This window comes from Aeromonas enteropelogenes (assembly GCF_000819845.1).
In the GTDB taxonomy this organism is placed as follows: Bacteria; Pseudomonadota; Gammaproteobacteria; order Enterobacterales; family Aeromonadaceae; genus Aeromonas; species Aeromonas enteropelogenes.
The window spans coordinates 511945-563799 of sequence record NZ_CDCG01000037.1 but is presented as its reverse complement, the minus strand read 5'-3'; the positions used below and the strand labels follow the sequence as shown (position 1 = coordinate 563799).

The following is a 51855-nucleotide window of genomic DNA, read 5'->3' as shown; positions in this document are numbered from 1 at the left end:
TGGCGGGCTGTATGGCGCGGTGCGCGCCAAATATCTGAACGAGAGCGGCGCAGGCGGCGTGCACTATGACGAGGCGCTCGGACTGGCGGATCTTGGCGCGGAACTTGGGCCTGCCCCCGTGCTGGCGCTGAAGCAGTGGCATTTTGTGCACTAGCAACAAGGCATCCGCACCGGCTTCAACGAAAAGGTCGAACCGGGCCGGCAACTGTGACAAGCTGGGATCCTGACACACAAGGAGGATTGCCCATGCTTGGTCCTGCCCGTGCCGGCGCCCTGATCTATTCCAAAGATCCCGGTTTGCTGACCCACTTTTATCGCACCTTGTTGCAGATGGATCTTCTCAGCCAGGATGAGCAGCTGGTGGTGCTGGAGAACGGCGATTTCCAGCTGCTGCTCCACACTATCCCGGAGCCCTATGCAGGCCAGATCGAGGTCAGCCAGCCCCCCGAGCTGAGAGAGCGTAGTGCCATCAAGCTGTTCTTTACCGTGCCGAGTCTCGCCTGGGCGGAGGCAAAGGCAGCCGATCTCGGCGGTGGCCTGTTGCCTCAGCAGTGGTCAGGCCCCGGCTTTGTGCTGCGTAATGCCTTTGATCCGGAAGGCAACATCCTGCAGTTGCGGGAGTTTCTCGGGGCCCCCGAGTCACACTGAATCCGCCAGGCGTGCGATAAAAAAACGGGGCAGCCAGGCTGCCCCGTTTTTTCATGTCACAGTGTCAGGCCATCACTTCAGATAGCGCTGTTCCAGATGCAGGCGCAGCCAGTGCGGGTTCAGCGCTTCGCCGGTGGCGCGGCGCACCAGCTCGTCTGTGTCATGAAGACTCCCCTGGGACCAGATGTGGCGGCCCAGCCAGGTGAAGATCTCCGGCAGACGGCCCGCCTCAAGAAGGTTGCTCATGCTGCCCAGCTCCTTCTCCAGCGCGAAACGCAATTGTGCCGCATACATGGCACCGAGCGTATAGCTCGGGAAGTAGCCGAACGAGCCGTCGGTCCAGTGGATATCCTGCATGCAGCCATTCTGGTAGTTGCCCTTGGTAGAGAGGCCCAGCCACTGCTGCATCTTGGCATCCCACAGCTCGGGGATGTCCGCTACCTCGATGCGTCCCTCGATGAGGTCGCGCTCCAGCTCGTAGCGCAGGATCACGTGAGCCGGATAGGTCACCTCGTCCGCATCGACCCGGATAAAGCCGGGCTCGACTCGGTTATAGAGCTTGGCCAGATTGGCCGGTGCAAAGGCCCGCTGTTCGCCAAAGTGGGTGCGAATGCGTGGCGCCAGGAGCGCGAGGAAGGCGGGATCATGGCCCAGCTGCATCTCGCAAAACAGGCTCTGGCTCTCGTGAATGCCCATGGAGCGCGCCTCGGCCACCGGCTGGCCCAGCAAGTGGCGCGGCAGCCCCTGCTCGTAACGGGCGTGACCGGTCTCGTGCACTATGCCCATCAGGCTGGAGACAAACTCCTGCTCGTTGTAGCGGGTGGTGATGCGCACATCGGTCGGCACCCCGCCGCAGAACGGGTGGTTGCTCACATCAAGGCGACCGTGGGCAAAATCAAATCCGAGCAGCCCCATTACCTCCTGGCCGAGCGCCTGCTGGCTGGCGATGGGGAAGGGGCCTTGCGGGATCAGGATGGTTTCGCTCTTTTGCTGCTCGCTTACTTGCTGGATGAGGGAGGGGAGCCAGCTGGCGAGATCGCCGAAGATCTCGTCGAGCCGGGCGCTGGTCATGCCGGGCTCGTAGAGCGCCAGCATGGCGTCGTAAGGGCGCACGCCGAGGGCCCCTGCACGCAAGGAGGCGACCTCCCGCGACAGTTTCACGACTTCTGCGAGATTTGGCGCAAAACCGGCCCAGTCGTTGTTTTTGCGCTGGCTACGCCAGGCGTGTTCGCACTTGCTGCCGGCCAGCGACAGCGCCTCCACCAGCTCACCGGGCAAGAGACTTGCATCCTGCCACTGGCGCTTGATCTCGCGCAAGTTGGCGCGCTGCACTTCATCCAGCGCTTCCGTTTCGGCCTTGGCAATCCAGTCGCCGAGTTCGGGAGCGGTACGCTTGTGGTGGATCAGCAGACCGAGCTCCGCCATGGCCTCGGCGCGGGCCTCATTGCCCCCCTCCGGCATCATGGCGGCCTGATCCCAGCCGCAGATGGCCGAGAGATGGGAGAAGCGGTGCAGCTGTTGCTGATGTTGTTCAAGTTTTTGATATGACATGGGATTGTCCTTGTTATCGTCCCTGATGCTATGCACCCCGTACCTGGCATGATCGGGGCAGCTCGATGCTATCACTGCCATGACGCCCTGCGCCATGTTTGCCGATTGGCCGGGTCAGCCGAGGCGCTTCTGGTGACGTTCGCGGTTTTCCGCCTTCTTGCGCTCGCTCTTTCGCAGCAGCACATAGAGGGCGCCACTGCCACCGTGGCGACGTTCGGCGCTGTGGATGGCCATCACCGCCGGCAACTGCGGCAGCCAGGCGCTCACATAGCTTTTGAGCAGAGCGCGTGGTGTGCTGCGCTCCCCCTTGCCGTGCAGGATCAGCAGGCAACGGATGTCCCGCTGCTCGCAATCCTGAACAAATTGCACCAGAGCCTGGCGCGCCTCGTTGAGGGTCTTCTGGTGCAGATCCAGGCTCGCCTGCAACTCGTATTTGCCGAGCCGCAGTTTCTTGTAGACCCCCTCCTGTACACCGTCGCGCTTGAAGCCGACGATCTCGTGGGGATCGCGCATCTCGATCGCCTCCATGGTGAGGTGATCGAGCTCGAGTTGCTGTGCAGTGGCGGCCTGGCGGCGGGCCAACTGGGCTTCGGTCGGGGTGGGTTTGCCCACTTGGGGATGGATATGATCGCTGCGAATGGGCCTGACATCGGCCACTTCATTCAGAAATAGCGAGAGTTCGTCGTTATGAGACACGGCAGGCTCCCCATCAGAAAAAGTGGGAGCCATTATAGCGGCGGGAAGCGGGACGGAAAACGGGACAGGCGGTCAGACGGGGCCGGCCGCCCTGGGTTGTTACGACTCGTTGTGATGGGGCTGCTGCTCTCCCTTGGGCGGCTGCGACTTCATCACCTTGTAGATGAAGTAGGCCGCATAAGAGCTGATCAGCAAGAAGGTACCTATCACCACCAGCATGGACATCAGCCCCACGCTGTTGCCAAACATCAGATCCAGCCAAAAATCCATTTTGTTGCTCCTGTCACCCGATTGATGACAGGCATGATAAATACCTCTTTATCCGTAGGGAGATGATCCCGATCAACTCAGTGGATGGTTATTAAACATCCACGCCGATTTGTGATCGTTCTCACTGGGCTCCTTGCTTCACGGTTGGCTGGGTCAGGGGGGTGATGCGCCACCCTTGTTGCTCCAGCTGGGCCAGCAGCCCCTGTTCGCCGTAAAGATGCAGGGCGCCTACCACGATGAAGCTTTCGTTCGGCAGGCTAGGCCATTTTTTCAGCCAGTTGTGGTTGCGCTCCGCCAGCAGGGTCTGCTCCATCCAGCTCTGCAGGGCGGGGGGAGCCATCTCCTCCTTGAGCAGATTGATGAGGGTGGCTTCATCCCCCTGTTGCCACGCCTTCATCACGGCGGTAAAGGCATTCTCGAGCATGGGTAGCTCGTCCAGGGTGCTGGCCAGCATCAGGGTCTGGTTGTCACCGACGCTGGCGAGATAACCGAGCTGTTCCAGCAGGGTTTCGAAGCCGACGACGGGTTTGCCCTCTTTGGCTGCCAATCCGGCAAAGTGCTGATCGATGCCGAGTTGGCTGTCAAAGCCGGTTTTGGCCATGGCCGCCTGGGTGAGGGTAATGGCGGCAAACCAAGGGCGCAGTGGCGAGAGGGTCGCCTCATCCAGACCATAGCGGGCCCCCGCCATCAGGGTGCGCTGGTAGAGCTCGGCAGGCAGGTACTCCTTGAGGCTCTTGCCATCGTTGAGCTGGGTGAGAGAGGCCATCCCCTGCCACTGCTCCTGGCTGATGCTGTTCATGTCGACTTCCATCACCAGGGCGCGACTCTGCTGCCAGGCGCGTTCGACAGGCTCGGGCAACGGATAGAGCGTGGGCTTGCCTGCATGAATGGAGCCCATCAGCCAATGCTGCTCATCACCCTTGCTGACCCGGTAGAAAGCGGGGTCGGCCAGGGCCGTCAGCGGCAACAGCAGGCAGAGCAGGAAGGAAAACAGTGTGCGGTGAAATTTCATGGGGCGCCTTATGTGTGTAGGGTGGCTTCTCTTCATGACTATAAACCCTATGATAAGACCTCCATTCAGATAACCAAGAGGTTTGCCATGCCCCATTTTCGTTTTCGCGCCATTTCCCTCGACACTTTGCAGCAGATCAGTGGTCCGCTGCTGGCCGAGTTTTGCACCCTGACCGGCGGCAAGCCGGAGTTTGTCACCATGGAGCTGATCGACAGCTGTCAGGTGCGCAATGGCGTGGTGGAGACGGGCTCACCCTTCGTCGAGTTGCACTGGTTCGAGCGACCACAAGCGATGCAGGACGCGGCAGCCGGGCTCATCACCCGCCATCTGAAGGCAGCATTGGGGGAGCAGACCTATGTGGTGGTACAGGTGATCCCCATGGTGAAAAGCGCCTACTACAGCAACGGCGAGCACTACTGATCGAGACGACGGTGCGCGTCGTGCCAGCGGTTTGCCCCGGCTCGGGAGCGTCGGGCAGGGCCTGGATGGGCTGCTTGCCCGGTTCAGGCCGATTTGGCGAGGATCCGGTCCAGCCAGCGGCTTGGCAACAGGCGGCGCAAGATCGCAAACAGTCGGGTTGGAAAAGTAACGGGGTAACGATGGCGCGGCCGCTTGCTGGTGAGGGCGTGCAGCAGCGGCGGGATGCAGGCTTCGCTTGGCAGGGTAAAGCCGCGGGCGCCGCCTTCACGCTCCAGCCGGCTCAGGGTCTGCTGGTAGGCGACCTGATGGCGGCTTTGCGCCGGATCGATGTGGCGCAGGAAGGCTGAGCGGGCATTGGCGCGAAAACGGGTGTCGATGGGCCCGGGCTCGATCAGGCTGATATGCACGCCGCTGCCGGCCAGCTCTAGGCGCAGGGTATCGCTGTACCCTTCCAGTGCGAACTTGCTGGCGTTGTAGGCGCCGCGATACTTCATGGCCACCAGCCCCAGCACAGAGCTGTTTTGTACTATCCGACCCTCTCTTGCCGCCAGCATGGCGGGCAGAACCTGACGGATCAGGTGGTGCCAGCCAAACAGGTTGGTTTCGAACTGCTCGCGCAGCGCCTCGGTAGGCAGGTCTTCCAGTGCGCCAGGCTGGCCGTAGGCACCGTTGTTAAAGAGACCATAGAGGCGTCCTCCCGCCAATGCCAGCGCGGCGCCAGCCCCCTGCTCGATGGAGGCGGGATCCGCCAGATCAAGTTGCACTGCCAGCAATCTCTCCTGCTGCAACCGGGTCACATCCTCCGCTTTGCGGGCCGAGGCGATCACGGTGAAACCGTGCTCCCCCAACGCCTTGGCGGCGGCCAGCCCTATGCCGCTGGAGCAGCCGGTGATCAGCACAAAACGGGACATGAGAACCTTCCTTGTAACCTGAGGGGAGTCGAGGCGCATGGTAGCCCGAGCGCCGGAAAAAAGAAAACCGGGCCGACTGGCCCGGTTTGCTGACAATCATTGCCTGCTTACATGATGGTAAACGGCATGATGATGTGAAACTTGACGTCACGCTCAGAGGTGAACATGTTCGGATAGTACCAGCTACCCATCTCGTCTTGTTTGTTGTTGTAGTCAGTAAAGTGCAGCTTGAACAGGGTACCTTTCAGCTTGCCATCTTGAACTGTGTACATAACGTCGAAGTTGGTCGCCCACTCCTCACCATTTTTACGGTTCGGATCGGTGCCGTGTTCAGCATCCCAGCCATAGGCCCCTGACACACCAACGGTCCAGCCCGGAGCTCCAACCAAGTCATCCAAAGTACGGGTTACACCGGCAAATACAGCTTTCTCATTGTTGTTATTCCAGTCGGAGCGGGAATCCCACCAAATTTCGTTCGCGCCTTGGGAATTACCATAGCCTTTGGTCAAACGGGGCAGATAGTTCCCCATATCACCTTCCGCTTTGGTCCACATCCCTTCCAGGCGGAAGCCGTACGGGCCCATACCCCATGCTGCGGTCAATGCTTGTTGCCATGCCAAGCCATCATAGTCATTGTTGCCAGTGGTGTCAGAACCATAGAATTGGTAGCTGGTATTCAAACCACCCAAGATGTCAAACTTGTGTGCCAGTTTGAAATGGTAGCTATCCATATAGCCTTCGGACTGACCGAAAGAACCGGTAACGGCGGTGCCATTTTCAAAGGTGTAGCGAGCAGCGAGGGCGTGGATATAGTCGATTTTGTTTTCATCGGAGTATTGGGTGTCTGCGCCAGCGTAGTTACCAGCTTTGGAGAACCCATTGGTATTCTTAAACCATGGGGCTTTGTACTCATCAGCAATGGCGTAAGTCAGGTAGAGACCGCCGAAGTTACCTTCAACCTGGCCACCACGGTAGGTACCCGGCTGGTAGGACCAGTTGACACCAATCTGACCCGGTACGTAGAGCTGGGTGTAACCGCCTTTAGCGGTGATCGCACCATCCATGAATTTAAGTTTTAGGGCAGCAGTGGAAAGGCTCGCACCATTTTCAGGTACGCCATCGGTTTGTGACCAGCTGTCACCCCAGAAAGAAAATTCGTTTTCTTCGTTAACCCCATTTGATTCGTCAACGGAGAAGTCATAGGCCGCAAATCCACCCAGATCTAAGCCGATAATGTCCCAGGCATAACCAGAATTGAAGTTAAGAGCAACTTGGGCAGTTGCATGGCTAAGGTTGGATTTATAACGCCCCGTATTGGGATTCGGTATCTCTTTGCCGGGATTGTTAGGGTCTGCCATCATGGGGCCTTCCACGCGTTGACGATCACGCTGGAAGTAGAAGAGGCCGCCAGTCAGTTTGGAATCATTGACGAAGGCTTCATAGGATTTGCCGTATTCCGGGCTCATCATGTCCTGGGCTGCCAACGCCATACCGGGGGCGACCAGCGCGGCTACCACAGCGGCACTCAAAGCGGCGCGCTTGAAGATCACTTTTTCCATTTTTATTGCTCCTGATTTTATGGACTTAGCTTTTTTGTTCCGGCAGTTGGCAGCAGGCCTACCGCTCGGTATTGGCATTGCAATCAAAACCCCGAAGGGCAAAAAAATCGTTGTATCTGGTCTGCAGCCGCGACGTCTTGGCACATCTGCGGTGGGCAGCTCTGTTCATCACTAATTGTGTTTTTTGTGTTCCGATCCTTGGCTATCGGACAACTCAAGAGTACGTTCGCGGTGCGAAATATCAATTAAAAGTTCCCACCAAGTTTCAAAAATATGACCGAGTGCAAATAATCGTGACGGCCGCTCTCATACCGTTTCATCCCCCGTATGACGGCAATGAGAACGTTTTCTTGCTTGCCGTCAGGGTGGTGGAACCTGCGTATCCTGCAGGGTTATGCCGGTGCGGGTATAACCCGTATGCAACATATAATTTTGCGATACAAAAAAACTCACCCGCCATGGCGGAGTGAGTTGGGCGAATGGTGCGGATTAGCCTTGCTGGCCGAGGATGCGGGGGATCTGCTGGGCCTGGTGATGGATGTGGGATGAAACCTGGACCGACAGCTGGCTGACCTGGTGCGCATGTTGATGGATGCGGGCGATCAGGTCGGCAAAGTTGGCAAGCTTGTGCTCCTGGCTTTTGGCGTTGTCCGCCCCCTGCAGGGCGATCACCGCCGTGTTGCGGGCGATTTCCCGCACTGCCAGGGTAGTCTGGCGCAACCGCTCGGCCTGGACCCGCTGACTGCCGGATTCGCTGGTGATGCGGGTCAGCACGGTGGCAAGTTGCTCACCCGAGTGGGTCAGCCGTGTCAGTATGTCGGTGATCTGGTCAAGGGAACGTTGGGTATGGGCCGAGAGCGTGCGCACTTCATCCGCGACCACGGCAAATCCCCGCCCGGCTTCACCGGCCCGGGCTGCTTCAATGGCGGCATTGAGGGCCAGCAGATTGGTCTGCTGGGCGATGTGGCCAATGACATCGACAATGGCGGAAACCTCGGTGACCGATCCCCTGAGCGCGCGCAGGGCCTCGTCGCTCTCGTCGATGGCGAGCCCGGTCTGATGGGTGGCGTGCAGCATATTGCCGACCAGCCCTTCGCTCTCGCTCATCGCCTGTTCGTTGTGATGGGCATGCCGGGCTATCTCGGCTGCAACCTGATGCACTTCGCTGGCCAGCTGGTTGAGCTCTCCCATCATCTGACCGCTCTCGTCGACCACCTGCTCCGTGGTGCGGGTGCTCTGGTGGATTTCATCGACCTGATTGACCATGCCCTGCAAGCTGGTGGATACCGCCGACAGCTGGCCGGCCTTGTGTTTTTGTTCCTGCTGCAGGCGTCCGATCAGACGGTTGTAGCTGGCGACGATATCCGCCAGTTCGTTGCGCTCGCGCCCCGTCGGCAGGGGATCGGCCTGGCCGGTCTGATCCAGTAGCAGGAAGGCGCTGCGCAACCGCAGCAGTGGCCTGAGCAGCCAGCGGCGCTGCACCAGGGCAAATAGCAGCGCGACCAGCACCAGACACAACGCCAGGGAACCCAGTATGGTGGCAAGGTGGCGGGTCACCGCCAGACGCGCCTGGGCGAGCTGTTCTCCCATCTGCCCAGTTGCCTGCAGCATCTGCAAGATGTCCTCCTGTATCGCCTGACGGCCCGCCTGTTGCTGTCCCAGCGCCTTGCGGCTGTTGGCCAGTTCCTGTGGGTAACGTTTGATCAGCGACAGCAGTTCGCTGCGGGGCTGCTCACCCAGCTCCTGGTGTTGTGGCTCACCCAGGGTGAATTCATCGGCCGGCGCCTCTTCATAGCGGCCAAGCAGAGGCAGGGCTTGCAGCTGCTCCGCCTGTTTTTGCAGGGCGTCCAGTTCGAAGCGGATCCCCTCGAGCAACTTGTCGCTGCCCTGCGCCATGTAACGCTCGCGCAGATGGGCGAGTCCCGGCAGGCTGGCCAGCACGGTGGCGGCTCCCTCCCGGTATTGCCGGGCGACTGACCCTTGCTCGTCGGAGTTGCCCGAACCGGCGTAACGCAACAGGGTAATGGCCTGGCCAGCGAGCTCGTTTTCGGCATGTTGCAGCAGTGACTGGCTGTTGCCGGAGAGCTTGCCGGCGGCAAGATAGTCGTGCGCGATCCGCTGCTCCATCGCTGCCAGCTGCTGGCGCAGTGGCCCTGCCAGAGCATCGGGTTGTCCCGTCAGGCTTTCCAGAGCTTGCTGGCGCAGCGCCTGCGCTTCAGTGAGTCGCTGCGGATCGCCACTATCCAGATAGGCGCGCAGGGTATCTTGCAGGGAGACGGTGATCAGTTGCTGGCGAGCCTCATGCTGCTGTTGGGCGAGATTGCTCTGGCCCAGTTGCTGCCAGCCGTGGAGCAGGGCCAACGCCTGCCCTCCAGCAACCAGCAACAAGACGAGGGAGGAGAGGGTGGCGTAATGGGCGATTTTCACTGTGATCTTCCTGTATGCACAGACCATGGGGAGCATGGCGTGAGGCTAAACAGGATGCGTGGCATTTTTATGACAGGAGCCTTGCGCGCCTTGGTGGCAAGGGCGCCAGGCGCCCGACCGTTACTTCGGGTGTGCCGTTGCCAGTGCCGGGGTGGTTCGTTTGCCCTGCATACCGAGCAGGGCCCCCCCCATGATGAGAGTGCCGGCCAGCAGGTGGCGGGGTGTGAGCTGCTCGCCGTTGAGCAGCACCAGTAGAAGAGTACTCAACAGTGGCGTGAGATAGGCAAGGGCACCGATCCGGCGTGGATCTCCGTCCCGCAGCGCCAGATACCAGGTGACGAAGGCGGCCCCCATGGGACCGATCGCCAATCCGATGATAAGCCACCAGTCACCGGTCGGGATCTGTGTAAGGGGCAGGGGCCCCTCCTGTAGCCAGGCCAGCAGCAATGCTAGCAAGCCCGCGGGCAGGCAGGCTGCCGCCGTCACGACCGCCGGCGCCGGGGGAAGCCGGCGTGAGAGTACGGAATAGCCGCCCCAGATGATGGCGGCGCCGAGTGCTAGCAGATAACCGGGCAGATAGGCCTGTTGCAGTTGCAGCTCGCCATTGACCATCACCAGCACGGAGCCGGTCAGGCCGAGCGCTCCGGCCAGCAGGTGGCGGGCCTGCAGTGGGTGACCCGGCAGCATCAGGGGGGTGAACAGTATGATGCACAGGGGCCACAAGTAGTTGATGAGGTTTGCCTCCAGCACGGGAGCGTGGCGAAAGCTCATGAACAGCAACAGGTGGTAGAACAAGAGGGCAGTCACAGTGACCAGCCAGGTGAGAGGGCTGGCTCGCCACTGGCGCCAGAATGGCAAGGCCCCCAGGCCGCAAAACAGCAGCACCAGGCCCACCAATACCAGTGGCGATACGCTGGTGACTCTGGAGGTGAGGGCTGCCAGAGAGGCCCACAGCAGTATGGTCAGCAGGGCGAAACCGGTGGACCTGTCCCACCAGGAAGAAGCAGACATCCAACACTCCTTTGCAAGATGCACGACATGATAAAAAAGAGAGCCAGTCTAGCAGAGAGGTTTTGTTTTCGGTGACGTGGTTTTTATCCGAAAAGCGTAAAGGCCGTAGAACTGGCCGCATTCTGGCCATCGGTGATCTGGCAGATGCCTGATCATGGCCAGAAATAACCCCAAATACATGTGGAAAAGTGACCTGCTTTGGGTACCTTTTTCTGTCTTGATGGCGGTGGTCAAAAAACTGGATGACTGGTGATGTTATATTACGCTCCCGAAAAGGAGCTGTTTTGCATGGTTATTACCGCCGACGCGATCAAGGTTGTTATTGTCATTGCCCGCTGTGGCAGTTTTGCCGCCGCTTCCCAGGAGTTGCACAAGGTACCCAGTGCTCTCAGTTACACCCTGCATAAGCTGGAAGATGCCCTCGGTGTCAGTCTGTTCGAGCGCCAAGGCAAGCAACTGGTGCTGACGGAAGCGGGTTACCACTTTATCAAGCGCGGGGAGCTGATCCTGGGTGAGCTTGGCAGCCTCGAAGATTCCACCCGCCTGATTGCCATGGGGGTTGAACCCGCGATCCGCCTCTCTTTTAACAACATCCTCTCGCTGGCGCCTCTCACCCCCTTGCTGCGTGAATGTGAGGCTCTTTTTCCCCAGACTGAGATCCAGCTCGCCATCGACGTGCACGACGGGGTGTGGGATGCCCTGCTGGCCAAGCGGGCCGATATCGCTGTAGGGGCGCCCAATCAGGTGATTGCCAATAGCGAGATCGGCGCAGAGCCGATGGGGATGGTGGAGTGGGTGTTTGCCGTGAGCCCGCGCCATCCGGTGGCACAATTGCCCCAACCCCTGACCGAGCGAACCCTGCGCCGCTATCCGGCCATCTGCATTCGTGATACCTCGGTGCAGCTCAAGCCGAAGGAGGCCTGGCTGCTGCGTGGTCAGAAGGCGCTGCAGGTGCCTGATTTTCACAGCAAGCTGGCGCTGCAAGCCGAAGGGGTCGGCATCGGCTTTGTGCCGCGTCACTTTGGCCAGCCACTGATTGATGACGGTCGTCTTCAGGTGATGACAGTGGAAGCCCCCAAACAATCCACGCCTCTGTTTTTGGCCTGGCAGCGCCAGCATACGCGTCCCTGCTTTAGCTGGTGGTTGCGGCAACTGCGTGATCCGGCCTTGCAGCAGGGGTTGCTGGGGCCACTCGGCTAGCGCTGGTTCTGCTATGAAAAGGCCGCAGATGCGGCCTTTTTGGTATGTGAGGGATCAGTGAGCCTGTTTATCGGCGAGCAGTGCCGGGCGGCGACTTAGCGCCAGATAACCGAGGCTTGCCACCAGAATGGAGTCCAGCGACGGGATCATGGTCAGGGTGATGACGCCGTTGGCGGTCAGGAAGCCGACCAGCGAGCCGAGGAGCCAGACTACAAAGGTGCTCCATTTGATGGGTGGTTCCTGGGCCAGCAGTCGCTCGTCGTAGCCCTGGCTGCGATAGCGCAGGAAATCGGCGATGTAGATGCCGGCCACCGGCGGGGTGGCAATGCCCAAAAAGAGCAGGAAGGGGATAAACCAGCTCATGATGTCCATGCTGCCGACCAGGGTCGCCAGTATCCCCAGCGCTACGGTGATCTGCCACTTGGGGATGTGCTCAAGCAGGGTGGAGACCACCAATGTCCCCTGGAACATGTTGCCGGCGTTGCCGGTGACGCAGGCAAAGACCAGTAACAGTGCTGCCGGCAGTGCCGCACCGAGTGGCGCCATGGCACCCAGCAGGGAACCTTGACCCGTGATGTTGCTCGGGGTGGCACCAGCCCAGAACAGGAGCGGGTAGGCGATCATAAAGGTGAGCGCTGCGGCGATCAGGGCATGCTTGCGGTTATGCACGAAGCTGCCGAAATCGGGCAGGGTGGCCACCAGAACTATGATGGTGCCGACCACGCTTGAGACCGCAACACCGGTCTCCATACTGCTCAGGGCATCGCCAATGGGAGCGGGCGGGGTGTCGAGTACCACGCTCAGGATGTAGCAGAGCATCAGCGCAATCACGGGCACGGCCAGCTGGGCCACCTTGCCGAGAACGGCAAAGCCAAAGGCGGTCGATGCGGTGAAGATCACGCATCCCATAGCCACCAGCAGGGGCGCTGGTACCGACCAGCCCTGCTGGGCGAGCAGATCCTGCACCGTGTATCCGAACATGTTGGCGGTGACCGAAATCCAGCCAAACAGGCTGATGGCCATCAGGATGTTGATGGCAGTCGCCCCCTTGTTGCCAAAAGAGAACTTGACGATGCCATAGGTTGGCAGTCGGGCTTTTTCTCCCACGCTGATGGTGATGGCAGAGAGGATGGCCAGGATCAGCCCCCCCAGCGCCACGACGCTGATGAGCTGCCCCTCCTGCAACTGGTTACCCAGACTGGATGAGGAGAGAAGCACCGGGGTCATGGCGATGCCCAGCAGGATCATGGTGATGTGCAGGCCGGATGCCGTTCCCGGGCTCGTGTCGGTTTTGCGCATGATGAACTCCTTTGCTTAGTCGATGTGGTGGTGACCTGTGTAATTACGCCAGCCGCCGGTTTCGGTGATCTCCCGCTGTCCCTCGACCAGCCAGGGCTCGGCCAGTACGCCCAGCACTTCCTGACCATCTTTCAGGGTGACCTTGCCAATGGAGAGGCCGGCGGGTTCTTTTTGCAGGATGTTGCCAAGTCCGGCGGGCGGCACAGCCCACAGCTCCAGGGCAATCTCGGCCCCTTCACCGGGGAAACGAACCATGCCGGGGTGGCGATCGCCGATGCTCCAGCAGCGGTAATCCGCGGTGGTGGCTGACTCGGCGACAAACTCTGCGCCGACGGCCAGCATGTTGGGATTCAGCTCCAGGCCGCGCATCAGGGTGCCGTTGACTGCGAGCAGAACCTTGTTATCAGACATGAGTACTCCTTAACGTGTGTGGTGATATGTGTCTCGTAGCGGGGCACCCGGCCCCGCCTGTCATCAGTGACCCAGAAAACGGGTGCCGGCCTGGCCAAGCACCGCCTTCCCCATGGAGGGCGGATTGGTGATAAGACCCACTCCGCCCGGACAACTTTTGAGGTAGCTCAGCATGGCCTCCACCTTGGGGCCCATGCTGCCGGCACCGAAGTGACCGTCGGCCAGCAGCTGTGTTGCTTCGGCAAGGTTCAGGTTCTCGAGCCAGCGCTGCTCCGGCGTGCCGAAATGGATGGCGACCTGCTCGACACCGGTCGGGATCAGCAGCATGTCGGCCTGCAGCTCGATGGCGAGCAGGGCAGAGGCGCGATCCTTGTCGATGACCGCTTGTGCGGCTCGCAGAGAACCGTCCTCTTCCCTCACCACAGGAATGCCGCCACCGCCACAAGCAATGACCAGCGCATCCTGCTCGAGCAGGGCGCTGATGGTGGGGGTCTCGACGATGCCAAGCGGTGCCGGGGAGGCGACCACTCGTCGCCAGCCGCGCCCGGCATCTTCGGCAATTTGCCACCCTTGCTCGGCCGCCAGCTGCTCGGCGATCGCCTGGTTCATGTGTGCGCCTATGGGTTTGTCGGGATGCGCAAAGGCCGGGTCGCGGCGATCGATCAGAGTCTGGGTGACCAGCGCTATGACCTTGGTCTGTGCCAGTCCACGGCGTTGCAACTCGTTACCCAGGGAGTTCTGGAACATAAAGCCGATGGCGCCCTGGGTATCGCCGACGGCGTACTCGAGCGGCACGGTCGGTACTTCAGCGCTGGCCAGTTCGCTTCGGCGCAGGATAAAGCCCACCTGCGGCCCGTTGCCGTGGGTCAGCACCACCCGCCAGCCAGCGGCAATCAGGTCAGCCACATGGCGAGCGGTCTCGGCAACTGCGTCGTACTGTTGGTCAAGGGCCACTTCATCACGGCTTTTGATCAGGGCATTGCCGCCCACGGCGACGACGGCGAGTTTTTTCTTCTGCATGTTTATGACTCCAGTTCGTCGGCGATGGCCGAGAGGGCAGTAACGAAGCAGGCGAGCGGTGCTGTGGTGATCCCCGCACCAATCTGGCCGACACCGGCCTGCTTGTGGGCGATCCCTGTGTTGATGACCGGCAGTATGTTGCGATCCACGACCTTGCGGGCGTCGATGCAAGTGGCCGAGCCGGCAAAGTTAAGCGCAGGCAGGGTAAAGGCCGGGTGCTGGGCCAGGGTGATCTGCTGCATCGCCATGCTGTGGCCGATGGCATCGGCCGGGGTGCCGCCGACGAACTTGACGATGGCAGGGGAGGCGGCCATGGCGAATCCGCCGATCCCTGCCGTTTCTGTGATGGCGGAATCCCCAAGATCGGCGGCCGCATCATCGACGCCGAACCCCGGGAAGAAGAGGCCGTTGACCGGATTGGCCGGAGCCTGGAACCAGCGATCGCCGGTGCCGGAGAGGCGGATGCCGAAGTTGACGCCATTACGGGCCATCACGGTCACCATGGTGCTGTGAGGCACACCGTGCGCTGCATCAAGCATCACCTTGCAGGCAGCCATCGACAGGTTCAGGAAGAAGTGATCGTTGGCGGCGATGAACGCCAGCACCTCGGGCCCGCGGGCCAGACTGGCGAGAGTCGGGGCGAGGCGCTTGAACAGCAGACCACTGGCCGCAGCGTTGCGGTTATGGCACTCGTCTCCCATGTGCAAAGCCTGGGCGATCAGCGGCTTGAGCTCAATTTCACCGCACTGTTCGAGCGCGGCAGCCAGAATCGGAGCCAGCACGTCACCCATCCAGCGCAAGCGAGTCAGCACTTCGTCGCTGTTGGCGCCAAAGCGCAGCACCTTGCCGAGTCCTTCGTTGAAGTTGCAAAACGCGCGGTTGCCGTGGGCACGGTTCTCCACCACCCAGACGGGCATAGAAGGACTGATGATGCCGGACATGGGGCCGACCGCCTGATAGTTGTGGCAAGGCTCGAGCGCAACATCGCCCCGCGCGGCCATGGCCATGGCGCTGTCGACATCCGGGGCCCAGCCTTCGAACACGATGGCGCCGGCGATGGCGCCCTGCATCGGGCCGCACATCTCGCTCCAGTCGATGGGAGGGCCTGCGTGCAGAATGCGGCGCTTGCCGCGCAGCGCCGCGATTTCACGGCTGGCGACGCTCACGCCGATCAGTGAGGGTTGAGCTTCGAGGTAGCGTTGCATCGCCTGCTCGTTGGCAGCCTGAATACGCGGATCTTCCAGCAGGGTAGCCAGCGTCCAGTTGGCGGCATCATCCCCCTCGGCGACCGGCTGCCAGGCCAGATGCAATACCTGGCCACCGGCGTCGATCAGATTGTCGGAAAAGCCCTGCAGGCCCAGACCGAGCACCCGGAGCGGTTGTTGAAACAGGGGATTGGCGGATTGAATGCTCATCTTGATTCTCACTTCAGTTGCAGGGCCAGTCGGGCAGCGAGCTGGGCGGCTTGCATGTTGCTTTGGGCGATCAATACGCCAGCCTCGCGCAGACGATCGATCTGCTGCTGGCGCGGCTGGGGATCGAGTTCTGTACCGCAGACGTGGGCGATGGCGATAAGCTGGCGTCCGGTCTGTTCGGCCTCGTGGCGGGCACGCGCCAGCGTGGCGAGCAGTTCACCGGTGGGATCGAGGCTCGCGCCGTAGCCCAGTACCACATCAAACAGCAGGATGGCGGTGGCGGGATCGGCGGCCTCCCGCAACAGGCGGGCGTTGCGCAGGGTCGGGTCGATCATGGGGTGGGGGCGACCCTGGGTAAATTCGTCATCCCCCATGTCCACCAAGCTGTGGCCGTAACCACGGGCGGGGTCTTGCAGCGCGCTTGCGCCTTTGACCGGCGCGTTGGATTCGCAGGCGAGACCGGCTGCGATGAGGGCTAGCTGGGCTTCGTAACAGAAGGTGCCCCCGGCAAAGATGCCGCGAATATCCCGCTGCCCTGGCGCCATAGCGCCGAGTGCGCTTTGCGCCTGATCCAGTGCCGCGTCATCAAGGCTGATGGAGGAGGGCTGCGGTTCATCGCGCAGGATGGCGACGGCCACATCGGCTGCATGCTGCAGGCTGGCGGCAGGGATGACACCTTGCGCTGCCAGCGCGGCGCAGTCGGCGCCAAGGAAATGCACTACGACCGGTTTGCCGCACTCGCGGGCCAGGGCCAGTACCTGCTGGCTCACCGCTTCTGCGGGTGGCTTGGAGATGAGGGTGATCAGGCGGGTGTCGGGGTCTGCTGCCAGCATCCGGAGCGCCTGCTGCATGCTCAGGCCGCCGATCTCCTCGTGCAGATCACGCCCGCCGGTGCCAAGCGCCTGGGAGACGCCTTCACCCAGATGATGAATGCGGCAGCTCACTTCTTGCAGACCGGTACCGGAAGCCGCCACCAGACCGATAGTGCCGCGGCGTACCACGTTGGCAAACCCCAGCGGCATACCGTTTACGATGGCAGTGCCGCAATCAGGCCCCATCACCAGCAGGTCTTGCCGGGCAGCAAACTCCTTGATGGCGAGCTCTTGTGCTTCGGGCACATTGTCTGAAAACAGCATGACGTTCATGCCAAGGTGCAACGCTTTGAGCGCCTCGGCGGCGGCGTAGCGACCGGGTACCGAGATGAGGGCGAGGTTGGCGTCGCTGTCGCGCTCCTTGCCCATGGCCAGGGAGGTAGCGGGACGCTGGCCCACGGCACCGGGGGCGTCGTCGACCGGTGCCGGACGCAGCAGTTCGTCGGCCAGTGCCAGTGCCTGCTGGCCAATGGCTTCATCGGCCAGCAGGGCGATCAGCAGATCGCTGGGTTTGGCCACCACGGAGATCGCCATCCCCGCATCGCGCATCCGATCAAGGTTGGCCTCGGTTGCCATGGCGACCGAGGCCTGACGCACGCCCTCCAACCCGCTCAGGCGGGAGGAGATCTGCATCAGCGAGACGGAGTCCTTGTAGAGATTTGAATAGATTTTGTAATGCAACATGCCGGTGTTTCCGTAATTAACGGGTGTAGAAGGCCCGGACCCGGTCACGGGCCCTCTGTCAGTCAGTAGAGAACGGGGCTGTGAGCCCCCGGGGTCAGCCCTTGAGGGCAGTGACCACGTGTGCGGAATCGCTGACCCAGCCGACGATGGCGCCCTGGGCCTGGATCATCTCGAGGGTGACCCGGTGAAATTCGGGGAAGTAGGAGGCGCAGCAATCGGCCGGGATCAGCAGCTCATAACCGCGGTCGTTGGCTTCACGGGCGGTGGTCTGCACACAGACTTCGGTGGTGACGCCGCAGATGATGAGCGAGCGGATGCCGCGCGCTTGCAAAATCAGGTGCAGGTCGGTGGAGTAGAACGCCCCCTTGCCCGGCTTGTCGATCACCGGTTCGCCCGCGATGGGATAGAGCTCCGGGATGATGTCGTGTCCCGCTTCCCCTTGCACCAGAATGCGGCCCATGGCGCCTTGCTCACCGATGAAACGCTTGCCGCCGCGAACCAGCTTGGCGGGCAGACAGTCGGTCAGATCCGGACGGTGGCCTTCGCGGGTGTGGATGACCAGCATGCCGTTGGCACGGGCTGCGTCGAGGACCTTGCGGCAGGGGTCGATGGCCCGTCGCACAAGGGAGACATCGTTCCCCAGGGCATGGCCAAATCCATTGGGCTCGACGAAATCACGCTGCATGTCGATCACGATGAGGGCGGTGGTGGCCGGGTCGAAAGTGAAATCGAAAGGCTGTGCACTGATACGCTTGTTCATGGTGTTCTCCTACGGGATGGATGATTCATGTGGCCAGTCTATGGAGGGCTAAGCGGGGCTGCGCAGAAAGAAATTGGCTCCAACCAACAAAAGATTTGAGGGATGGCATTTCACCACGGTGGCACAATGGCGCAAACCGCGATCACCACTGGTGTTGCGCCAGGGCAGGCCTCCATTCCTCCGGATGTGACTATCGATAAAGAGGATCCCGGAACTGTGATCTGCTTCGCCAATCTGTATTCAAGGAGCATCTTTTGTCGTTCTTTTCCCTTTCCGCTGTGCGGGGTTGTGAACGTGTTCGAGCCATTCCTGTTTCGAGTATTCTGACCGTGCACTCCCGCTTCGAGCGCAGTTGTAATCTGGTCTCATGCCAGGGGGAATGGCTCACGCTGCTGGTATGCGACATGCCGTTGCCTCCTGCAGGGGTGGTGCTTGCAACGAGGCAGCTGCCCGATGCATTGCAACCGGGTAGCCGTTGGCGCTGGTGCGGGAGTACGCTCCAGGGGTGTGACGGCGAGATCGCATTAGCCGATTGCCGATGGCACTCGACTTGCCTGACAGGAGAGCGAATCCTGGGCACAGCCCTGTTGTCTGCACTGGATCACTTCTTGGTGCAAAATCCTCCTGCTGGCGGCTTCTGGGCGCAGTGGCATGGCAAGGATCGCGACTATCTGACCGCATCGCTGGTGATGCTGGAGAACGGGTTGGGGGGAGTGGAAGACGAGCTGACCCCGGCACTTATTTCCTTGCTCGGTTATGGCCATGGTTTGACCCCATCCGGCGATGATTTTCTGTTGGGAGTGTTATTTGCGCTGGAGAACCAGGCCCATCCACGTCGTGACGAGCTGATCGTTGCCCTGAGCCCACTGCTTGGTCGCACGACGGACATTAGCGCAGCCATGCTGAGATTGGGAGCTGCAGGCCATTATGGCGAGCGTTTGCTGCAACTGGCGGCAGCGCGAGGAGATGACATCTTCACGGCCATCGAACAGGTTGCCGATTATGGCCACTCATCGGGTCATGACATGCTGTGCGGTGTTCGATATGCGCTGAGCCTTGCCCATGAACGGGCAAGATAGCCACAGATTGCCTCAGATGGGTCTGATGTGGAATGTTGCTGCATTTCCTGGTGTGGCTTGAGGGCCATCACGCCACGGCTGAATATTCACAGATTGTTCTGAGCCAAAATGACCAAGGGGTTGGCATCATGACGATGCCAACCCCTTGTTTTGTATGGCGCTCCCGACTGGAGTCGAACCAGTGGCCTGTCCCTTAGGAGGGGACCGCTCTATCCTACTGAGCTACGGGAGCCTTGTGGCGGGCATTATACAAGAAGCCGCTCCCTTTTAAACCCTTGATTCTTATTCCAATACTGCCAAGTCCCCGTTCTGGATGTTGAATGGCGAATATTTGTTCTGGCTGCTGATGATGGCGCCATCGTCGAACACCTGCACCACCTCGAACAATCCTGCGGCCGGGTTGCGCATCATGCGCGACTTGCCGTAAGGGTCGATGAAGTCGGCGTTGTGCTGGACGCGGAATTGATCCCCCAGCTTGACCCCGTTGCGCCTGCCCAGATTGATGTAGGGGCCCCGTTCATTATGGCCGACGATCCGGGCGGTGACGGGGGCGCAGCTGAGCTGGCTGACCAGATCCTGCGCCGCCTGCTGCAGCTGGTAATTGACCTCCTGGCCGTAGCTCGATTGCCAGAACTGGCCACCGCTGCTGCCCACCTGTGCCCGCTTGTCAAAGGTCCAGGTGGCGCGGCCCTGATATTCCTTGCGGCTGAGCAGGGAGCCGTTGATACCGTCGAACAGATAGAGCTGCATGCGAAAATTGCGCACCGGATCTTCAAACCAGCTGGTCAGCTGGTTGCCCTGGGGTTCGATGGAGAGGTCGTCGATGCTGCCGAGTACCAGATACTGGCTGTCGGTGCGCAGGCTCAGCGCCTTGATCTCCTCAAGGGCGCTGCGGTCCCCCTGTTGCAGATGAAGCGGGTCGATGCGCAGGTTCTCGTCCAGCCACTGGCGCACGGCCACTCCTTGCGGGGCGTTGGCCAGGTTTTCGAACATGCGCCGCGACAGATTGGCGGGCATGTCGTCGAGGGCGCCATAGCTCGCCTGATCCGGATTGCGCATGCGCAGCCTGACCAGCGTCAAATCCTTGGCATAATGCTGGGTCTGGCAGATTTGGCGTTCCGCCTGAATGTCGGCCACCAGGGTGATGTACATGCGGCCGTTGCGCACCTCTTCCCGTTTGAGCCGGTATTGACGGATGTCGCCGCCGGAGCGGATCTGGATCTGCTCGGATCGCAGGCTGCCATTTTCCAGGCGCTGGATGCTGGAGACGGCGGCGCCACTCGCCAGCAGCGCCTGACGCAGGGCATCGCGGGTCGCCTGCTCGCGGGCATAGGCTTCATCCCCCAAAATGGCGGCGCTGCCCTGGGCTTCAATAAGCTCGGCATGGGCGCTCAGGCTGGCCAGCAGCAGGGTCAACAGCAGCGGTAATTTCATAACAGATACCTTGAAGAGGCGGGCAGAGGGCATTGTTTGATGCAATGGCGTCACTGGCCGACATAATTCACAACACGGGTTCGCCCTCTGCGCGGCGCAGGGACGATAATTAAAAAGCAAGATCCATGCCTCATTCCCGGCTCAAGCTTTGCGCCGGTTGTCCGATAACAAGTCAGGTGCAGATACAGGAACAGGTATCCATGAACAAACTCATCACGGCGTTGGCGCTCGCCCTGGCATTGACCGGGTGCGGCTCCGACCCCATCAATCGGGATCTGGGTGATCCCCGGCAGGCGGCAAAGGGGATGGAACTCAACTGGCTGGTGGCCCGCATGACCGATCAGTTGATGGAGCGCAAGTCTCTTACCACCCTGACCGAGCCCATCGCGGTGGCTTCCTTTGTCGATCTCGATACCCTGCAGGACACCAACTGGATGGGCCAGCAGATCGAGGAGAGCTTTATCTACGAGCTCAACCGCCGTGGGGAAGTGGTGGTGGACTTCAAGCTGACCGGCAGCATCAAGGTGACTCCCCAGGGGGATTTCGTGCTGAGCCGCAACTACAAGGAGCTCTCCTCCCGTCTACCCATCTCCCGCATCCTGGTCGGTACCTTCAGCCGCAACAAGCAGGGGATCCTGGTCAACGCCCGCATCATCGACATGCGCACCAAGATGGTGGAGACCACGGCCCAGAGCCTGGTGCCGCAACAATATCTGGTCGGTGCCAACAATTCGTTTGGCCGGGCCTCCATCAACCGCGGTTATCTGATGCGGGGCAGCCAGGTCGGCCCCAGTGGGCATCTGGTCAACCTGACCCCGTAAGGAGCGAGTCATGAAGATCCTGTTTGGTTGCCTGCTGGCCCTGATGCTGGCCGGTTGCAGTGGCAATCGGGTGGTGGATTACACCCAGGGCGGCAAGCCCGATGATTTTCCGGTGCTCAAGGCGGTCGGTTATGCGGTGATCGATATCCAGCCCGGCCCTTCCCAGTCCGAGAAGATGTTGCAGGCCATTCGCGCCTCCAAGATGGACGCCTACCGCGAGCTGGCCGAACAGCTCAACGGTCAGCAGGTACGGGCCCACAGCAGCTACAAGGACTTGACCCAGACTTCAAACGCACTGGATGTGTCGGTGGCCGGCATGGTGCGTGGTGCCCGGGTGGTGGCTACCTATCCGCGCGGCAACACCTATGCTACCGAGATGGAACTCGATACCCGCGCCCTCTACAACATCAACCAGCTGATGGCGGGCCAGTTCTGATTCCTCTTTGGGCAGACATAGGCTGAAGTGGCAAAATAAAAGGCGAACATGATGTTCGCCTTTTTGTTGCTTTACTGGTCTGTCAGTTCAATCAGCTGCCCAGCAGCACCGGCGGCACCGTGGTCGGTTTCACGTCTTCGCTCGGGTAGCAGCCCAGCACCTTGATATAGCGGGTGATCTTGGTCAGCTCCACCAGGGCGGCTTGCATGGCCGGGGTTTGCAGGTTGGCGGAGACATCCAGGTAGAACATCTCTTCCCACGGGTTGCCCTGCACCGGACGGGATTCCAGCTTGGTCATGTTGATCTCGTGGCTGCGCAGCACCAGCAGCGCCTCTACCAGTGAGCCCGGTTTCTGGGAAGTAGACATGATGAGGGTGGTCTTGGCCGGGATCTGGGGCGCCACGTCGATGGGTTTGCGCGCCACCACGATGAAGCGGCTGTAGTTCTCCTTCTGGTTGGCCAGCTGCTCGGCCAGCACGTCGAGGCCATAGAGTTCACCGCCGGCGGCGCTGCCGATGGCCGCGGCCTCGGGGCTTGCCAGCTCCTTCACCTTCATCATGGCGCTGGAGGAGGAGTCGCAGATCTCGTGGCGCGCTCCTTCCAGCTTGCTGAGGTAGTGGGAGCACTGCTGGAACACCTGCGGGTGGGCATAGAAGGTCTTGATGCGTTCGATCTCGGTCGGCACGGCGGTGAGGATGCAGTGCTCGATGGGGTAGGTGAGCTCGCCGACGATGGAGAGGCTGGTGTGCTGCATCACGTCATAGACTTCGTTGATGGAGCCCGAGCTGGTGTTCTCGATGGGCAGCACACCGAAGGCGGCGCGACCCGATTCCACTGCATCCAGCACCTCGCGAAAGTTCTGGCAGTTCACCTCGATCACCTGATCCTTGTAACGGGCCAGGTACTTGCGGGCGGCGAGGCTCGAATAAGAACCGCGCGGTCCCAGGTAGGCGACGCTGGTCATGGGCTCCTGCTGCTCCGGGTTGAGCAGGCTCTGCAGGTAGGCCTGCTGGGAGAGCACGGAATCCTCGATGATGGTGTGGTAGATGCGAGTGATGTACTGGGCATCCAGGCCAAGCTGACGGCCCTGCTGGATCAGGGCGACCAGCAGATCCTGCTCGCGCTGGGGATCGCGGATGGGGCGCGGGTTGGCCTGCTTGGCCCGGGCAACCTCGATGCTGAGGGTCTTGCGTTTTGCCAGCAGGGCAAGCAGCTCCTGATCCAACCGGGTAATGTCTTGTCTGATCTCGTCGAGCGTTGCCATGATTGTTCCCTGTCCAAGTAATTATTTGATATATATGCAAAAAAAAGCCTCCACAGGGGAGGCTCGATTCGTCTTTGCTTTCTGTTCACGAGAGCTGTTTACAGGACGATTAGCCTTCCCTCAAACGGGCCGGATAAACGAGAAAGCAAAGAAGAATAGGGTTTGCATGGTCATAATCCTCATTGTAACGCCTTAACCATTAAGGGATTTGGCGATTTGATGCAAGTAAAACTTGCCCGCGGAACGGGAAGGGGGCAGGGTATCCGGTGACGCGAATGGGCGTGTCCGAGAGTGGTTTGGCTCCCTCTGGTCCATTTCGCACGATGCGGGAGAGATACGGTATGGCCATTATTTTTGATCTGGGGCGTGTGGTGGTGAGCTGGGATCCGGTTGCCATCGTCAGTTCGGTCCGTGGACCCTTGGAAGCCGAACGGTTGGCACAGCAGTTGTTTGAACATCCGGACTGGCAGGAGGTGGACAGAGGGACCCTGTCATTGCACACCATGGCACGCCAGGCCGAGCAGCGCACCGGCCTGAGTGCGGCCGACAACCTCGCCATTTTGCAGGCGGTACCGTCCTCCCTCAGGCCGGATCCCGCTATGCTAACCCTTATAGAGGAGCTGCACGGCGCGGGGCACAGCCTCTATGCCCTCTCCAACATGGGGCACGCCAGCATCGACTGGCTGGAGCAACATGAGGATTTCTGGCGTTTTTTCAGTGGCAAGGTGGTCTCTGCCCGAGTGCGCATGATGAAACCCGAGCCGGATATCTACCGCTATCTGCTGGTGTCGTTCGATCTTGCGCCGTCCGATTGTCTCTTTATCGACGATACCCCGGCCAACGTGACTGCCGCCGAGACGCTCGGGATCCGGGGCATGGTGTTTTGTGATGCGGTGCGCTGCCGGCAGCAGCTGGTTGAACAGGGCTACTTGCCCGCAACAGACAAGGGGTAATGCCCTTTTGGGAGCCTTATGGAGCATGGCCGGTTTCGCAACTGGTTGAGTCACTACCCGCAGGCGACGCTGATCATCGCCTGTCGGGATGGCAGTGGCTACCAGCTGTGCGTCGAGGCGGAAGGGGAGTGCCAGTGCCTGACCGACAGCGAGGGGGGCTCCCTGACTTTCACTTCCCTTGAGCAGGCAGAGGGCTTCTTGCGAGCCCATCAGGTACATCAGGCCAGATTGCGGATTTATGACACCCATGGAGAGGATATGGTGCTCCAATCGCAGGAGATCGTCATAAAGTTTTGAATTTAACCGGACTCTTTAAGGGTCTATTCAGCTAATTGTCAGCACAATAATCCACCTTTTTACCATCCGGAGCTGTTTTAATGGATGCCAATGTTGTTGTGCTGAATCAAGGATACGATCAGGCGTTTCAGGCCAGGGAACAGCAGTTGATCGATCAGTTGTCAGCCTATGATGATCTGGTTATCTCCTTTTCAGGCCGGTTGGAATCCTGTTACTGCATCGATTTGTGCCGGGCCAGTGGCGTCCGGATCCGGGCCATGATCATGGATACCCCCACCCGCAGCCGCAGCGAAGTATCCCGCGCTATCCGCTATTGCCGGCGTTATGGCATAGAGCACTGGATCGTCAAGACAGATGAGATGATCTTCTGCGATCAGTTGTCGCAACTGGACGAGATCATCGATCCCGTTCGCCGTCTTTGTGAACACAGGGCTACCCATCCAGAGTGGGCGACACTGCCATTCCTGCTGCCGGGGACTGCGGAGGAGCGGGCCGGGTACATAGAGATGTTCGGCTCCATCCCGGAAGACACCATCTGGCTGATGGCCGATCATGGTTTTACCAAAAGAGACGTGCGCTACGGCTTTAACAAGCGCCAGCTGGAAGGTCTGGGCAAGGGAGGCAATGGCTGCCTCAGCCACCGTTTTGCCCACCCCAGCCAGTTGCAACCGCATCATTTGCGCATGGTCGATCAGGCGGAGCAGATACTGGCCGATATGGGGTTCGACGAGGCCCAGGTCTTCTTTCATATCCTCTGCGATGGCCGTGAACTCACCTGCAACAGTGGGCCAACCCTGGCCAGGGTACGTCTGCCCGAGCATCAGCGGGCCCGGGCATTCGACATGCAGCCGGACATTCTGCAGGCCCTCAGGGGAACCCTGTTCGATCTGGTCACCCTGGATATGGTGCCTCACGAACGCCACGAGCTGGCGATTTAGTCCGGCGAGGGCGTCGCCAGCTTGCCCGGAGAACGTGAGCCCCGTCATAGGCAAGGCGTGACAGGAGTGTTTATACTGTCGCCCTTTCAATGATATCGAGTCCCGACCCTATGAAATCTTTGTCCCGTCTGCTGGTTGCCCTGTGCCTCACTCCTGTGCTGGCACAGGCGGCTCCTCTCTCTCAGGTGACCCTGCCCGATGGGCGCCAGGTCCAGCTCAATGATGACTTCACCTGGGAGTATCTGGTGGTCAAGCAGGCTGAGCCGGTCAAGGGGAACGAGGCGCTCGCGAAATCCGGCGCTGTGGTGGCGGTGGCGGCTCCCGTGCTGACCGAGCAGGCCAAGGCCCACCCCGAGCTGCTCTCCCAGGCGGTCCGTGATGGCATCATGGTCAAGCTGGACAAGGTTGAGGGCACGGACCCCATGGCGCTGAGCTTTCAGATCAGCAACACCGGCACCCGCAATGTGGTCGGGGTGCGCGGCTGGGTGACGCTGTTCAGTGCCGACGGGGTACAGCTGCAGCGTCAGGAGGCGCGTTTCTGGGTCGCCGAGAACCGTCTGCCCGAGACCTATCTGCGCAAGGGACAGGTACGTCCGGCACGTGGTCTCGAGGTGTCGCGTCCGGCCGGGCTGACGGGAGAACCCCTGGTACGGATCGAAATCGACGAGGTGGTTTTCCGCTGATCCCCTGATCTCCTGACCCGGCTCACTTGGTCCGGGTCAGGGCAGATGTTGCCGCCGTCATCACCTGCAATATCTGCTTACATCTGACATGGTTTGGCAACAGCTTGCCGCTCGGCATTGCCGCAGCCTGTTTGCACAATGACTCCATACCAGCTCTGACGAGCTTACCCATGGAGTCAATCACATGAACAAAACTGCAATCTCTCTTCTGGTCCTGGCCGGCTTCGCCTCTACCTCCGCACTGGCACAGGATGCGTTCAGCTACGCCAAAGGGTCGGCGACCTGGGCACACACCAAGTCTGACTATCTCAACGGCAAATCCAGCAACGATAGCAAGGGAACCCGTGATTTCGGCGGCATGAGCCTGGATCTCTCCAAGAGCTTCGGCTCCAACTTCTACGGCCGTGCCGGCACCGAATTTACCTCCCGCAACAATGGCAACGACAGCATGTCCATCTCCAGCGTCGGTGTCGGTGTGTTCACCCCCTTGAGCAGCGGCCTCAACCTCTATGGTGAGACAGGTTTGACCGGCTATCGCCTGGAGCGAGAGCTGGCCCATGATGTCAATGGATGGGATGCGGTCGCTCGCAAGGATAGCGGCAGCATGTACGGGGAAGTGGGTCTGCGTTACGACATCGGCAATGTGGAGCTCTCCACCGCCTATCGTTACGCCAACATGACCGATGATATGCACGACTTCAAGGTGGGTGGTGCCTACAAGTTCAACCAGAACTGGGCCCTGACTGCCGATTACACCTATCGCAACTGGGATCTGCAAAAAGGTTCCATCTCCAGCCTGGGTGTGAAGTACAGCTTCTGATGCGATGAACTCCGTAGTGTCTTTGATGTTTGCCCATGGCGATGGCCATGGGCTTTTTTTTTGTCTGATGATGCTTCCTTGCTTGTCCCTGTGCCGTATCGGTTTGCAGTAGTTGTACAACTTCCTTTTTTTTGTATAACTGCTATAACTGAATCAAGGCTTATACAAGGGGTGTCATCATGTACAAGATTAAAGTCGGGATCAGTGCCTGCCTGCTGGGACAGGAGGTGCGGTTTGACGGGGGCCACAAGCGCTCCAGTTTCTGTGAACGGGATCTTGGGGCTCACTTTGACTATCACCCCGTCTGCCCCGAGATGGCCATCGGCCTGGGTGCCCCTCGCGCCGCCATCCGGCTGGTCAAGCGTCATGGCGAGATACGCGCCGAGGCGAGCAACGGCAGCTTCGATGTCACGGATAAATTAATCGCTTTCAGCGAGCAGAAGGCGCGCCAGCTCGACTTCATCTCCGGTTATATCCTCTGTGCCAAATCTCCCAGCTGTGGCATGGAACGGGTCAGAATTTATGGCGCCAATAATGAGGGGAGCACCAAGGAGGGGGTAGGCCTGTTTGCCAAGGCATTGATGGAGGCCAACCCCCTGCTGCCAGTGGAGGAGGATGGCCGGTTGTGCGACCCCATCCTGCGGGAGAACTTCGTGCTGCGGGTGTTTGCCTATCACGACTGGCAACAGCTCTGCGCGCGCGGGCTCAGCGCCGCCGCCCTCATCCGATTTCACTCCCGCTACAAGTATCTGGTGCTCTCTCATGCCACCACTCACTACCGCGCCCTCGGGCAGATGCTCGGCAATCTGGGCAAGGCCAATCTGGAGGAGGTGGCGGAGCGCTACATCAAGGGGTTGATGGCGGCGCTGACCTTGCGGGCAAACCGGCGCAGCCACACCAATGTGCTGATGCACCTGCAAGGCTACTTCAAGCGGGTGCTGACCCCGGCCCAGAAGCAGGAGCTCAGCGACACTATCGACAAGTACCGCACCGGTATTTTTCCGCTGCTGGTGCCGCTGACCCTGATCCGCCACTACCTGCGGGAGTATCCCAATCCGTATCTTGCCGAGCAGGTTTACCTCAATCCTCATCCCGATACGCTCAAGCTGCGTTACGGGCTATGAATGCTGTGTGAAGGTCCCGGCAGCTGGCCGGGGCCTCTCTCCCAACCTTTGATGGACGTCGTTATGTCTGATTTACCGCAAGCCGCTTCCCCTTTGTCTGATGAGGGGATCTACCCCATCCGTGAGGTTTCCCGCCTCACTGGCGTCAATGCCGTCACCCTGCGTGCCTGGCAGCGTCGTTACGGTCTGGTACAGCCGGCCCGCACCGAGAAGGGGCACCGCCTCTACAGCGAGCAGGATATCCGCCAGATTGGCGAGATCCTGAGTTGGCTGGAGCGGGGAGTGAGCATAGGGCAGGTGAAGGGACTGTTGAGCGAGCCCCACTCCCAGCCGGTGAGCGATCACTGGCAGCAGACTCTGGAGCAGTTCAGTCGGGCACTGCTCGCCTTCAACCAGCGCAAGGCGGAGGCGCTGCTCAATGATCTGCTGGCGAGCTATCCCTTCGAGCTGGTGCGCAGCCGGGTGCTGCAACCGCTGGTGGAGCGGCTGCTTGGCCTTTGGCGCGAGCGAGCCGATGGCGAGCTGCTGCAACAGGTGTGGCTGGGCTGGCTGCATACCCGCTTCGCTCGCCATCTCATCGAACAGGAGAAGGGCGTCCCCGTCACTCTGGCGAGCTGGGGGCAGGTGGGCCCGCTCGATCTGGTCTGGGCGGCCTATGAGCTGATTGGTCTGGGTTACGAGGTGCAACTGCTGGGGGCGGTCGAACCTCGCCATGTCGCTCTGCTCGAGGGGCGCTCCACACCCCCCTGGCTGGTGCTGCTGGGGGCCGGGCTTGGCAAGCAGGAGCTGGCCACCGGGTGGCCCACCGGCACCCGCTTCTTTGGCGAGCTGGGGCGCCTCTATGACGGCGACTGGCAGGCCGCTCACGGTTGGAAAGCCACCCTGGGCGAGGCGATAGCGGACGAGGCTGTCGTGGGGACCACCAGCGGACGCGGGAGGCAAAAGTCATGAAACTGGTCTGGTTTCGCAACGACTTGCGCCTTGCCGACAACCCGGCCTTGCGTCATGCCTGTGCCGGCGAGGAACCGGTCGCGGCATTGTTTATTCTCTCGCAGACCCAGTGGCAAGCACACAAGCTGGCCCCCGTTCGCCAGCGTTTCATCCTGGCGCAGGTCGATGAGCTGGGCCGCGAGCTGGCGGCGCTCGGCATCCAGCTCCATTTGCTGCGGGTCGAGACTTTTGCCGAAGTGCCAGCGGCGTTGGCTGACTTAAGTCGCGATCTGGGGGTGACCCGCCTCTACGCCAATCAGGCCATCGAGATCGACGAGCAGCGTCGGGATCGGGCCGTCAGTGCCGTGCTGGCGGAGCAGGAGATTGCTTGCCACTGGTTCAACGGCTGCTGCGTGCTGCCGCCCGGGCGAGTGCTGACCGGCTCGGGGGAGATGTTCAAGGTCTATACCCCCTTCAGCCGCGCCTGGCTCAAGGCTCTCGAGGAAGATGGCTTTGTCATTCACCGCGCTCCCGAGCCGCGCGGTGCATCACTGCCGTGGCAGCCGCTGGCCGAGCGGGAAGTTGTCGATGCCGCCCTTGGCGAGCTGACTTCGGATCCTCGCTGGCCGGTGGGGGAGGCCGAGGCTCTGCGCCGTCTGAACACCTTCCTCGATGACGCTGTGCTCGACTATGGCGAGACCCGGGACTTTCCGGCCCTGGCGGGCACTTCGGTGCTCTCCCCCTATCTGGCGGCCGGTATCATCAGTCCGCGCCAGTGCGTAGGGGCACTGCAAAATCGGCTCGGCTATCGACCCCAGTCGAAGGCGCAGCCCGGATTTGTCTGGCTCAACGAGCTCATCTGGCGCGAGTTCTATCGCCATCTGCTAGTGCTGATCCCAAGCCTCTCCATGAATCGCCCCTTCAAGGCGGAGACGGCGGCCCTGCCGTGGAGCTGGGACCCGGATGCCTTTGCCGCCTGGTGCGAGGGACGCACCGGCTACCCCATCGTCGATGCGGCCATGCGCTGCCTCAATGCTACCGGCTGGATGCACAACCGGCTGCGGATGATAGTGGCGAGCTTCCTCACCAAGGATCTGCACATCCACTGGCGGCTTGGGGAGGACTACTTCATGAGCAAGCTGATAGACGGCGATCTGGCGGCCAACAACGGCGGCTGGCAGTGGGCGGCGGGCACAGGTGCCGATGCGGCCCCATACTTTCGGGTATTCAACCCCACCACCCAGGGACAAAGATTTGATCCACAAGGGGAGTTCATTCGTACCTGGGTCACTGAACTGGCCGATGTGCCCGCCGCCTATCTGCACCAGCCTCACGACTGGCTGCGGCTCAAGGGGCGGCAGGATTATCCGGCCCCCATGGTGGATCACGCCGTCGCCCGGGTGAGAGCCATCGAAATGTTTCGCTTCCTGGAGAAATAACATGGATGAGCCGCTGGCCCGCTTCGTCGCCCTCTATCAGCAGCTGGACAGACAGCAGTTGCACCGATTGTCCGAAGTCTATGCCGACGAGGTGATCTTTATCGATCCTGCCCACCGCATCGAGGGACTGGCGGCGCTCAGCGACTATTTTGCCGCCCTCTATCAGCGCCTCGCCTATTGCCGTTTTGTCATTACCAGTCAGCAGCAACAGGGGCGACAAGCCTGGCTCGGCTGGACCATGACCTTCTCCCACCCAAGGCTTCGTGGCGGCAAGCCAGTGACAGTGGAGGGGGCGACCCGCCTTGAATTCGACGAGCAGGGCAAGGTCTGCCTGCACCGGGACTATTTTGACCTCGGCGCCATGCTCTATGAGCAGTTGCCGCTGCTCGGATCCCTGGTGCGGACCATCAAGGGGAGGTTGGGGGCATGAGCGGCCGGGTACTGATCACAGGAGCCACCTCCGGCATCGGCCGCCAGCTGGCCCTCGATTACCGGCGCTCAGGCTGGCAGGTGTGGGGCTGTGGTCGCGATGAGGAGCGGCTGCTGGGGCTGGAGAGTGAGGGCATCACCCCCTTGCAGTTTGATACCCGAAATCCAGCGGCCATGAACGCAGTGGCGGGCACTCTGCCTGCGCTGGATCTGCTGATCCTCAATGCCGGTAATTGCGAATATATGGAGTTGGCTGAGGGGTTTGACGGCGCCCTGTTTGCCCGGGTTATCGAGACCAATCTCATCGCCACCGGTCATGCGCTGGCCGCCTTTCTGCCACTGCTGGGGGCGGGGGCCCGTCTTGCCATCGTCAGCTCGTCGGTGAGCTGGCTGCCGCTGCCAAGGGCCGAGGCCTATGGCGCCTCCAAGGCGGCCCTCGACTATCTGGCTGATACCCTGCGGCTCGATCTGGCCGGCAGAGGGATCGGGGTTACCCTGATCCGCCCCGGCTTTGTGGAAACGCCGCTCACCGCAAAGAATGATTTTCCCATGCCTTGCCTGGTGCCTGTGGAAGAGGCGTCCCGCGCCATCATGGACGGGCTTACCGCCGGTCACCATCAGATCCACTTTCCCCGTCGTTTCATCTGGCTGCTGCGCCTGCTTGGTGCGCTGCCGGTGGGACTCTGGCTGCGTCTTGGCAGCTCGCTTGTGTCGAAAGGACGCCACTCATGAAGAGAAAGATAGCCATCGTCGGTTCGGGGATTTCAGGGCTGACCGCCGGTTTTTTGCTCCACAAACTGCACGACATCACCCTGTTCGAGGCGGCGCCGACCCTGGGGGGCCACACCGCCACCGTCGACGTGGAGCAGGGCGGGCGACGTTACGCCATCGATACCGGCTTTATCGTGTTCAACGATCGCACCTACCCCAACTTTCTGGCATTGCTGGCGCGGATCGGGGTGGCACGGCAACCGGCCGAGATGAGCTTCTCGGTGAAAAGCCCGCAGGGGCTCGAGTACAACGGTCACAACCTCGATACCCTGTTCGCCCAGCGCAGTAACCTGTTGAGTCCGCGGTTCTACGGCTTCGTTGCCGAGATCCTGCGCTTCAACCGGGAGGCTCGCGCCTGGCTGGTGGACCACCAGACCCTCGATGTTGGCTCCGAACTGACCCTGGGGGATTTCCTGCAGGCGGGGGAATTTAGCGACTACTTCGCCCGTCATTACATACTGCCGATGGGGGCGGCCATCTGGTCATCCACCCTGGCCGATATGCGGGCCTTCCCCCTTGGCTTCTTCCTGCGATTTTTTGCCCATCACGGCCTGCTGGAGGTGGCAAACCGGCCCCAGTGGTACGTCATTCCCGGTGGCTCGCGCGAATACATAGGGCCGCTCACGGCGGGATGGCAGTCGCAGATCCGGCTGGCTTGCCCGGTAGCGGGGATCCGGCGAGTGACGAATGGCGTCATTGTCCAGAGCCGTGATGGCGAGGAGCAGTTTGACGAGGTGATATTCGCCTGCCACAGCGACCAGGCGCTGGCCCTGCTGACGGATGCGAGCGAGCGGGAGCGGGCCATCCTCGGCGCCATGCCCTATCAGGCCAATGACGTCTGGCTCCACACCGACGCAACTTGCCTGCCGGTGCGCCGCAAGGCGTGGGCCAGCTGGAACTATCAGCTCGGTGATGATGACGGCGCACGGCCACTGGTGAGTTACAACATGAATATCCTGCAGGGGGTGAGTTCACCCGAGCCCTTCTGCGTCAGCCTCAATCCCGCAGGGCGGGTGGACGAGAGCAAGGTATTGCGCCGCTTCGTCTATCACCATCCAGTGTTCAATCAGAGCTCCATCGCCGCCCAGCAGCGGCGACCAGAGATCTGCGGCCAGCGGCACACCCACTTCTGCGGTGCCTACTGGTACAACGGCTTTCACGAGGACGGGGTGCGCAGCGCCCTGGATGTAGCCCGGCGCTTCGGGGCCGAGCTATGAAAGGCGCAACCACGACTGCGAGGGACGGGAGCAGCGCCATCTGGCAGGGCTCGGTGCGCCACCGCCGCTTCGCGCCGAGGGCTCACGCCTTTTCGTACAGCCTCTTCATGCTGGGACTGGATCTCGATGAACTGCCGGGCCTCGAGCAGGGAAGATGGTTCGCGGTGGAGCGGGTCGGGCTGCTCTCCTTTCGTCGTCATGACTATTTGCGGGGGAGCGAGGGCTCCCTCAAGCAGGCGGTGTGGGACAAGGTGGCCGAGCTGGGCGGCGATGCCGACCCGAAGGGGCGGGTGCTGCTACTCGGCAACGTACGTTGCTTGGGGTTTTACTTCAGTCCAGTCAACTTCTACTTCTGCGATCGGCAGGAGGAGACGCGCTACTTGCTGGCCGAGGTCTCCAACACCCCCTGGAATGAGCGCCACTACTATCTGCTGGATCTGGCGGCGCTGGCGCCCCACGACAAGGATTTTCACGTCTCCCCCTTCATGGAGCTGGCCATGCGCTACCACTGGCGGATCCGCCCGCCCGCGCAGGAGACGCTGATCCACATCGAGAGCCATCCCGTATCCGGGGAGGCCAAGCTGTTTGACGCCACCCTGGCGCTGCGCCGCGTGCCGCTGTCGCGCAAGGAGCTGGTGGCGCTGCTGGTCCGCTGGCCCTGGATGACCATGAGGGTGCTGCTCGGTATCTACTGGCAGGCCCTGCGCCTTTTTATCAAACGAACCCCCATCTTCACCCATCCGGAGACTCGCTAATGGAACTGGTGCAATCTTCTGTTTCTGCCTCTTTCATCGACAAGGGGGCCAGGCAATTGTTGCTCAATTTGCTGGGGCGGCTCGACCAAGGCCAACTGCTGCTGCGAGATGGCCGCGAGCGTCACAGCTTTGGTGATGCAACCAGTGATTTGCATGCCGAGCTGGTGGTGCTGGATCCGGCCTTCTATCGCCGCCTGCTGCTGGGGGGCAGCATCGCTGCCGGTGAAACCTGGGTAGAAGGGCTCTGGACCAGCCCGGATCCGGTGGCGTTGGTGCGGTTGCTGGCCCGCAATCTGCCGCTGCTCGACAGCCTGGAGCGGCGCCTGGGCTGGCTCAGCTTCCCGTTCAACAAGGTGCACCACTGGCGGAGTCGCAATACCCTAACCGGGTCGCGCGCCAACATCGCCGCCCACTACGATCTCGGCAACGCTCTCTATCAGGGTTTTCTCGACAGCCATATGCAGTATTCGTGCGCCATCTATCCAGGGGCAGAGGCCACCCTGGAAGAGGGGCAGCAGGCCAAGCTGCGCACCATCTGCGAGCGGTTGGAACTGGGGCCTGACGATCATCTGCTGGAGATCGGGACCGGCTGGGGCGGGCTGGCCGTCTTTGCCGCTCGCCACTACGGCTGCCGGGTGACTACCACCACCATCTCCCAGGCCCAGCACGACTATGCAAAAGAGTGGATCGGGCGGGAGGGGCTCGGTGATCGCATCACCTTGCTGCTGGAGGATTACCGCAAGCTGGAGGGACGGTTCGACAAGCTGGTCTCCATCGAGATGATAGAGGCGGTGGGTCACGCCTTTCTGCCGGACTACTTTCGCCAGCTGTCGCGCCTGCTTAAACCCGGTGGGCGCCTGCTCATTCAGGCCATCACCATCGCCGATCAGCGCCATGCCCAGTATCTGCGCGGGGTCGACTTCATCCAGCGCTATATCTTCCCCGGTGGCTGCCTACCGAGCGTCTCCCAGATGGCGGGGTTGCTGGCGCGCGAAACCGACATGCAGCTGGTACGGCTGCACGATCACGGTCATCACTACGCCCGCACTCTGGCCCTCTGGTGCCAGCGCTTTCTGGCGCTGGCGCCCGAGCTGCCTGCGCTCGGCTACAGCCAGGACTTCATCCGGCTGTGGCACTTCTATTTTGCCTATTGCGAGGGGGGATTCTGGGAGCGCACCATCAGTCTGGTACAGCTGGAGGCGGCCAAACCCGGGCCGCTCAGCTGGTCGGGAGACTTGCCGGTAAGCGGTCACTGACCATGTGGCGGTGGGCCCAACTGCTGGGGTTCAACCTCTACTGGTTGCTGGCGGTGAAGTGGCAGCTGCCGGGTCCCTTGCTTGCGATGCTGCTGCTTCATTTTCTCTGCTCGCCAAGCCGCAAAAGGGATCTGCGACTCCTGCCCATGGCCCTTGTAGGTAGCCTGCTCGATCTGCTGCTCTGGCGGCTCGGGCTGTTCGATTTCAAGGGCGGTTTTCCGCTCTGGCTGGCGCTGCTCTGGGTCGGATTTTTCCTGACGCTGGCCCATGGCATGCGCTGGCTACTGCGATTACCCCGTTGGCAACAGGGGCTGTTTGGCATGCTTGGGGGGACGGTCTCCTATGTGGCGGGAGCCGAGATGGGAGCAGTACACTTACCCTGGGGCATTGGGATCAGTGTGGCCTTGTTGGCCGTGATCTGGATGTGGTGGTTACCCCTACTACTGTGGGTAATGGTCAAGCTGGAGGGTGAGTCAAGATGAACACCTTTTCGACCGACACTTTGTTGTTTTCCAAGTGGACCAAAGAGAGCCAGTACGAGCTGACTGATCGCTTCTATCTGGTGGTGGCCTGCCAGCGGGATGCGCAGGGGCGGCTGATGCAGGTGGTGATGCAGGATATCAATACCCTGCAGGAACAGGAGATGGATTGGCATGAACTGGAAGATCCCAGCCATTGGCACATGGGGTGGAACTAGCCTGCTGGTAGTGGTGCTGAATCTGCACCTGGCGACTGCCGCGCAGGCTTCTGCCGTCCCCTGGCAACAGTTGCGTCCGGTCGGCCAGGGGGAGATGAACTGGCTCTGGTTCAAGCTCTATGACGCCACCCTCTACAGCGAGAGTGGCCGCTATCAGCCGAGCCATTATCCGCAGGCTCTGACCCTGACCTATGCCAGAGCCATCGAACGTGAGGATCTGCTCAGCGCCACCGCCGAAGAGTGGCTGCGACTCGGTCTTGGCAGTGATGCCGATCGCCAGCGCTGGCTCGGGCAACTTGCGACCCTCTGGCCGGATGTAGCAGCCGGTGACAGGCTGACCTTCTATGTCGACAAGGCAGGAACCGGACACTTCTGGTGGCAGGAGCAGCTCCTCGGCTCTCTCGACGAGCCGCAATTCTCCGCCGCCTTTCTGGCGATCTGGCTGGCGGATAACAGCCGGGATCCAGCCCTTACCCGCCGCCTGCGCGGCCAACCCTGATGCCGGAGCTCTTTATGTCTTGCTACCGTCGATATCGTCTTCTCGCTTTGTTGCCACTCATGCTGCTGACCGGATGTGGTGCCAGCCTCGATGACTACCGTGGCCAGGGTCCCGAGTGGGATCTCGCCCGTTTCTTCAGTGGCAAGCTGGTAGCCCATGGCCTGGTCACAGACCGCAGCGGCGAAGTGACCAGTCGCTTTCGGGTCGAGATGGAGGGGCGTTGGCAGGAGGGCAAGGGAGAGCTGTTCGAGCAGTTCCATTTTGACGATGGCCGCCAGCAGACTCGCACCTGGTATCTACGCAAGGGGACGAATGGCCACTGGCGCGGCAGCGCATCGGATGTGGTGGGGGAGGCGGTGGGCAAGACGGAAGGTTTTGCCCTCAACTGGCGTTACCAGCTCGATCTGGCGCTGCCGGATGGTGAAGTGGTACGGGTGAGCTTCGATGACTGGATGTATCTGCTGGATGAGGATCGCTTGCTCAACCGGGCCAGGATCAGCAAGTTCGGCATTGAACTCGGGGAAGTGCTCCTCTATATCGAGCGCAAGCCATAGCCTTGTGGCCGGACAAACCCCAGTAAAAAGCGCGCCAGTGGCGCGCTTTTTGTTACCGTCGGAGCCCAGGCGCTCAGATGATCCGGTTCTCTTCCAGCATCTTGCGACGGGCCTCTTCTTTGGCCATCTTCTTCTTGCGGTTGTCACAGGGTTCGGGGCAATCGCACTCTTTCTCGATGCCCACGCTGCCCAGGCCACCGCAGGAGCCGGAGATGCTCTTCTTCTGGAAGATGTAGCCGATGGCCATGGCCACTACTACCGCCAGAAACACCCCGAAGGTGATCAGAAAAATCTGCATGTTGCTGCCTCTTACTTTTTAACCAGATAGGGCTTGAAGGCGTCGGAGTAGGCCTCTTCAAAACCCTTGTCGGTCTTGGTGATCACGAAGATCGCCAGTCCACGTTCGTTGGCGTAGGCCAGGCTCTTCTCGGTCCCCATCACCATGAACACGGTTGCCAGCCCATCCGCCGTCATGCAGGAGGGGTGGATCACGGTGACCGACACCAGACGATGCTGGATCGGCTTGCCGGAGCGCGGATCTATGGTGTGGGAGAAACGCTGGCCATCCAGTTCGTAATAGTTGCGATAATCGCCGGAGGTGGCAACGCCGTTGTCACCCGGGACTATCACTTCTTGTACCGTGCCGGTGCCCGCGGTGGGTTTCTCGATGGCCACGCGCCAGGGATGGCCCTTGCCATTGACGCCATTGATCCTCAGCTCGCCGCCGATTTCAACCAGATAGTTGCGGGCCCCCAGGGACTCCAGGTATTCGGCCACCTTGTCGACGCCAAACCCCTTGGCGATGGCGGACAGATCCACGTAGAGATCCGGCACATCTTTTTGCAGGGTATCGGCATCGGCGGAGGTGATGACATGCAGATTGCCGAGCCCGGTCTTCTGACGGGTCTGGGTGATCAGCTCGTCGCTCGGGACCTTGGTCGGCCGTTTATCCGGGCCAAAGCCCCACAGATTGACCAAGGGGCCAACGGTGACGTCCAGCGCCCCCTGGCTCTCACGGCCAATGTGAATGGCCTCAGTGACGACTCGAGCGGTGTCTCGCGACACTACGACCGGTGTGGAGTCACGATGCTGGTTGAAGCGGGAGAGCTCGGAATCGGGACGATAGGTCGACATCTGATCGTTCACCCGCTCCAGCAGCACATCCACTTCGGCCTGCAACTTGGCCGGATCGCTGATGACGTCATCCGCCACCTTGATGGAGTAGTAGGTTCCCATGGTGCTGCCGGTGATATGGATCTCCGGCTTGCTCTGGACCGTTTCCTGACCGCACCCAGTCAAGAAAAAGGCTAGCCCGAAGGCTAGCCAGGTCTTTACAACGCTGTGCATGGATTAACCACCAAAGTCATCCAGCAGGATGTTTTCGTCTTCAACGCCCAGATCCTTGAGCATGTTGATGACGGCGGCGTTCATCACGGGAGGACCACACATGTAGAACTCGCAATCTTCCGGCGCCTCGTGGTTCTTGAGATAGTTCTCGTAGAGCACGTTGTGGATGAAGCCGGTGTAGCCGTCCCAGTTGTCTTCCGGTTGCGGATCGGACAGGGCGACGTTCCAGGTGAAGTTCTCGTTCTCGGCGGCCAGCATGTCGAAGTCCTCGACATAGAACATCTCGCGCTTGGAACGGGCACCGTACCAGAAGCTCATCTTGCGCTTGGTCTTCAGACGGCGCAGCTGGTCGAAGATGTGGGAGCGCATCGGCGCCATACCCGCACCACCACCGATGAACACCATTTCGGCGTCGGTGTCCTTGGCGAAGAACTCGCCGAACGGACCGGAGATGGTCACCTTGTCACCCGCCTTCAGGCTGAAGATGTAGGAGGACATCTGTCCCGGAGGGGCAGTCCAGTTGCTGGGCGGCGGAGTCGCGATCCGCACGTTCAGCATGATGATGCCGAACTCTTCCGGATAGTTGGCCATGGAGTAAGCACGGATGATCGGCTCGTCAACCTTGGACTCCAGATCGAAGATCTTGAAGCGATCCCAGTCACCACGATACTCCTCGGGAATATCGAAGTCCTTGTAGCGGACGTGGTGAGCCGGCGCTTCAATCTGGATATAACCACCGGCGCGGAACGGTACGCTCTCGCCATCCGGGATCTGCAGCTTGAGCTCCTTGATGAAGGTGGCCTTGTTGTCATTGGAGATGACGGTACATTCCCACTTCTTCACGCCGAAGATCTCTTCCGGCAGTTCGATGTCCATGTCGCCGCGAACGGTGACCTGGCAGGCCAGACGCTCGCCGTGACGGGCCTCGCCCTTGCTGATGTGATCCAGTTCGGTCGGCAGGATGTCGCCGCCACCGGACTTCACCCGCACCTTGCACTGGCCGCAGGAGCCACCACCACCACAGGCGGAGGAGACGAAGATACCGCTGCCGGCCAGCACGCCGAGCAGCTTGCCACCGGCCGGGCTGGTCACAGCCTTGGCCGGGTCACCGTTGATGCTGATTGTCACGTCGCCCGCGGTCACCAGCTTGGACTTGGCGAACAGAATGACTGCCACCAGTGCCAGCAGGATCACGGTAAACATGACCACACCCAAAATAATTTCCATCTATCGTTCCTTTCCGATTACAGGGAGATACCAGAGAAGGACATGAAGCCCAGCGCCATGAGGCCGGCGGTGATGAAGGTGATGCCGAGGCCACGCAGACCTTCCGGAACATCGGAGTACTTCATCTTCTCGCGGATACCCGCCAGCGCAACGATCGCCAGCATCCAGCCTGCACCTGAACCCACGCCGTAGACCACAGACTCGACGAAGTTGTAGTCACGCTGCACCATGAAGGAGACGCCACCGAAGATGGCGCAGTTCACGGTGATGAGCGGCAAGAAGATGCCGAGCGCGTTGTAGAGGGCCGGGAAGTATTTATCCAGCGCCATCTCCAGGATCTGTACCAGGGCCGCGATCACACCGATGAAGGTGATGAAGCTCAGGAAGCTCAGGTCCAGATCGGGGGAGAGGGCGCCAGCCTTCAACACGTAGTTGTAGATCAGGTTGTTGACCGGTACGGCGATGGTTTGCACCACGATAACGGCAATACCAAGACCCATGGAGGTCTTGACCTTCTTGGACACCGCCAGGAAGGTACACATCCCCAGGAAGAAGGAGAGTGCCAGGTTTTCGATGAAAATCGAACGAATCAACAGACTCAGATAGTGTTCCATACCTTAATCCTTTGCCTCCACCTGCTTGGGATCCTTGGTGCGAACGCCCCAGATGATCAGACCAATGATGAAGAATGCGCTCGGCGGCAGCAGCAGCAGGCCGTTCGGTACATACCAGCCACCGTTGTTCACCAGCGGCATCAGCTCGAGGCCGAACCAGGTGCCGGAGCCCAGCAGTTCACGCACGGTGGCGACGCTCAGCAAAATGGCGCCATAGCCCAGACCGTTACCGATACCGTCCAGGAAGGAGGGCAGCGGGGCGCTCTTCATGGCGTAGGCTTCGGCACGACCCATTACGATACAGTTGGTGATGATCAGACCCACGAATACCGACAGCTGCTTGGAGATCTCATAGGCATAAGCCTTGAGCACCTGGTCAACCACGATAACCAGTGAGGCGATGATCGCCATCTGGGCAATGATCCGCACGCTGTTGGGGATCTGGTTGCGGATCAGGGAGATGAACAGGTTTGAGAAGGCGGTGACCGCCATGACCGCGAGGGTCATTACAAACGCTGTCTTCATCTGGCTGGTAACCGCCAGTGCGGAACAGACACCCAGCACCTGCAAGGCGATGGGGTTGTTGCCGAGCACAGGCGTCAACAGCAACTTTTTCATTTCGCTCTTGTCAGCCATTGTTGATTTCTCCTGCACGAACCTTGGCCAGGAAAGGACCGAAGCCCTTGGGACCCATCCAGAAGTCGAAGGTGTGCTGTACGCCGTTACCGGTCAGGGTAGCGCCGGACAGACCGTCAATCTCATGCTCAGAGCCAGCCGGAGCATGGCCCTTGATCACGCGCAGCGCGGGCATGCCGTTCTGATCGAACAATTTCTTGTCCTTGAACAGGGCTTCCCATGCCGGGTTTTCGATTTCGCCACCCAGACCCGGGGTTTCACCGTGGTCGTAGTAGGTGATGCCCTTGATGGTCTGGCCATCCGGAGCAACGGCGACGAAGGCATACATGGTCGACCACAGACCCTGACCGTAGATCGGCAGGATGATGCTATCGATCTTGCCTTCGCTGTCCTTGGCGAAGAACACCGGGATCAGCTTGGAGATCTGGCGCAGGCCAGCCTTGTCGTCGGCCGCAGCCAGACGGATGTTTTTGGCCGGATCCTTGGCAGCCTGCTTGGTATCGAAGTTGTCGGCATCGCCGTCAACAAAGTTACCGGTGGAGAGATCCACCAGGCGGGCTTCGATCTTGTCGCCATACAGCTTGGCCATGTCGCGCTTGGCGACATCGCTGATGTCCACACCGGCAACGGCGAGGATGTTGCTCTGCTTGTCCAGTGCCTTGTTCTCCTGTTGGGTAGAACGCAGGCCAACGGCGGCAACGGATACCACAATGGAACAGGCCAGACAGAGGCCAGTCACCACGCTGACGGTGCCGAGGGTTGAATCTTTATTAAACGCCACGAGCAATCCTCCGCTTGATGTTTGCCTGAGCGACGAAATGGTCAAACAAGGGAGCAAACAGGTTCGCAAACAGAATGGCCAGCATCATGCCTTCCGGGAACGCGGGGTTGACCACGCGAACCAGCACGACCATGACGCCGATCAGTGCGCCGTACCACCACTTGCCCTTGTTGGTAAAGGCTGCGGAGACAGGGTCGGTCGCCATGAAGGCCATACCGAAGGCGAAGCCACCCAGCACCAGGTGCCAGTGCCACGGCATGTTGAACATGGGGTTGGTGTCGGAACCGATGACGTTGAACAGCAGGGAAGTCGCGATCATACCGACCATCACGCCGGCGATGATGCGCCAGGAGGCGATGCGCATGTACACGATCATGGCGGCGCCCAGCAGGATCATCAGGGTGGAAACTTCACCGATGGAACCCGGCAGGTTACCCAGGAAGGCGTCCATCCAGCTGATGGCTTCGCCAGTGGCGCTGTTGATCAGTGCCATCTGGCCACCTTGGGCCCACTGGCTCAGGGCGGTCGCACCGGAGAAACCGTCAACGGCAACCCAGACTGCGTCGCCGGAGATTTGACCCGGGTAGGCGAAGAACAGGAACGCACGACCCGCCAGGGCCGGGTTCAGGAAGTTCTTGCCGGTACCACCGAACACTTCCTTGGCCATCACCACACCGAAGGTGATACCCAGGGCAGCTTGCCACAGGGGCAGCTCGGGCGGCACGATCAGGGCGAACAGGATGGAGGTCACGAAGAAGCCTTCGTTGATCTCGTGCTTGCGCACCATGGCGAACAGCACTTCCCAGAAACCACCGACCAGGAAGACGGTGATGTAGATCGGGAAGAAGTGGGCTGCGCCGATCAGCATCTTGCTGCCGACACCGGCCACGGCCGGATCCAGGGAGGCACCCAGCATGGTTGCCAGCGCATATTGCCAGCTGCTGGCACCGGCGGCGGTACCCAGATGGGCAATCGCGGCAATGGACTGGTTGCCGACGTTGTACATGCCCCAGAACATGGCCGGGAACACGGCCAGCCACACCATGATCATCATGCGCTTCAGATCGAGCGCATCACGAACGTGGGCAGCATTGCGGGTTACGGAACCCGGGGTATAGAACAGGGTATACGCCGCTTCGAACAGGGCGTAGTACTTGGCGTACTTCCCACCCGGCTCGAAGTGGTGTTCCATATTTTCAAGAAGTTGCTTGAAACTCATCGCTTAACCTTCCAGTTCAATCTTGGTCAGGCACTCACGCAAGATAGGGCCGTACTCGGTCTTGCCGGGGCAGACAAAAGTACAGAGGGCCAAATCTTCCTCATCCAGCTCCAGGCAGCCCAGTGCTTGTGCACCATCGGTATCGCCAGAGATCATGTCCCGCAGCAGCAGGGTCGGCAGGATGTCGAGTGGCATCACCCGCTCATAGTTGCCGATAGGCACCATGGAACGATCACTACCGTTGGTGGTGGTGGTGAAGTTGATCAGCTTGCCCTTCATCAGATGAGAAAGGGTGGTGCGGGTAATGGAGAACTTGTTGGCGCTGGGGTTGATCCAGCCCAGGAACTCTTTCTCGCGACCTTCACCCAGTGCGCAGACCTGATTGTGGTAACGACCCAGATAGTCGTGAACCCCGTCGGCCTTGGCACCGCTCAGCAGAGAACCGGAGATGATGCGGTTTTCGTCGGCACGCAGCTCGTTGTTGGTAATCTGGCTGATGCAGGCACCCAGACGGGTACGCAGCAGACGCGGCTTGAGCACGTTCGGACCTGCCAGGGCGATCACCTTGTCGGTGAAGATCTGGCCGGTGGTGAACAGCTTGCCGTAGGCGATCACGTCCTGATAGTTGATGTGCCACTGCACCTTGGTGCTGCTGACCGGATCCAGGAAGTGGATATGGGTGCCAGGCAGACCGGCAGGATGAGGACCGACGAAGATCTCTTCCTTGACCTGGGCCAGGGGAGAGTGAGGCAGGCTGGCTTCGCCCTTGCAGACGTAGACGTTGCCATCGGTCAGGCGAGTCAGCACGGCCAGACCGTCGAGGAACGCCTGGGACTGTTCCTTGATGATCAGCTCGGGATTGGCTGCCAGCGGGTTGGTGTCCATCGCGGTCACAAAGATGGCGCGCGGGGCGGAGCCAACGGCGGGAACCTTGCTGAACGGACGGGTACGCAGCGCAGTCCACTGACCGGAGGCGAGCAGGATCTCCTGCACCTTGCTGCGTTCGAGCTTGGCCAGCTCGGCGGAGGCAAAGTGCTCGAAGGTCACCTGTTCGTCCGAGCCGTCGAGGTCGATGACCACGGACTGAAGAACACGTTTGGCACCACGGTTAATCTCTGAAACCACACCGGTGGCAGGAGCTGTGAATTTAACGCCGGGATTCTTCTTGTCTTCGAAGAGATCCTGACCTTTGATGACGCGATCACCTACTTTGACGAACATAGTAGGTCGCATCCCCACGAACTCCTCGCCCAGTGTAGCAACACGGGTGATGGCGGGGCCATCGTAGATTACTTGCTCTGGCGCACCCAGCACGGGGATGTCCAGTCCTCTTTTGATTGTAATCATACTTACTTGCACTACCGTTACGGGAAGAGAGGTTGGTTAGCGCCGAGAAATACATCACGACGGGTGGTCGAGTGACGATATTGCCGTTGCAACCAGTAAACAGCGCTGGCGATCATCCAATATGCGGGGTCACTCAAAAGCGCTTGAGTTTACCACTTATGACTCATTTTCTGCCATGACAAATGGGTAAAATCCCTGTGCCATCACAAAATTAACCTCTCCTGAATAAGGGGGTGAACCCCTCGTAAACCGTGGTTTTAAAGGTTTTTTTATTTGAATACCCCAATGGGGGTAATCTTATTGTTGAAAATATTGATTAGAAAAGATAATCCGGCAGTTTTGTTTGCGAATTATTCTCATATGGGGCTTTTTATCGCCCCATTTCCAATGACTTGCAGGCGGGATGGCAGAGGGATGCAGGAACTCTCCTGTTCTGGCCGCGTCAGGGTTTGCCGACGCAGCTCGGGGTGCGCGGTGCCTGGCCCTTTTGCTGCCATTCGCTCTCTGTGTAGGTATGCAGTGCCAGGGCATGTACCGGGCCGGCCAGCTCGGGGGCCAGCACTTCATTGATCAGGCGATGACGGGCCAGGAGACGCAGACCTTCAAATTGCGGGCTGACGATGACCACCTTGAAGTGGCTCTCGGAGCCGGGCTCAACACGATGCATATGGCTCTCGTTGATCACCTCCAGCAGGCTGGGAGTGAGGGCGGCGGTCAGTTTTGCTTCAATGTGTTGTTGCATGGTCATCAGGATGCTTCCAGAAAGTGAACGTGGGGCCATTCTATCGGCAGTTGCCTGGCGGAATAAGTCCCCTTATGGAGAGAAATATGGCCCGGGAACGCCGTCATGGCGGCTCGAACTGGTGAAATTCCTCTACCCCGCTAGAATAGCGCCACTTTGCGTCGCCCCTGGCGCCTGTTACCCGAATCAAGCCGAGGTTGGACTCATCCTATGGAAACCCTTCTTGTCACTCCCCATTGCCAGCTGACCCTCTATCGCTACCCGCGCCTGAGCCAGGAAACCCTGCAAGCCTGGGATGCGGCCGACGAATATCTGATCAACACCCTGGCTGAGTCCCCCCTGGAACAGGCAGGGCCCGTCATCATCATGAACGATGGATTCGGCGCCCTGGCGGCATTTTTGCACGGTTACTCCCCCGTCAGCGTCACCGATTCCTATATCAGCGAGCGGGCCACGTTGGCCAACCTGACCGAAAACGGGCTGGATACCGACGGCATCCGGCTGCAGGATGCGCTGGCGCCCCTGCCCGAGGCGCCGGCACTGGTGGTGATCAAGGTTTCCAAATACCAGGCGCTGCTGGAGCAACAACTGCTGGCCCTGCGTCAGGTGGTGACGCCCGCCACCGGCATCATCGCCGCCGGCAAGGCCAAGGACATTCACACCTCCACCCTCAAATTGTTCGAGAAATACCTGGGGGCAACCCGGACGTCGCTCGCCTGGAAGAAGGCGCGTCTCATCCACTGTGAGCCGCAGGAAAAGCGTCCAGCGCTGGCCAATCCGTTCCCCACCGTCTGGCCGCTGGAGGGTACCGACATGCTCATCCACAACCACGCCAACGTCTTTTCGCGCACCAGTCTGGATATTGGCGCCCGCTTTATGCTGGACAATCTACCGATACATAGCGCGCGCAAGGTGATCGATCTGGGCTGTGGCAACGGTGTGCTGGGACTCTCGCTGCTGGCACGGGACAGCGAGGTGGAGGTGACCTTCGTCGACGAGTCCTACATGGCGGTGGCGTCGGCACGGCTCAACGTCGAACACAACCTGGCGGAGGCGCTGCCGCGGGCCAGCTTCATGGTCAACAACTGTCTGGATGGCGTCGAGACAGGGGCGGCGGATCGGATCCTCTGCAACCCGCCCTTCCATCAGCAGCAGGCGATCACCGATCATATCGCCTGGCAGATGTTCTGCGATGCCCACCGGGTGTTGCCCAAAGGGGGGGAACTCTGGATAGTAGGCAACCGTCATCTAGATTATCACAATAAACTCAAGCGCTTGTTTGCCAACGCACAAGTCGTTGCGTCAAACAGCAAATTCGTTATTTTGAAAGCCATCAAACGCTAACGTCAAAGGAAGTTCATGATGAAAAAGTCACTCTTGCTGCTGGCCGCCCTGATGCTCGGCGGGTGCGCAACCCATTGGCCCGAGACGGCGCTGCTCAATCCGCAGATCGTGCCGGCCAACCAGCAATACTACTCGGGCAACCGGATCACCATGGAAGGGGTAGACAAGCGTGAGGCTGCCTATGTCTTCTCCATCAAGAAGAAAGAGAAGGCCACCGTGCTGGTCAACAGCGAGCGTCCGCTCAATCTGCTGGTCGCAGAGAAGCTGGCCGAGGGGCTGCGCAGCCAAGGGCTCGAAGTGGGCAACAGCGGCACCACCAACCTGACCCTGGTTATCTCGACTGCGGCGGTCAATGTGGAAGAGAAGACCTTCACTTATGTCACCAAATCCCGGGTCAGCCTGCAGGTGATCGCCGATTTTCAGGGCAACCGTCTGACCAAACAGTTCAACATGTCCTCCAGCAAAGAGGGACCGGGCGAGCCGAGCATGGCGGATCTGGAATCCACTCTGAACCTGCAACTGGGCAACGTATTGCAGCAGATCATGGCGGATGAGGCCCTGCGTGGCTATCTGAAGGGTCAACCGAGCGGCGCAGGAGTCTGAACATGAAAAAACTCTGGTTGCTGGCCATGCTGGTCACTCCGCTGGCATTTGCCGGCCCACAGGTGAGAATGGAGACCAACCACGGCAATATCGTGGTGGAGCTGGCGCCCAAGCAGGCGCCCCAGACGGTGAAGAACTTTCTGCGCTACGTGGCGGACGGCAGTTACGATGGCAGCCTGTTTCACCGGGTGATCCAGAACTTCGTGGTACAAGGGGGCGGCTACAACCAGCAGTTCCAGCAGCTGCCGACCTATGAGCCCGTGGTCAACGAATCCCGTGGCGGCTTGCCCAACAAGCGCGGTTCCATCGCCATGGCCCGTACCCAGGCGGTCGACAGCGCGACCCGCCAGTTCTACTTCAACCTGGTGGACAACAACAACCTCAACGCCAATGCCGGTGCCGGCTACACCGTGTTTGGCCAGGTGGTACAGGGAATGGAGGTGCTGGACAAGCTGGCCCAGGTGCAGACTGGCTACAGCTCTATCCTGCGTGCCAACGACGTGCCGACCAGCCCCATCATACTGAAGAAAGTGGTGTTGCTGGCCGAGAGCGGAGCCGACAAGAAGGCGGGCAAGTAACCCTTATCTACCCTTGATGGCCCTGCGATAATCCTTGTTGCAGGATGCAAGGCTCACCCCCTTCCGGGGTGGGCTTTTTGTTTGTCTGCCGTTTGGCCCTGCCTTGGCTATCCGGACCTAACCTGCCAAAATGGCCCACTTTTCCAAGATCCGTCAGGTAGTTGAACATGATCCGCAAACCGAGCTGGCGAGACTCGCTCGCCGTCTATCTCGAAGCCAGAGTGCTGATCCTCTTTGCCATGGGCTTTTCATCGGGTCTGCCCTTGCTGCTGGTCTTTGGCACCCTGTCGTTCTGGTTGCGCGAGGCGGATGTCAGCCTGACCGACATCGGCTATATGAGCTGGGTCGCCCTGGCCTATGGCTTCAAGTGGCTGTGGTCCCCCCTGGTGGATCGCATGCCGTTGCCGCTGCTCTCCAGGCTGCTTGGACGTCGTCGCAGCTGGATGCTCTTCTCCCAGTTGCTAATTGCGGGAGCCCTGGTTGGCATGGCGCTCTGCGATCCCAAGACCGGATTGGCGCAGCTGGCGCTGTTTGCCCTGCTGGTGGCCTTTGCCTCGGCGACCCAGGATATCGTCATCGATGCCTATCGCATCGAATCTGCGCCGGAGCGGTTGCAGGCGGCCATGGCGGCTTCTTACATGACAGGGTACCGGTTGGCGATGATCATGGCGGGGGCGGGAGCGCTGGCCCTGGCAGCCTGGTTTGGCAGCAACGTGGGTTATGACTATCGCGGCTGGCAGATAACCTACCTGCTGATGGCGGTGATGATGTCTCTTGGCATCATCACCACCCTCTTTTGCCATGAACCGCAGATCGACCAGGCTACCCAGGATCAGCAGCAAGCCGATCGCAAGGCCTGCCTGCTGGCAAAGGGGTGGCCATTGCCGCTGGCGAGTGCGGGGGCCTGGGCCTATGAGGCCATTTGGTGCCCCTTTGCCGACTTCTTCCACCGTTACGGTCGCTCGGCGCTGCTGATCCTGGCGCTCATTGCCTGCTATCGGGTGGCGGATGTGGTGATGGGGGTTATGTCCAATAGCTTCTATGTGGATATGCAGTTCAGCAAGACCGAAGTCGCCACCATTACCAAGGTATTTGGCGTCATCATGACGTTGGTGGGGGCGGCACTCGGGGGCGTGCTGGTGATGCGCTTTGGCACCCTGCGCATTCTGTTCCTGGGGGCGTTGCTGACTGCCAGTACTAACCTGCTGTTTGCCCTGCTCAACCAGGTGGGCCACAACCTGGAGCTGCTGACCCTGATCATCTCGCTGGATAACCTCAGCGCCGGGATCGCTACCGCCGCCTTTGTAACCTATCTCTCCAGTCTCACCAATGTCGCCTTTTCGGCGACGCAATATGCGTTGTTCAGCTCTGTGATGTTGCTGCTGCCCAAGCTGCTGGCGGGGTTTTCCGGCCAGATAGTGGAGCAGGTCGGCTACAGTGTCTTCTTCGTGGGAACCGGTTTATTGGGGCTGCCTGTGCTGCTGTTGATCGTGTTGGTAGCGAGAAAAGGGGAGTCGTTGTTCTCAATACCGAACAAATAGCAAGCGTTTGCGTTAAAGCGGGGGTGATTAGATTCACACTTCCAAAGAAAGTTCCCCAGAAGTTGTTTCTCCCCCTATTTTATTTGATTAGAATCCCATTCGCTCCTTGTGGGCAGGCTACGGAAAACCTCAACTAACACACAAGAGACCAATAAAATGGCCAAATTTACCAAGACTCTGATCGCTGCCGGCCTGCTGGCTGCTGCTGCCACTCCGGCGTTCGCTGCTGACTACAGCGGTGACATCCACAAGAACGATTACAAGTGGATGCAGTTCAACGTAATGCATACCATCGATCAGTTGCCTTACAAGGATGCCGAAGGTGGCTACAACGATACCTACTTCGAAATGGAGTTTGGCGGCCGTTCCGGTATCTTCGATCTGTACGGTTATGTCGACGTATTCGATATCTTCCAGAGCAAGCATGACGACAAACATGACAGTGACAACCTGTTCATCAAGTTTGCTCCGCGCCTGTCCATCGATGCCATGACTGGCAAAGATCTCTCCTTTGGTCCGGTACAAGAGCTGTACATCGCCAACTTGGTTAACGTTGGTGGTCCGGATGGCCTGTTCGAAGCCATGACTGGTCTGGGTGCTGACGTACAAGTGCCTTGGTTCGGCAAAGTCGGCATGAACCTGTATGCGCGTCACGTGAACGAAGGCGATGGTGAGCAAGGCTGGAACGGCTATCAGTTCTCCATGAACTGGTTCAAGCCTTTCTATACCTTCTCCAACGGCAGCTTCCTGGCCTATCAGGGCTACCTGGATCACCTGTTTGATGCCAAGGACAGCTCTACTGACGGTACCGCCATGTTCAATGGTCTGTACTGGCACTCTGACCGTTACGCTGTTGGTTACGGTCTGAAGTACTTCAACGATATCTATGGTATCCAGAACGGTACTTACGGTCTGAAAACCACCGGTTTCGGTCACTACTTCTCTGTTACCTACAAGTTCTAATCGAACTTGGAGTACAAAAAACCGGAGCCTTGGCTCCGGTTTTTTATTTCTGACCGATTGGATGGGCGCGAAGAGAGAAAGCGCCCGGGCCAATCAGTCGCGGAAATTCTGGAACTGCATCGGCTGGCCCAGTTCGGCGCCACGCACCATGGCCATCACTTCCTGCAGATCGTCACGCTTCTTGCCGGTGACGCGCACTTCGTCGCCCTGAATGGCGGCTTGAACCTTGATCTTGGAATCCTTGATCAGCTTGACCAGCTTCTTGGCCACTTCCTTATCGATACCCTGCTTGAACTTGACGTTCAGGTGGAAGCGCTTGCCGGAATGCACCGAATCACCCACTTCCATGGAGCTGGTTTCGATATTGCGTTTGAGCAGGGCATTGCGCAGTATTTCAACCATCTGCTTGAGCTGGAAATCGGCATCCGCTTCCAGTTTCACCTCTTCCTTGTTCAACTCGAAGCTGGCCTCTACCCCACGAAAATCGAAACGGGTGGCCAGTTCACGATTGGCGTTGTCGACGGCGTTCAACACCTCGTTCATTTTGACTTCAGAGACAATATCGAATGACGGCATAACCGGGCTCCTCATGTTGCGTTATCGGGGGGCAAATCTACCAGAAAACGGGCAAATTTGCTGATTTTGATGGGACCGCTCTGCTAGAATCCCCTGCGCACAGGAGTGGCCGGACCCGTTAGTGTCCGCCAGCGACATCTTCACTTATCCCAGGTAACAGGTTGAGAGGATTGCAGCCCTTACCTCGATTGAGTCACATCATGCCAAGCGGATTACTGAATTCTCGACAGCCTTCGACACCTCAATGGACCCTGCTGGGCTGTGGCGCCCTCGGCGGCGTTTTTGCATCCTTGCTCACCCAAAGTGGTCAGCCGACCCGCGTCTTGTTGCGGGATCACCATCAATCAACCCTGCACCCGGGTATCGACTTCACCTCCCTAGAGGGGCACACCCAGCTGCTCGCCATCGAACGCGGATTCGTCGGCAAACCGGGACAGATCCAGCGCCTGCTGGTGATGACCAAAGCCAATCAGGTGATCGCGGCACTGACACCGTTGGTCGGCAAGCTGGCGGCCGGCGTGCCCATCGTGCTGCTGCATAACGGCATGGGCATTGCCGAGCAGGTCGTCGTCCTGTTTCCCCACAATCCGGTGATCGCCGGTGTCACCAGCCATGGCGCCATGAAGAGCGGTCACTTCGTGTTTCGCCACACCGGCAAGGGCGAGACCTGGCTTGGCCCGGTCAACGAGGCCGCCAGAGCCCATGCCGCGCTGGCCGATGAGCTGGCGCTGGCCCTCGGCCAGGCGGGCTGGGACGAGCAGATCCGGACCCGTCAGTGGCAGAAGCTGGCCATCAACTGTGCCATCAATCCCCTGACCGCGCTGCACAAGTTGAAAAACGGCGAACTGGCGGGGCCTCGTTTTGCCGATACCCTGCAACAGGTCTGTGTCGAGGTAGCCGATGTGATGTGCGCCGAGGGCATGCCGACCACGACCGAAGAGCTGCTGCGCCGGGTGATGACTGTGGTGGAGTTGACCGCCGATAATAACTCTTCCATGCATCAGGACATGGAGCAGAAGCGGGAGACCGAGATCGACGCCATCACGGGGTTCCTGCTGGCCAGCGCGGCAAAGCATGGCATTGCCGTGCCGGTCAATCAGGGGCTCTATCAGGCGATTAAAGAGAAGAGCCAGGTGGCGTGAGCCTAAAGGCAAGGAGGTGAGGATGAGTGTACTGGTGTTGGTGGCCCCGGGGTCGGAAGAGATTGAAACCGTGGCCATCGTCGATACTCTGGTGCGGGCCGGTATAGAGGTAGTGTTCGCCTCCTGCTGTCCGGCTGGTGAGCGCCAGATCAGGGCCTCTCGCGGGGTGCAACTGGTGGCGGATTGCCATCTCGACGAGCTGACAATCCGCGACTTCGAGGCGATTGTAGTGCCCGGTGGCCTGCCCGGCAGCGAGGTGATCCGCGATACGCCGCTTGCCATCGAGCTGCTGAAAGCGCAGGCCGCTCTCGGCCGTTGGCGGGCCGCCATCTGCGCGGCTCCCGTGGTGGTGCTGCAGCATCACGGTTTGCTGGGGGAGGCCAGGGTCACCTGTCATCCCGGCTTCCAGTCTCAGCTGCCGGCTGCACAGTTGGCAACGGACAGGGTGGTCAGGGATGAAGCTCACCGCCTCATTACCAGCCAGGGACCGGGCAGCGCTATCGAATTTGCCCTCGAGTTGGTGCGGGTGCTGCACGATGATGCCCTGGCCGAGCGCGTTGCGGCCCCCATGGTATTGCCATAAGGCAGGACATGATGCCTTTCTGCAAAACGGGCTCCCGCCATCACGGCGGG

General features: G+C 60.2%; 56 protein-coding genes, 1 tRNA gene and 1 other annotated feature. Of the genes, 30 read left to right on the top strand and 27 right to left on the bottom strand.

The genetic code is table 11. The features are described 5' to 3' along the window. The first annotated feature begins 246 nt into the window (after nucleotides 1-246). Nucleotides 247-648: a VOC family protein gene (locus tag BN1123_RS15370; protein WP_042028079.1), complete on the top strand. Its 402-nt coding sequence runs from the start codon at nucleotides 247-249 to the stop codon at nucleotides 646-648. Between the two features lie 72 nt (nucleotides 649-720). Here BN1123_RS15370 and BN1123_RS15365 read toward each other — a convergent pair whose 3' ends face one another. From BN1123_RS15365 to BN1123_RS15355, 4 genes are all read right to left on the bottom strand, one after another. Next, nucleotides 721-2199, bottom strand: a complete 1479-nt coding sequence (locus tag BN1123_RS15365) for a carboxypeptidase M32 (RefSeq protein ID WP_042028078.1) — start codon at nucleotides 2197-2199, stop codon at nucleotides 721-723. 114 nt (nucleotides 2200-2313) lie between these two features. Further along, nucleotides 2314-2895 carry a DNA endonuclease SmrA gene (gene smrA, locus BN1123_RS15360; protein WP_042028077.1) on the bottom strand — a complete coding sequence of 194 codons (582 nt, stop codon included), beginning with the start codon at nucleotides 2893-2895 and terminating at the stop codon, nucleotides 2314-2316. 99 nt (nucleotides 2896-2994) lie between these two features. Next, on the bottom strand, nucleotides 2995-3165 hold the full coding sequence (locus BN1123_RS21010; protein WP_082037553.1) for a DUF3149 domain-containing protein: 171 nt from the start codon (nucleotides 3163-3165) through the stop codon (nucleotides 2995-2997). Nucleotides 3166-3286: 121 nt separating this feature from the next. After that, nucleotides 3287-4177, bottom strand: coding sequence for a TraB/GumN family protein (locus tag BN1123_RS15355; RefSeq protein WP_042028075.1), 891 nt, complete (start codon nucleotides 4175-4177; stop codon nucleotides 3287-3289). 87 nt (nucleotides 4178-4264) lie between these two features. Between BN1123_RS15355 and BN1123_RS15350 the strand changes: the two genes are divergently transcribed. Beyond that, nucleotides 4265-4597, top strand: coding sequence for a DUF1904 family protein (locus tag BN1123_RS15350; protein WP_042028074.1), 333 nt, complete (start codon nucleotides 4265-4267; stop codon nucleotides 4595-4597). 83 nt (nucleotides 4598-4680) lie between these two features. On the opposite strand, the gene BN1123_RS15345 is transcribed toward BN1123_RS15350, so the two are convergent. From BN1123_RS15345 to BN1123_RS15330, 4 genes are all read right to left on the bottom strand, one after another. Further along, nucleotides 4681-5508, bottom strand: coding sequence for an SDR family oxidoreductase (locus BN1123_RS15345; RefSeq protein WP_042028072.1), 828 nt, complete (start codon nucleotides 5506-5508; stop codon nucleotides 4681-4683). A gap of 107 nt (nucleotides 5509-5615) precedes the next feature. Next, on the bottom strand, nucleotides 5616-7067 hold the full coding sequence (locus tag BN1123_RS15340) for an OprD family outer membrane porin (protein WP_042028070.1): 1452 nt from the start codon (nucleotides 7065-7067) through the stop codon (nucleotides 5616-5618). 489 nt (nucleotides 7068-7556) lie between these two features. Beyond that, entirely contained in the window at nucleotides 7557-9494 is a 1938-nt protein-coding gene (locus BN1123_RS15335; protein WP_042028069.1) for a methyl-accepting chemotaxis protein, read from the bottom strand. Nucleotides 9495-9614: 120 nt separating this feature from the next. Next, on the bottom strand, nucleotides 9615-10505 hold the full coding sequence (locus tag BN1123_RS15330) for a DMT family transporter (protein ID WP_042028067.1): 891 nt from the start codon (nucleotides 10503-10505) through the stop codon (nucleotides 9615-9617). A 288-nt stretch (nucleotides 10506-10793) separates the two neighbouring features. Between BN1123_RS15330 and BN1123_RS15325 the strand changes: the two genes are divergently transcribed. Next, the gene (locus BN1123_RS15325; RefSeq protein WP_042028066.1) at nucleotides 10794-11705 is read left to right on the top strand and encodes a LysR substrate-binding domain-containing protein; all 912 of its coding nucleotides are present in this window, start codon (nucleotides 10794-10796) and stop codon (nucleotides 11703-11705) included. Between the two features lie 54 nt (nucleotides 11706-11759). On the opposite strand, the gene BN1123_RS15320 is transcribed toward BN1123_RS15325, so the two are convergent. The 6 genes from BN1123_RS15320 to BN1123_RS15295 form a co-directional block, all read right to left on the bottom strand. Next, on the bottom strand, nucleotides 11760-13004 hold the full coding sequence (locus BN1123_RS15320; RefSeq protein ID WP_042028065.1) for a cytosine permease: 1245 nt from the start codon (nucleotides 13002-13004) through the stop codon (nucleotides 11760-11762). Nucleotides 13005-13019: 15 nt separating this feature from the next. Continuing rightward, entirely contained in the window at nucleotides 13020-13415 is a 396-nt protein-coding gene (locus BN1123_RS15315; protein ID WP_042028063.1) for an allophanate hydrolase-related protein, read from the bottom strand. Nucleotides 13416-13478: 63 nt separating this feature from the next. After that, nucleotides 13479-14435, bottom strand: a complete 957-nt coding sequence (locus tag BN1123_RS15310) for a carbamate kinase (protein ID WP_042028062.1) — start codon at nucleotides 14433-14435, stop codon at nucleotides 13479-13481. Between the two features lie 2 nt (nucleotides 14436-14437). Continuing rightward, nucleotides 14438-15850 carry a YlbE family protein gene (locus tag BN1123_RS15305; RefSeq protein ID WP_042028061.1) on the bottom strand — a complete coding sequence of 471 codons (1413 nt, stop codon included), beginning with the start codon at nucleotides 15848-15850 and terminating at the stop codon, nucleotides 14438-14440. A gap of 8 nt (nucleotides 15851-15858) precedes the next feature. Continuing rightward, the gene (gene fdrA, locus BN1123_RS15300) at nucleotides 15859-17406 is read right to left on the bottom strand and encodes an acyl-CoA synthetase FdrA (protein WP_042028060.1); all 1548 of its coding nucleotides are present in this window, start codon (nucleotides 17404-17406) and stop codon (nucleotides 15859-15861) included. A gap of 94 nt (nucleotides 17407-17500) precedes the next feature. Further along, nucleotides 17501-18166, bottom strand: coding sequence for a cysteine hydrolase family protein (locus tag BN1123_RS15295; RefSeq protein ID WP_026456678.1), 666 nt, complete (start codon nucleotides 18164-18166; stop codon nucleotides 17501-17503). A gap of 254 nt (nucleotides 18167-18420) precedes the next feature. On the opposite strand from BN1123_RS15295, the gene BN1123_RS15285 reads away from it, so the two are divergent. Next, on the top strand, nucleotides 18421-19245 hold the full coding sequence (locus tag BN1123_RS15285) for an oxamate carbamoyltransferase subunit AllH family protein (protein ID WP_156130625.1): 825 nt from the start codon (nucleotides 18421-18423) through the stop codon (nucleotides 19243-19245). Between the two features lie 155 nt (nucleotides 19246-19400). Here the strand turns inward: BN1123_RS15285 and BN1123_RS15280 are convergent. Together BN1123_RS15280 and BN1123_RS15275 are read right to left on the bottom strand one after the other, a co-directional pair. Next, nucleotides 19401-19477, bottom strand: a tRNA-Arg gene (locus BN1123_RS15280). Between the two features lie 50 nt (nucleotides 19478-19527). Next, nucleotides 19528-20679 carry a flagellar assembly protein FlgT gene (locus BN1123_RS15275; protein ID WP_042028057.1) on the bottom strand — a complete coding sequence of 384 codons (1152 nt, stop codon included), beginning with the start codon at nucleotides 20677-20679 and terminating at the stop codon, nucleotides 19528-19530. Between the two features lie 200 nt (nucleotides 20680-20879). On the opposite strand from BN1123_RS15275, the gene BN1123_RS15270 reads away from it, so the two are divergent. Then, on the top strand, nucleotides 20880-21500 hold the full coding sequence (locus BN1123_RS15270; protein WP_042028055.1) for a FlgO family outer membrane protein: 621 nt from the start codon (nucleotides 20880-20882) through the stop codon (nucleotides 21498-21500). A 10-nt stretch (nucleotides 21501-21510) separates the two neighbouring features. Then, the gene (locus BN1123_RS15265) at nucleotides 21511-21936 is read left to right on the top strand and encodes an LPP20 family lipoprotein (RefSeq protein ID WP_042028052.1); all 426 of its coding nucleotides are present in this window, start codon (nucleotides 21511-21513) and stop codon (nucleotides 21934-21936) included. Nucleotides 21937-22027: 91 nt separating this feature from the next. Here the strand turns inward: BN1123_RS15265 and pheA are convergent, their stop codons facing one another. Further along, on the bottom strand, nucleotides 22028-23200 hold the full coding sequence (pheA, locus tag BN1123_RS15260; protein WP_026457150.1) for a prephenate dehydratase: 1173 nt from the start codon (nucleotides 23198-23200) through the stop codon (nucleotides 22028-22030). Between the two features lie 38 nt (nucleotides 23201-23238). Further along, nucleotides 23239-23372: a sequence feature (Phe leader region), on the bottom strand. A 169-nt stretch (nucleotides 23373-23541) separates the two neighbouring features. Here pheA and BN1123_RS15255 point away from each other — a divergent pair. From BN1123_RS15255 to BN1123_RS15175, 17 genes are all read left to right on the top strand, one after another. Then, nucleotides 23542-24153 (top strand): HAD family hydrolase, encoded by a 612-nt coding sequence (locus BN1123_RS15255; RefSeq protein ID WP_042028048.1) that lies wholly within the window; start codon nucleotides 23542-23544, stop codon nucleotides 24151-24153. A gap of 18 nt (nucleotides 24154-24171) precedes the next feature. Then, complete coding sequence (locus tag BN1123_RS15250) at nucleotides 24172-24450, top strand: DUF6482 family protein (protein ID WP_026457152.1); 279 nt, start codon at nucleotides 24172-24174, stop codon at nucleotides 24448-24450. Between the two features lie 80 nt (nucleotides 24451-24530). Then, nucleotides 24531-25388: an adenine nucleotide alpha-hydrolase family protein gene (locus tag BN1123_RS15245; RefSeq protein ID WP_042028047.1), complete on the top strand. Its 858-nt coding sequence runs from the start codon at nucleotides 24531-24533 to the stop codon at nucleotides 25386-25388. A gap of 110 nt (nucleotides 25389-25498) precedes the next feature. After that, entirely contained in the window at nucleotides 25499-26071 is a 573-nt protein-coding gene (locus BN1123_RS15240; RefSeq protein WP_042028045.1) for a DUF3157 family protein, read from the top strand. Between the two features lie 184 nt (nucleotides 26072-26255). Next, nucleotides 26256-26891, top strand: a complete 636-nt coding sequence (locus tag BN1123_RS15235; protein WP_026457154.1) for an outer membrane beta-barrel protein — start codon at nucleotides 26256-26258, stop codon at nucleotides 26889-26891. Nucleotides 26892-27070: 179 nt separating this feature from the next. Further along, nucleotides 27071-28015 carry a YbgA family protein gene (locus BN1123_RS15230; protein WP_042028044.1) on the top strand — a complete coding sequence of 315 codons (945 nt, stop codon included), beginning with the start codon at nucleotides 27071-27073 and terminating at the stop codon, nucleotides 28013-28015. A gap of 63 nt (nucleotides 28016-28078) precedes the next feature. After that, nucleotides 28079-28966 (top strand): MerR family transcriptional regulator, encoded by an 888-nt coding sequence (locus BN1123_RS15225; protein WP_042028042.1) that lies wholly within the window; start codon nucleotides 28079-28081, stop codon nucleotides 28964-28966. Next, a complete protein-coding gene (phrB, locus tag BN1123_RS15220; RefSeq protein ID WP_042028041.1) occupies nucleotides 28963-30384 on the top strand; it encodes a deoxyribodipyrimidine photo-lyase in 1422 nt (473 codons plus the stop codon). The genes BN1123_RS15225 and phrB overlap by 4 nt, the downstream gene beginning before the upstream one ends. A gap of 1 nt (nucleotide 30385) precedes the next feature. Then, nucleotides 30386-30814 (top strand): nuclear transport factor 2 family protein, encoded by a 429-nt coding sequence (locus BN1123_RS15215; protein ID WP_042028038.1) that lies wholly within the window; start codon nucleotides 30386-30388, stop codon nucleotides 30812-30814. Next, entirely contained in the window at nucleotides 30811-31545 is a 735-nt protein-coding gene (locus tag BN1123_RS15210; protein WP_042028037.1) for an SDR family NAD(P)-dependent oxidoreductase, read from the top strand. Before BN1123_RS15215 ends, BN1123_RS15210 begins: the two co-directional genes overlap by 4 nt. Further along, a complete protein-coding gene (locus BN1123_RS15205; protein WP_042028033.1) occupies nucleotides 31542-32801 on the top strand; it encodes an NAD(P)/FAD-dependent oxidoreductase in 1260 nt (419 codons plus the stop codon). The genes BN1123_RS15210 and BN1123_RS15205 overlap by 4 nt, the downstream gene beginning before the upstream one ends. Beyond that, nucleotides 32798-33556, top strand: a complete 759-nt coding sequence (locus BN1123_RS15200) for a DUF1365 domain-containing protein (RefSeq protein ID WP_042028030.1) — start codon at nucleotides 32798-32800, stop codon at nucleotides 33554-33556. Before BN1123_RS15205 ends, BN1123_RS15200 begins: the two co-directional genes overlap by 4 nt. Continuing rightward, a complete protein-coding gene (locus BN1123_RS15195; protein WP_042028029.1) occupies nucleotides 33556-34812 on the top strand; it encodes an SAM-dependent methyltransferase in 1257 nt (418 codons plus the stop codon). Before BN1123_RS15200 ends, BN1123_RS15195 begins: the two co-directional genes overlap by 1 nt. Before the next feature lie 2 nt (nucleotides 34813-34814). Continuing rightward, a complete protein-coding gene (locus BN1123_RS15190; RefSeq protein WP_042028024.1) occupies nucleotides 34815-35294 on the top strand; it encodes a DUF2878 domain-containing protein in 480 nt (159 codons plus the stop codon). Beyond that, nucleotides 35291-35509: a TIGR02450 family Trp-rich protein gene (locus BN1123_RS15185; RefSeq protein ID WP_026458099.1), complete on the top strand. Its 219-nt coding sequence runs from the start codon at nucleotides 35291-35293 to the stop codon at nucleotides 35507-35509. The genes BN1123_RS15190 and BN1123_RS15185 overlap by 4 nt, the downstream gene beginning before the upstream one ends. Continuing rightward, nucleotides 35466-36008, top strand: coding sequence for a chalcone isomerase family protein (locus BN1123_RS15180; protein WP_042028021.1), 543 nt, complete (start codon nucleotides 35466-35468; stop codon nucleotides 36006-36008). Before BN1123_RS15185 ends, BN1123_RS15180 begins: the two co-directional genes overlap by 44 nt. Nucleotides 36009-36022: 14 nt before the next feature. Beyond that, complete coding sequence (locus tag BN1123_RS15175; protein WP_026458097.1) at nucleotides 36023-36562, top strand: DUF3833 domain-containing protein; 540 nt, start codon at nucleotides 36023-36025, stop codon at nucleotides 36560-36562. Between the two features lie 73 nt (nucleotides 36563-36635). Here the strand turns inward: BN1123_RS15175 and nqrM are convergent, their stop codons facing one another. The 9 genes from nqrM to BN1123_RS15130 all read right to left on the bottom strand — a co-directional run bounded on the left by nqrM (nucleotide 36636) and on the right by BN1123_RS15130 (nucleotide 44481). Next, nucleotides 36636-36860 (bottom strand): (Na+)-NQR maturation NqrM, encoded by a 225-nt coding sequence (gene nqrM / locus BN1123_RS15170; protein WP_026458096.1) that lies wholly within the window; start codon nucleotides 36858-36860, stop codon nucleotides 36636-36638. Between the two features lie 11 nt (nucleotides 36861-36871). Continuing rightward, a complete protein-coding gene (locus BN1123_RS15165) occupies nucleotides 36872-37909 on the bottom strand; it encodes an FAD:protein FMN transferase (RefSeq protein ID WP_042028013.1) in 1038 nt (345 codons plus the stop codon). A 3-nt stretch (nucleotides 37910-37912) separates the two neighbouring features. Continuing rightward, entirely contained in the window at nucleotides 37913-39136 is a 1224-nt protein-coding gene (gene nqrF, locus BN1123_RS15160; protein ID WP_026457916.1) for an NADH:ubiquinone reductase (Na(+)-transporting) subunit F, read from the bottom strand. Nucleotides 39137-39153: 17 nt separating this feature from the next. Beyond that, the gene (gene nqrE, locus BN1123_RS15155) at nucleotides 39154-39750 is read right to left on the bottom strand and encodes an NADH:ubiquinone reductase (Na(+)-transporting) subunit E (RefSeq protein ID WP_026457917.1); all 597 of its coding nucleotides are present in this window, start codon (nucleotides 39748-39750) and stop codon (nucleotides 39154-39156) included. Nucleotides 39751-39753: 3 nt separating this feature from the next. After that, on the bottom strand, nucleotides 39754-40386 hold the full coding sequence (locus tag BN1123_RS15150; RefSeq protein WP_042028012.1) for an NADH:ubiquinone reductase (Na(+)-transporting) subunit D: 633 nt from the start codon (nucleotides 40384-40386) through the stop codon (nucleotides 39754-39756). Next, a complete protein-coding gene (locus BN1123_RS15145; protein WP_026456010.1) occupies nucleotides 40379-41167 on the bottom strand; it encodes a Na(+)-translocating NADH-quinone reductase subunit C in 789 nt (262 codons plus the stop codon). The genes BN1123_RS15150 and BN1123_RS15145 overlap by 8 nt, the downstream gene beginning before the upstream one ends. Then, the gene (locus BN1123_RS15140) at nucleotides 41157-42386 is read right to left on the bottom strand and encodes an NADH:ubiquinone reductase (Na(+)-transporting) subunit B (protein ID WP_026456009.1); all 1230 of its coding nucleotides are present in this window, start codon (nucleotides 42384-42386) and stop codon (nucleotides 41157-41159) included. Before BN1123_RS15140 ends, BN1123_RS15145 begins: the two co-directional genes overlap by 11 nt. Nucleotides 42387-42389: 3 nt before the next feature. Continuing rightward, entirely contained in the window at nucleotides 42390-43733 is a 1344-nt protein-coding gene (locus BN1123_RS15135) for a Na(+)-translocating NADH-quinone reductase subunit A (RefSeq protein ID WP_026456008.1), read from the bottom strand. A 442-nt stretch (nucleotides 43734-44175) separates the two neighbouring features. Continuing rightward, nucleotides 44176-44481, bottom strand: a complete 306-nt coding sequence (locus BN1123_RS15130) for a BolA family protein (RefSeq protein ID WP_042028010.1) — start codon at nucleotides 44479-44481, stop codon at nucleotides 44176-44178. A 204-nt stretch (nucleotides 44482-44685) separates the two neighbouring features. On the opposite strand from BN1123_RS15130, the gene BN1123_RS15125 reads away from it, so the two are divergent. The 5 genes from BN1123_RS15125 (at nucleotide 44686) to BN1123_RS15105 (ending at nucleotide 49504) form a co-directional block, all read left to right on the top strand. Then, entirely contained in the window at nucleotides 44686-45819 is a 1134-nt protein-coding gene (locus BN1123_RS15125) for a methyltransferase (protein WP_042028008.1), read from the top strand. Between the two features lie 18 nt (nucleotides 45820-45837). Then, nucleotides 45838-46422, top strand: a complete 585-nt coding sequence (locus BN1123_RS15120; RefSeq protein ID WP_026456005.1) for a YajG family lipoprotein — start codon at nucleotides 45838-45840, stop codon at nucleotides 46420-46422. 2 nt (nucleotides 46423-46424) lie between these two features. Further along, nucleotides 46425-47000, top strand: a complete 576-nt coding sequence (locus BN1123_RS15115; RefSeq protein WP_026456004.1) for a peptidylprolyl isomerase — start codon at nucleotides 46425-46427, stop codon at nucleotides 46998-47000. Nucleotides 47001-47161: 161 nt separating this feature from the next. Beyond that, nucleotides 47162-48541, top strand: coding sequence for an AmpG family muropeptide MFS transporter (locus tag BN1123_RS15110; protein ID WP_042028006.1), 1380 nt, complete (start codon nucleotides 47162-47164; stop codon nucleotides 48539-48541). A 156-nt stretch (nucleotides 48542-48697) separates the two neighbouring features. After that, nucleotides 48698-49504, top strand: a complete 807-nt coding sequence (locus tag BN1123_RS15105; protein WP_042028004.1) for a nucleoside-specific channel-forming Tsx family protein — start codon at nucleotides 48698-48700, stop codon at nucleotides 49502-49504. A 93-nt stretch (nucleotides 49505-49597) separates the two neighbouring features. Here BN1123_RS15105 and BN1123_RS15100 read toward each other — a convergent pair whose 3' ends face one another. Beyond that, nucleotides 49598-50080: a YajQ family cyclic di-GMP-binding protein gene (locus BN1123_RS15100; RefSeq protein ID WP_026456001.1), complete on the bottom strand. Its 483-nt coding sequence runs from the start codon at nucleotides 50078-50080 to the stop codon at nucleotides 49598-49600. Nucleotides 50081-50280: 200 nt separating this feature from the next. Here BN1123_RS15100 and BN1123_RS15095 point away from each other — a divergent pair, with 200 nt between their 5' ends. Together BN1123_RS15095 and BN1123_RS15090 are read left to right on the top strand one after the other, a co-directional pair. Next, nucleotides 50281-51222: a ketopantoate reductase family protein gene (locus BN1123_RS15095; RefSeq protein WP_042028000.1), complete on the top strand. Its 942-nt coding sequence runs from the start codon at nucleotides 50281-50283 to the stop codon at nucleotides 51220-51222. A 22-nt stretch (nucleotides 51223-51244) separates the two neighbouring features. Next, a complete protein-coding gene (locus BN1123_RS15090; protein WP_042027997.1) occupies nucleotides 51245-51805 on the top strand; it encodes a DJ-1 family glyoxalase III in 561 nt (186 codons plus the stop codon). The last annotated feature ends 50 nt before the right edge of the window (nucleotides 51806-51855 follow it).

Coding starts and splice junctions, on each gene's coding strand:
- BN1123_RS15370 (WP_042028079.1), top strand. CDS start 247: ATGCTTGGTCCTGCCCGTGCCGGCGCCCTGATCTATTCCAAAGATCCC.
- BN1123_RS15365 (WP_042028078.1), bottom strand. CDS start 2,199: ATGTCATATCAAAAACTTGAACAACATCAGCAACAGCTGCACCGCTTC.
- BN1123_RS21010 (WP_082037553.1), bottom strand. CDS start 3,165: ATGGATTTTTGGCTGGATCTGATGTTTGGCAACAGCGTGGGGCTGATG.
- BN1123_RS15355 (WP_042028075.1), bottom strand. CDS start 4,177: ATGAAATTTCACCGCACACTGTTTTCCTTCCTGCTCTGCCTGCTGTTG.
- BN1123_RS15350 (WP_042028074.1), top strand. CDS start 4,265: ATGCCCCATTTTCGTTTTCGCGCCATTTCCCTCGACACTTTGCAGCAG.
- BN1123_RS15345 (WP_042028072.1), bottom strand. CDS start 5,508: ATGTCCCGTTTTGTGCTGATCACCGGCTGCTCCAGCGGCATAGGGCTG.
- BN1123_RS15340 (WP_042028070.1), bottom strand. CDS start 7,067: ATGGAAAAAGTGATCTTCAAGCGCGCCGCTTTGAGTGCCGCTGTGGTA.
- BN1123_RS15330 (WP_042028067.1), bottom strand. CDS start 10,505: ATGTCTGCTTCTTCCTGGTGGGACAGGTCCACCGGTTTCGCCCTGCTG.
- BN1123_RS15325 (WP_042028066.1), top strand. CDS start 10,794: ATGGTTATTACCGCCGACGCGATCAAGGTTGTTATTGTCATTGCCCGC.
- BN1123_RS15320 (WP_042028065.1), bottom strand. CDS start 13,004: ATGCGCAAAACCGACACGAGCCCGGGAACGGCATCCGGCCTGCACATC.
- BN1123_RS15315 (WP_042028063.1), bottom strand. CDS start 13,415: ATGTCTGATAACAAGGTTCTGCTCGCAGTCAACGGCACCCTGATGCGC.
- BN1123_RS15310 (WP_042028062.1), bottom strand. CDS start 14,435: ATGCAGAAGAAAAAACTCGCCGTCGTCGCCGTGGGCGGCAATGCCCTG.
- BN1123_RS15305 (WP_042028061.1), bottom strand. CDS start 15,850: ATGAGCATTCAATCCGCCAATCCCCTGTTTCAACAACCGCTCCGGGTG.
- fdrA (WP_042028060.1), bottom strand. CDS start 17,406: ATGTTGCATTACAAAATCTATTCAAATCTCTACAAGGACTCCGTCTCG.
- BN1123_RS15295 (WP_026456678.1), bottom strand. CDS start 18,166: ATGAACAAGCGTATCAGTGCACAGCCTTTCGATTTCACTTTCGACCCG.
- BN1123_RS15275 (WP_042028057.1), bottom strand. CDS start 20,679: ATGAAATTACCGCTGCTGTTGACCCTGCTGCTGGCCAGCCTGAGCGCC.
- BN1123_RS15270 (WP_042028055.1), top strand. CDS start 20,880: ATGAACAAACTCATCACGGCGTTGGCGCTCGCCCTGGCATTGACCGGG.
- BN1123_RS15265 (WP_042028052.1), top strand. CDS start 21,511: ATGAAGATCCTGTTTGGTTGCCTGCTGGCCCTGATGCTGGCCGGTTGC.
- pheA (WP_026457150.1), bottom strand. CDS start 23,200: ATGGCAACGCTCGACGAGATCAGACAAGACATTACCCGGTTGGATCAG.
- BN1123_RS15255 (WP_042028048.1), top strand. CDS start 23,542: ATGGCCATTATTTTTGATCTGGGGCGTGTGGTGGTGAGCTGGGATCCG.
- BN1123_RS15250 (WP_026457152.1), top strand. CDS start 24,172: ATGGAGCATGGCCGGTTTCGCAACTGGTTGAGTCACTACCCGCAGGCG.
- BN1123_RS15245 (WP_042028047.1), top strand. CDS start 24,531: ATGGATGCCAATGTTGTTGTGCTGAATCAAGGATACGATCAGGCGTTT.
- BN1123_RS15240 (WP_042028045.1), top strand. CDS start 25,499: ATGAAATCTTTGTCCCGTCTGCTGGTTGCCCTGTGCCTCACTCCTGTG.
- BN1123_RS15235 (WP_026457154.1), top strand. CDS start 26,256: ATGAACAAAACTGCAATCTCTCTTCTGGTCCTGGCCGGCTTCGCCTCT.
- BN1123_RS15230 (WP_042028044.1), top strand. CDS start 27,071: ATGTACAAGATTAAAGTCGGGATCAGTGCCTGCCTGCTGGGACAGGAG.
- BN1123_RS15225 (WP_042028042.1), top strand. CDS start 28,079: ATGTCTGATTTACCGCAAGCCGCTTCCCCTTTGTCTGATGAGGGGATC.
- phrB (WP_042028041.1), top strand. CDS start 28,963: ATGAAACTGGTCTGGTTTCGCAACGACTTGCGCCTTGCCGACAACCCG.
- BN1123_RS15215 (WP_042028038.1), top strand. CDS start 30,386: ATGGATGAGCCGCTGGCCCGCTTCGTCGCCCTCTATCAGCAGCTGGAC.
- BN1123_RS15210 (WP_042028037.1), top strand. CDS start 30,811: ATGAGCGGCCGGGTACTGATCACAGGAGCCACCTCCGGCATCGGCCGC.
- BN1123_RS15205 (WP_042028033.1), top strand. CDS start 31,542: ATGAAGAGAAAGATAGCCATCGTCGGTTCGGGGATTTCAGGGCTGACC.
- BN1123_RS15200 (WP_042028030.1), top strand. CDS start 32,798: ATGAAAGGCGCAACCACGACTGCGAGGGACGGGAGCAGCGCCATCTGG.
- BN1123_RS15195 (WP_042028029.1), top strand. CDS start 33,556: ATGGAACTGGTGCAATCTTCTGTTTCTGCCTCTTTCATCGACAAGGGG.
- BN1123_RS15190 (WP_042028024.1), top strand. CDS start 34,815: ATGTGGCGGTGGGCCCAACTGCTGGGGTTCAACCTCTACTGGTTGCTG.
- BN1123_RS15185 (WP_026458099.1), top strand. CDS start 35,291: ATGAACACCTTTTCGACCGACACTTTGTTGTTTTCCAAGTGGACCAAA.
- BN1123_RS15180 (WP_042028021.1), top strand. CDS start 35,466: ATGAACTGGAAGATCCCAGCCATTGGCACATGGGGTGGAACTAGCCTG.
- BN1123_RS15175 (WP_026458097.1), top strand. CDS start 36,023: ATGTCTTGCTACCGTCGATATCGTCTTCTCGCTTTGTTGCCACTCATG.
- nqrM (WP_026458096.1), bottom strand. CDS start 36,860: ATGCAGATTTTTCTGATCACCTTCGGGGTGTTTCTGGCGGTAGTAGTG.
- BN1123_RS15165 (WP_042028013.1), bottom strand. CDS start 37,909: ATGCACAGCGTTGTAAAGACCTGGCTAGCCTTCGGGCTAGCCTTTTTC.
- nqrF (WP_026457916.1), bottom strand. CDS start 39,136: ATGGAAATTATTTTGGGTGTGGTCATGTTTACCGTGATCCTGCTGGCA.
- nqrE (WP_026457917.1), bottom strand. CDS start 39,750: ATGGAACACTATCTGAGTCTGTTGATTCGTTCGATTTTCATCGAAAAC.
- BN1123_RS15150 (WP_042028012.1), bottom strand. CDS start 40,386: ATGGCTGACAAGAGCGAAATGAAAAAGTTGCTGTTGACGCCTGTGCTC.
- BN1123_RS15140 (WP_026456009.1), bottom strand. CDS start 42,386: ATGAGTTTCAAGCAACTTCTTGAAAATATGGAACACCACTTCGAGCCG.
- BN1123_RS15135 (WP_026456008.1), bottom strand. CDS start 43,733: ATGATTACAATCAAAAGAGGACTGGACATCCCCGTGCTGGGTGCGCCA.
- BN1123_RS15130 (WP_042028010.1), bottom strand. CDS start 44,481: ATGACCATGCAACAACACATTGAAGCAAAACTGACCGCCGCCCTCACT.
- BN1123_RS15125 (WP_042028008.1), top strand. CDS start 44,686: ATGGAAACCCTTCTTGTCACTCCCCATTGCCAGCTGACCCTCTATCGC.
- BN1123_RS15120 (WP_026456005.1), top strand. CDS start 45,838: ATGAAAAAGTCACTCTTGCTGCTGGCCGCCCTGATGCTCGGCGGGTGC.
- BN1123_RS15115 (WP_026456004.1), top strand. CDS start 46,425: ATGAAAAAACTCTGGTTGCTGGCCATGCTGGTCACTCCGCTGGCATTT.
- BN1123_RS15105 (WP_042028004.1), top strand. CDS start 48,698: ATGGCCAAATTTACCAAGACTCTGATCGCTGCCGGCCTGCTGGCTGCT.
- BN1123_RS15100 (WP_026456001.1), bottom strand. CDS start 50,080: ATGCCGTCATTCGATATTGTCTCTGAAGTCAAAATGAACGAGGTGTTG.
- BN1123_RS15095 (WP_042028000.1), top strand. CDS start 50,281: ATGCCAAGCGGATTACTGAATTCTCGACAGCCTTCGACACCTCAATGG.
- BN1123_RS15090 (WP_042027997.1), top strand. CDS start 51,245: ATGAGTGTACTGGTGTTGGTGGCCCCGGGGTCGGAAGAGATTGAAACC.